General features: G+C 39.4%; 64 protein-coding genes and 3 riboswitches (1 of these 67 only partly in view). Of the genes, 21 read left to right on the top strand and 43 right to left on the bottom strand.

Annotated features, from left to right (window positions below; genetic code table 11):
• A protein-coding gene (locus ACXYMX_RS13740) for a YdeI/OmpD-associated family protein (protein ID WP_459044818.1) crosses the window boundary here: on the bottom strand, positions 1-155 show its start. It extends 508 nt beyond the left edge of the window; 155 of the gene's 663 nt are visible here — the first part of the coding sequence; the start codon lies at positions 153-155; its stop codon lies off the left edge, out of view.
• Between the two features lie 255 nt (positions 156-410).
• A riboswitch (PreQ1 riboswitch) is annotated at positions 411-455 on the top strand.
• Between the two features lie 6 nt (positions 456-461).
• On the opposite strand from ACXYMX_RS13740, the gene ACXYMX_RS13735 reads away from it, so the two are divergent.
• The 3 genes from ACXYMX_RS13735 to ACXYMX_RS13725 all read left to right on the top strand — a co-directional run bounded on the left by ACXYMX_RS13735 (position 462) and on the right by ACXYMX_RS13725 (position 2,930).
• A complete protein-coding gene (locus tag ACXYMX_RS13735; protein ID WP_459044817.1) occupies positions 462-947 on the top strand; it encodes a QueT transporter family protein in 486 nt (161 codons plus the stop codon).
• Positions 948-960: 13 nt separating this feature from the next.
• Entirely contained in the window at positions 961-1,191 is a 231-nt protein-coding gene (locus ACXYMX_RS13730; protein ID WP_459044816.1) for an excisionase family DNA-binding protein, read from the top strand.
• A gap of 245 nt (positions 1,192-1,436) precedes the next feature.
• On the top strand, positions 1,437-2,930 hold the full coding sequence (locus ACXYMX_RS13725; protein WP_459044815.1) for a BCCT family transporter: 1,494 nt from the start codon (positions 1,437-1,439) through the stop codon (positions 2,928-2,930).
• A gap of 71 nt (positions 2,931-3,001) precedes the next feature.
• Here ACXYMX_RS13725 and ACXYMX_RS13720 read toward each other — a convergent pair whose 3' ends face one another.
• The gene (locus ACXYMX_RS13720) at positions 3,002-4,291 is read right to left on the bottom strand and encodes an O-acetylhomoserine aminocarboxypropyltransferase/cysteine synthase family protein (RefSeq protein WP_459044814.1); all 1,290 of its coding nucleotides are present in this window, start codon (positions 4,289-4,291) and stop codon (positions 3,002-3,004) included.
• Between the two features lie 146 nt (positions 4,292-4,437).
• Positions 4,438-4,553: riboswitch (SAM riboswitch) on the bottom strand.
• 84 nt (positions 4,554-4,637) lie between these two features.
• Positions 4,638-5,996 carry an aminotransferase gene (locus tag ACXYMX_RS13715; protein ID WP_459044813.1) on the bottom strand — a complete coding sequence of 453 codons (1,359 nt, stop codon included), beginning with the start codon at positions 5,994-5,996 and terminating at the stop codon, positions 4,638-4,640.
• A gap of 269 nt (positions 5,997-6,265) precedes the next feature.
• Between ACXYMX_RS13715 and ACXYMX_RS13710 the strand changes: the two genes are divergently transcribed.
• Positions 6,266-7,891 carry a PucR family transcriptional regulator gene (locus ACXYMX_RS13710; protein ID WP_459044812.1) on the top strand — a complete coding sequence of 542 codons (1,626 nt, stop codon included), beginning with the start codon at positions 6,266-6,268 and terminating at the stop codon, positions 7,889-7,891.
• Between the two features lie 54 nt (positions 7,892-7,945).
• Here ACXYMX_RS13710 and ACXYMX_RS13705 read toward each other — a convergent pair whose 3' ends face one another.
• The 9 genes from ACXYMX_RS13705 to ACXYMX_RS13665 are packed head-to-tail and all read right to left on the bottom strand — an operon-like array spanning position 7,946 to position 17,704.
• Positions 7,946-8,770, bottom strand: coding sequence for an ABC transporter permease (locus ACXYMX_RS13705; protein ID WP_459044811.1), 825 nt, complete (start codon positions 8,768-8,770; stop codon positions 7,946-7,948).
• A gap of 10 nt (positions 8,771-8,780) precedes the next feature.
• The gene (locus tag ACXYMX_RS13700) at positions 8,781-9,722 is read right to left on the bottom strand and encodes an ABC transporter permease (RefSeq protein ID WP_459044810.1); all 942 of its coding nucleotides are present in this window, start codon (positions 9,720-9,722) and stop codon (positions 8,781-8,783) included.
• A gap of 15 nt (positions 9,723-9,737) precedes the next feature.
• A complete protein-coding gene (locus ACXYMX_RS13695) occupies positions 9,738-11,315 on the bottom strand; it encodes an ABC transporter substrate-binding protein (RefSeq protein WP_459044809.1) in 1,578 nt (525 codons plus the stop codon).
• Between the two features lie 26 nt (positions 11,316-11,341).
• Positions 11,342-12,307, bottom strand: a complete 966-nt coding sequence (locus ACXYMX_RS13690) for a P1 family peptidase (protein ID WP_459044808.1) — start codon at positions 12,305-12,307, stop codon at positions 11,342-11,344.
• Between the two features lie 33 nt (positions 12,308-12,340).
• Positions 12,341-13,324: an ABC transporter ATP-binding protein gene (locus tag ACXYMX_RS13685; RefSeq protein ID WP_459044807.1), complete on the bottom strand. Its 984-nt coding sequence runs from the start codon at positions 13,322-13,324 to the stop codon at positions 12,341-12,343.
• A complete protein-coding gene (locus tag ACXYMX_RS13680) occupies positions 13,321-14,352 on the bottom strand; it encodes an ABC transporter ATP-binding protein (protein WP_459044806.1) in 1,032 nt (343 codons plus the stop codon). Before ACXYMX_RS13680 ends, ACXYMX_RS13685 begins: the two co-directional genes overlap by 4 nt.
• A 30-nt stretch (positions 14,353-14,382) precedes the next feature.
• Positions 14,383-15,828: an aldehyde dehydrogenase family protein gene (locus ACXYMX_RS13675; RefSeq protein ID WP_459044805.1), complete on the bottom strand. Its 1,446-nt coding sequence runs from the start codon at positions 15,826-15,828 to the stop codon at positions 14,383-14,385.
• A 33-nt stretch (positions 15,829-15,861) separates the two neighbouring features.
• Positions 15,862-16,608: an SDR family NAD(P)-dependent oxidoreductase gene (locus tag ACXYMX_RS13670; protein WP_459044804.1), complete on the bottom strand. Its 747-nt coding sequence runs from the start codon at positions 16,606-16,608 to the stop codon at positions 15,862-15,864.
• Between the two features lie 25 nt (positions 16,609-16,633).
• Entirely contained in the window at positions 16,634-17,704 is a 1,071-nt protein-coding gene (locus ACXYMX_RS13665) for a tartrate dehydrogenase (protein ID WP_459044803.1), read from the bottom strand.
• Between the two features lie 583 nt (positions 17,705-18,287).
• Here ACXYMX_RS13665 and ACXYMX_RS13660 point away from each other — a divergent pair.
• The 4 genes from ACXYMX_RS13660 to ACXYMX_RS13645 all read left to right on the top strand — a co-directional run bounded on the left by ACXYMX_RS13660 (position 18,288) and on the right by ACXYMX_RS13645 (position 21,595).
• A complete protein-coding gene (locus tag ACXYMX_RS13660; protein ID WP_459044802.1) occupies positions 18,288-18,509 on the top strand; it encodes a DUF2187 family protein in 222 nt (73 codons plus the stop codon).
• A gap of 188 nt (positions 18,510-18,697) precedes the next feature.
• On the top strand, positions 18,698-19,360 hold the full coding sequence (locus tag ACXYMX_RS13655; RefSeq protein WP_459044801.1) for a lysoplasmalogenase: 663 nt from the start codon (positions 18,698-18,700) through the stop codon (positions 19,358-19,360).
• A 34-nt stretch (positions 19,361-19,394) separates the two neighbouring features.
• Positions 19,395-20,621, top strand: coding sequence for a peptidase T (gene pepT, locus ACXYMX_RS13650; RefSeq protein WP_459044800.1), 1,227 nt, complete (start codon positions 19,395-19,397; stop codon positions 20,619-20,621).
• Positions 20,622-20,635: 14 nt separating this feature from the next.
• A complete protein-coding gene (locus tag ACXYMX_RS13645; protein ID WP_459044799.1) occupies positions 20,636-21,595 on the top strand; it encodes a DMT family transporter in 960 nt (319 codons plus the stop codon).
• Positions 21,596-22,079: 484 nt separating this feature from the next.
• Here the strand turns inward: ACXYMX_RS13645 and ACXYMX_RS13640 are convergent, their stop codons facing one another.
• The 4 genes from ACXYMX_RS13640 to ACXYMX_RS13625 form a co-directional block, all read right to left on the bottom strand.
• Positions 22,080-23,174 carry an ABC transporter substrate-binding protein gene (locus tag ACXYMX_RS13640; RefSeq protein ID WP_459044822.1) on the bottom strand — a complete coding sequence of 365 codons (1,095 nt, stop codon included), beginning with the start codon at positions 23,172-23,174 and terminating at the stop codon, positions 22,080-22,082.
• A 26-nt stretch (positions 23,175-23,200) separates the two neighbouring features.
• On the bottom strand, positions 23,201-23,989 hold the full coding sequence (locus ACXYMX_RS13635) for an ABC transporter ATP-binding protein (RefSeq protein ID WP_459044798.1): 789 nt from the start codon (positions 23,987-23,989) through the stop codon (positions 23,201-23,203).
• A gap of 4 nt (positions 23,990-23,993) precedes the next feature.
• Positions 23,994-24,815, bottom strand: a complete 822-nt coding sequence (locus ACXYMX_RS13630; protein WP_459044797.1) for an ABC transporter permease — start codon at positions 24,813-24,815, stop codon at positions 23,994-23,996.
• 137 nt (positions 24,816-24,952) lie between these two features.
• Positions 24,953-25,306, bottom strand: a complete 354-nt coding sequence (locus ACXYMX_RS13625; RefSeq protein WP_459044796.1) for a rhodanese-like domain-containing protein — start codon at positions 25,304-25,306, stop codon at positions 24,953-24,955.
• Positions 25,307-25,561: 255 nt separating this feature from the next.
• Here ACXYMX_RS13625 and ACXYMX_RS13620 point away from each other — a divergent pair, with 255 nt between their 5' ends.
• Positions 25,562-26,269, top strand: a complete 708-nt coding sequence (locus ACXYMX_RS13620; protein ID WP_459044795.1) for a hypothetical protein — start codon at positions 25,562-25,564, stop codon at positions 26,267-26,269.
• Here ACXYMX_RS13620 and ACXYMX_RS13615 read toward each other — a convergent pair whose 3' ends face one another.
• The 5 genes from ACXYMX_RS13615 to ACXYMX_RS13595 form a co-directional block, all read right to left on the bottom strand.
• On the bottom strand, positions 26,270-26,548 hold the full coding sequence (locus tag ACXYMX_RS13615) for a hypothetical protein (protein WP_459044794.1): 279 nt from the start codon (positions 26,546-26,548) through the stop codon (positions 26,270-26,272).
• Between the two features lie 100 nt (positions 26,549-26,648).
• On the bottom strand, positions 26,649-27,728 hold the full coding sequence (locus ACXYMX_RS13610) for an AI-2E family transporter (RefSeq protein WP_459044793.1): 1,080 nt from the start codon (positions 27,726-27,728) through the stop codon (positions 26,649-26,651).
• A gap of 137 nt (positions 27,729-27,865) precedes the next feature.
• Positions 27,866-29,053 carry a benzoate/H(+) symporter BenE family transporter gene (locus tag ACXYMX_RS13605; RefSeq protein ID WP_459044792.1) on the bottom strand — a complete coding sequence of 396 codons (1,188 nt, stop codon included), beginning with the start codon at positions 29,051-29,053 and terminating at the stop codon, positions 27,866-27,868.
• 261 nt (positions 29,054-29,314) lie between these two features.
• Positions 29,315-30,103 carry an N-acetylmuramoyl-L-alanine amidase family protein gene (locus ACXYMX_RS13600; protein ID WP_459044791.1) on the bottom strand — a complete coding sequence of 263 codons (789 nt, stop codon included), beginning with the start codon at positions 30,101-30,103 and terminating at the stop codon, positions 29,315-29,317.
• Positions 30,104-30,235: 132 nt separating this feature from the next.
• Positions 30,236-30,682: a hypothetical protein gene (locus ACXYMX_RS13595; RefSeq protein WP_459044790.1), complete on the bottom strand. Its 447-nt coding sequence runs from the start codon at positions 30,680-30,682 to the stop codon at positions 30,236-30,238.
• A gap of 202 nt (positions 30,683-30,884) precedes the next feature.
• On the opposite strand from ACXYMX_RS13595, the gene ACXYMX_RS13590 reads away from it, so the two are divergent.
• Positions 30,885-31,007, top strand: coding sequence for a hypothetical protein (locus ACXYMX_RS13590; RefSeq protein ID WP_459044789.1), 123 nt, complete (start codon positions 30,885-30,887; stop codon positions 31,005-31,007).
• 51 nt (positions 31,008-31,058) lie between these two features.
• Here ACXYMX_RS13590 and tatC read toward each other — a convergent pair whose 3' ends face one another.
• The gene (tatC, locus tag ACXYMX_RS13585) at positions 31,059-31,859 is read right to left on the bottom strand and encodes a twin-arginine translocase subunit TatC (protein ID WP_459044788.1); all 801 of its coding nucleotides are present in this window, start codon (positions 31,857-31,859) and stop codon (positions 31,059-31,061) included.
• A 9-nt stretch (positions 31,860-31,868) separates the two neighbouring features.
• Complete coding sequence (gene tatA, locus ACXYMX_RS13580) at positions 31,869-32,066, bottom strand: twin-arginine translocase TatA/TatE family subunit (protein WP_459044787.1); 198 nt, start codon at positions 32,064-32,066, stop codon at positions 31,869-31,871.
• Between the two features lie 411 nt (positions 32,067-32,477).
• Here tatA and ACXYMX_RS13575 point away from each other — a divergent pair, with 411 nt between their 5' ends.
• The gene (locus tag ACXYMX_RS13575) at positions 32,478-32,666 is read left to right on the top strand and encodes a CsbD family protein (RefSeq protein ID WP_459044786.1); all 189 of its coding nucleotides are present in this window, start codon (positions 32,478-32,480) and stop codon (positions 32,664-32,666) included.
• Positions 32,667-32,776: 110 nt separating this feature from the next.
• Positions 32,777-33,004 carry a hypothetical protein gene (locus ACXYMX_RS13570; protein WP_459044785.1) on the top strand — a complete coding sequence of 76 codons (228 nt, stop codon included), beginning with the start codon at positions 32,777-32,779 and terminating at the stop codon, positions 33,002-33,004.
• Positions 33,005-33,063: 59 nt separating this feature from the next.
• Here ACXYMX_RS13570 and ACXYMX_RS13565 read toward each other — a convergent pair whose 3' ends face one another.
• From ACXYMX_RS13565 to ACXYMX_RS13545, 5 genes are all read right to left on the bottom strand, one after another.
• Positions 33,064-33,768, bottom strand: coding sequence for a CBS domain-containing protein (locus ACXYMX_RS13565; RefSeq protein WP_459044784.1), 705 nt, complete (start codon positions 33,766-33,768; stop codon positions 33,064-33,066).
• Positions 33,769-33,831: 63 nt separating this feature from the next.
• Complete coding sequence (locus ACXYMX_RS13560) at positions 33,832-34,116, bottom strand: hypothetical protein (protein WP_459044783.1); 285 nt, start codon at positions 34,114-34,116, stop codon at positions 33,832-33,834.
• A 111-nt stretch (positions 34,117-34,227) separates the two neighbouring features.
• Positions 34,228-35,010 carry an ABC transporter permease gene (locus tag ACXYMX_RS13555; RefSeq protein ID WP_459044782.1) on the bottom strand — a complete coding sequence of 261 codons (783 nt, stop codon included), beginning with the start codon at positions 35,008-35,010 and terminating at the stop codon, positions 34,228-34,230.
• Complete coding sequence (locus tag ACXYMX_RS13550; protein WP_459044781.1) at positions 35,007-35,909, bottom strand: ABC transporter ATP-binding protein; 903 nt, start codon at positions 35,907-35,909, stop codon at positions 35,007-35,009. The genes ACXYMX_RS13555 and ACXYMX_RS13550 overlap by 4 nt, the downstream gene beginning before the upstream one ends.
• Complete coding sequence (locus ACXYMX_RS13545) at positions 35,906-36,106, bottom strand: PLD nuclease N-terminal domain-containing protein (protein ID WP_459044821.1); 201 nt, start codon at positions 36,104-36,106, stop codon at positions 35,906-35,908. Before ACXYMX_RS13545 ends, ACXYMX_RS13550 begins: the two co-directional genes overlap by 4 nt.
• A gap of 237 nt (positions 36,107-36,343) precedes the next feature.
• Here ACXYMX_RS13545 and ACXYMX_RS13540 point away from each other — a divergent pair, with 237 nt between their 5' ends.
• The 7 genes from ACXYMX_RS13540 (at position 36,344) to ACXYMX_RS13510 (ending at position 41,151) form a co-directional block, all read left to right on the top strand.
• Entirely contained in the window at positions 36,344-36,595 is a 252-nt protein-coding gene (locus ACXYMX_RS13540; protein ID WP_459044780.1) for a hypothetical protein, read from the top strand.
• Positions 36,596-36,726: 131 nt separating this feature from the next.
• On the top strand, positions 36,727-37,857 hold the full coding sequence (tnpB, locus tag ACXYMX_RS13535; protein ID WP_459044779.1) for an IS200/IS605 family element RNA-guided endonuclease TnpB: 1,131 nt from the start codon (positions 36,727-36,729) through the stop codon (positions 37,855-37,857).
• A 93-nt stretch (positions 37,858-37,950) separates the two neighbouring features.
• Positions 37,951-38,592 carry an EamA family transporter gene (locus ACXYMX_RS13530; RefSeq protein WP_459044778.1) on the top strand — a complete coding sequence of 214 codons (642 nt, stop codon included), beginning with the start codon at positions 37,951-37,953 and terminating at the stop codon, positions 38,590-38,592.
• A gap of 14 nt (positions 38,593-38,606) precedes the next feature.
• On the top strand, positions 38,607-39,170 hold the full coding sequence (locus tag ACXYMX_RS13525; RefSeq protein ID WP_459044777.1) for a GNAT family N-acetyltransferase: 564 nt from the start codon (positions 38,607-38,609) through the stop codon (positions 39,168-39,170).
• A 150-nt stretch (positions 39,171-39,320) separates the two neighbouring features.
• Positions 39,321-39,857 carry an RNA polymerase sigma factor gene (locus ACXYMX_RS13520; RefSeq protein ID WP_459044776.1) on the top strand — a complete coding sequence of 179 codons (537 nt, stop codon included), beginning with the start codon at positions 39,321-39,323 and terminating at the stop codon, positions 39,855-39,857.
• A complete protein-coding gene (locus ACXYMX_RS13515; RefSeq protein ID WP_459044775.1) occupies positions 39,854-40,588 on the top strand; it encodes a hypothetical protein in 735 nt (244 codons plus the stop codon). The genes ACXYMX_RS13520 and ACXYMX_RS13515 overlap by 4 nt, the downstream gene beginning before the upstream one ends.
• 140 nt (positions 40,589-40,728) lie before the next feature.
• Positions 40,729-41,151 carry a hypothetical protein gene (locus tag ACXYMX_RS13510; RefSeq protein ID WP_459044774.1) on the top strand — a complete coding sequence of 141 codons (423 nt, stop codon included), beginning with the start codon at positions 40,729-40,731 and terminating at the stop codon, positions 41,149-41,151.
• A gap of 50 nt (positions 41,152-41,201) precedes the next feature.
• Here the strand turns inward: ACXYMX_RS13510 and thiE are convergent, their stop codons facing one another.
• Genes thiE through tenA form a run of 8 tightly spaced genes read right to left on the bottom strand, consistent with a single transcriptional unit; the run spans position 41,202 to position 47,171 of the window.
• A complete protein-coding gene (gene thiE / locus ACXYMX_RS13505) occupies positions 41,202-41,816 on the bottom strand; it encodes a thiamine phosphate synthase (RefSeq protein ID WP_459044773.1) in 615 nt (204 codons plus the stop codon).
• The gene (thiM, locus tag ACXYMX_RS13500) at positions 41,806-42,615 is read right to left on the bottom strand and encodes a hydroxyethylthiazole kinase (protein WP_459044772.1); all 810 of its coding nucleotides are present in this window, start codon (positions 42,613-42,615) and stop codon (positions 41,806-41,808) included. Before thiM ends, thiE begins: the two co-directional genes overlap by 11 nt.
• A complete protein-coding gene (gene thiD, locus ACXYMX_RS13495; RefSeq protein WP_459044771.1) occupies positions 42,608-43,420 on the bottom strand; it encodes a bifunctional hydroxymethylpyrimidine kinase/phosphomethylpyrimidine kinase in 813 nt (270 codons plus the stop codon). The genes thiM and thiD overlap by 8 nt, the downstream gene beginning before the upstream one ends.
• The gene (gene thiW / locus ACXYMX_RS13490; RefSeq protein ID WP_459044770.1) at positions 43,389-43,910 is read right to left on the bottom strand and encodes an energy coupling factor transporter S component ThiW; all 522 of its coding nucleotides are present in this window, start codon (positions 43,908-43,910) and stop codon (positions 43,389-43,391) included. The genes thiD and thiW overlap by 32 nt, the downstream gene beginning before the upstream one ends.
• Positions 43,911-43,929: 19 nt before the next feature.
• Positions 43,930-44,940 carry an ABC transporter substrate-binding protein gene (locus tag ACXYMX_RS13485; protein WP_459044769.1) on the bottom strand — a complete coding sequence of 337 codons (1,011 nt, stop codon included), beginning with the start codon at positions 44,938-44,940 and terminating at the stop codon, positions 43,930-43,932.
• 13 nt (positions 44,941-44,953) lie between these two features.
• Complete coding sequence (locus ACXYMX_RS13480; protein WP_459044768.1) at positions 44,954-45,727, bottom strand: ABC transporter permease; 774 nt, start codon at positions 45,725-45,727, stop codon at positions 44,954-44,956.
• Complete coding sequence (locus ACXYMX_RS13475; RefSeq protein ID WP_459044767.1) at positions 45,714-46,460, bottom strand: ABC transporter ATP-binding protein; 747 nt, start codon at positions 46,458-46,460, stop codon at positions 45,714-45,716. The genes ACXYMX_RS13480 and ACXYMX_RS13475 overlap by 14 nt, the downstream gene beginning before the upstream one ends.
• 21 nt (positions 46,461-46,481) lie before the next feature.
• Entirely contained in the window at positions 46,482-47,171 is a 690-nt protein-coding gene (gene tenA, locus ACXYMX_RS13470) for a thiaminase II (RefSeq protein ID WP_459044766.1), read from the bottom strand.
• Positions 47,172-47,274: 103 nt separating this feature from the next.
• Positions 47,275-47,379, bottom strand: a riboswitch (TPP riboswitch).
• A 250-nt stretch (positions 47,380-47,629) separates the two neighbouring features.
• Between tenA and ACXYMX_RS13465 the strand changes: the two genes are divergently transcribed.
• Both ACXYMX_RS13465 and ACXYMX_RS13460 read left to right on the top strand, forming a co-directional pair.
• The gene (locus tag ACXYMX_RS13465; protein ID WP_459044765.1) at positions 47,630-49,018 is read left to right on the top strand and encodes an FAD-binding oxidoreductase; all 1,389 of its coding nucleotides are present in this window, start codon (positions 47,630-47,632) and stop codon (positions 49,016-49,018) included.
• 63 nt (positions 49,019-49,081) lie between these two features.
• Positions 49,082-50,272: an alanyl-tRNA editing protein gene (locus ACXYMX_RS13460; RefSeq protein WP_459044764.1), complete on the top strand. Its 1,191-nt coding sequence runs from the start codon at positions 49,082-49,084 to the stop codon at positions 50,270-50,272.
• A 156-nt stretch (positions 50,273-50,428) separates the two neighbouring features.
• On the opposite strand, the gene ACXYMX_RS13455 is transcribed toward ACXYMX_RS13460, so the two are convergent.
• The 7 genes from ACXYMX_RS13455 to ACXYMX_RS13425 all read right to left on the bottom strand — a co-directional run bounded on the left by ACXYMX_RS13455 (position 50,429) and on the right by ACXYMX_RS13425 (position 55,836).
• On the bottom strand, positions 50,429-51,109 hold the full coding sequence (locus tag ACXYMX_RS13455; RefSeq protein ID WP_459044763.1) for a DUF421 domain-containing protein: 681 nt from the start codon (positions 51,107-51,109) through the stop codon (positions 50,429-50,431).
• 371 nt (positions 51,110-51,480) lie between these two features.
• On the bottom strand, positions 51,481-51,882 hold the full coding sequence (locus tag ACXYMX_RS13450; protein WP_459044762.1) for a hypothetical protein: 402 nt from the start codon (positions 51,880-51,882) through the stop codon (positions 51,481-51,483).
• Positions 51,883-52,329: 447 nt separating this feature from the next.
• Positions 52,330-52,779, bottom strand: coding sequence for a hypothetical protein (locus ACXYMX_RS13445; RefSeq protein WP_459044761.1), 450 nt, complete (start codon positions 52,777-52,779; stop codon positions 52,330-52,332).
• A 45-nt stretch (positions 52,780-52,824) separates the two neighbouring features.
• Positions 52,825-53,286 carry a helix-turn-helix transcriptional regulator gene (locus ACXYMX_RS13440; RefSeq protein ID WP_459044760.1) on the bottom strand — a complete coding sequence of 154 codons (462 nt, stop codon included), beginning with the start codon at positions 53,284-53,286 and terminating at the stop codon, positions 52,825-52,827.
• A gap of 218 nt (positions 53,287-53,504) precedes the next feature.
• Entirely contained in the window at positions 53,505-54,989 is a 1,485-nt protein-coding gene (locus ACXYMX_RS13435; protein WP_459044759.1) for a PH domain-containing protein, read from the bottom strand.
• Positions 54,989-55,486, bottom strand: a complete 498-nt coding sequence (locus ACXYMX_RS13430) for a PH domain-containing protein (protein WP_459044758.1) — start codon at positions 55,484-55,486, stop codon at positions 54,989-54,991. Before ACXYMX_RS13430 ends, ACXYMX_RS13435 begins: the two co-directional genes overlap by 1 nt.
• 119 nt (positions 55,487-55,605) lie before the next feature.
• Positions 55,606-55,836 carry a hypothetical protein gene (locus ACXYMX_RS13425; RefSeq protein WP_459044757.1) on the bottom strand — a complete coding sequence of 77 codons (231 nt, stop codon included), beginning with the start codon at positions 55,834-55,836 and terminating at the stop codon, positions 55,606-55,608.
• Positions 55,837-56,298 lie beyond the last annotated feature (462 nt).

Genomic DNA, 56,298 nt, shown 5'->3' with positions numbered 1-56,298 from the left:
ACCGTTTCGACGAAGATAAAAATAGCATCATGCTCTTTTGATAAAGATGTCTTGTACCCATTAAATAAGTCATATTCAATAGGTTCGTTAAGAACTGCCATCTTGCTATACTTGTTCAGTTTTAATTTATCAAATATAGTCGTTTCTTCTTTCATGTTCGCCTCCTATATTACAAAGGAATACATTATCAGGAGTGCCAGACAAATAGTTTGCATATGTACTCGAGCCCGCAACCATTTTCTCATCACGCTACACATTTCCCTGAATATTCATTTTAATTAGATTAAGTATAACATTCATAAATGTAAGTTCCAATCTTACACAAAGGAATTAATTATTAAAAAAGAAATTACACAAATACTTTACATCGGGTATAATAGAATTTGCAAACTCAATAAAACTTGGGTTTTCAACACGTGGTTCGTAACCATCCCACGATAAAAAACTAAGGAGAAATAAATATGAACGTAAAAACACTTGCAATAAGCGGGATTATTGGAGCCCTTTATGTTGTGGTTTCGCTATTAATAGCCCCATTAGCATTTTTAAACATCCAATTCCGAATTCCTGAGATGTTTAATCATCTCGTTGTATTTAACAAGAAATATTTTTTCGGCATTGTACTAGGTGTCTTCATTGCGAATCTATTGCTATCCGACCTGGGGCCAATCGACCTCGTTTTCGGAGTAGGTCATTCAATCCTAGCATTATCGATCACAATATTTTCTGCTAAATTCATTAGTGGCATCGGAAAGCGAATGGTTTTTAATACACTTGTTTTCTCGTTTACAATGTTTATCATTGCATTTGAGTTAAACCTAGTTTTAGGATTCCCTTTCTTTCTAACTTGGTTAACAGTTGCTGTAGGTGAATTCGTTGTCATGATGATTGGTATACCGGTCATGATCGCCTTGAATAAACGTATAGACTTTAAAAATCTGATTTAAGAGGAGTCATGCTATGTATCGTACGATTCCAGAAATCTCCGAGTACCTTAGTATGCCTGTTGCTCAAGTGCAAAAGTATGTCATCGAAGGGCGCATTCGCTCTGTCCATGACGGAACGCAGTTTCTTGTTAACCAAGATCAGTTTAACCTTTACTTTAAACAGCTTGAACTCGTTAAGCATCAAATTGACGAGTGGCGAAATGAACCACTCCCAATTGACCGTAATATTAAGGATGAAGATTGAAAAAAGACTGGACATACATTATGTTCAGTCTTTTTTTGATTTTAGTTTTACATTCTATAATAAAGGGGTATATTAATTCCAAATAGATTAACAACTTCTGCAACCAGTAGATTCGTTTGACTTAAGAAAAACTTATACGTATACTTGAAAATTATGTATTTCTTAAGGATTCATGCATACGAACACCTCATGACACCTTGCAAAAGTATAGTATATTGTTTCACCAAATTTAAGTAGGGGGAAGTATGAAAAAAATATCAAATGTCTTTTATATCACAATTGGTCTAATTATTTTAGCAGTTGGATATGGAGCTATAGCACCTGAAAGTTTTGAAGCCGCAACAACTACAATTAAAATCTTTGTTGCATCTTCATTTGGATGGTATTATATGGCTCTTATGTCGATCATGCTTGTTCTCAGCGTCTTTTTCATCATCAGTCCATATGGAAAAATTCGCTTAGGAAAAGATACAGATCGACCTCAATTTTCAACCGTCACTTGGATTGCAATGCTGTTTTCAGCTGGAATGGGTATTGGGCTTGTGTTCTACGGAGCAGCTGAACCACTTTCTCATTTCGCAATCAATCCTGCTACAGAAGAACCAAATACAAATGCCGCTTTCAAAGAAGCAATGCGTGAGTCGTTCTTCCATTGGGGACTCCATGTATGGGCTATGTATGGCGTGATCGCAATGGCTCTTGCATTCTTCCAGTTCCGTAAAGGAGAACCAGGTTTAATTTCAGCAACTTTGAAACCTCTTTTTGGCGACAAAATGACTGGACCTTGGGGCACTTTAGTTGATGTACTTGCGGTATTTGCAACTTCTTTTGGAGTTGCCACAACTCTCGGCTTCGGAGCCGTTCAGATTAACGCAGGTCTTAATTACTTGTTCGGCGTTGAAATTGGTATAACCTCCCAGTTTTTCATCATCGCCGCTGTAACCGTATTATTCTTAATATCCGCGTGGTCGGGATTAAGTAAAGGAATTAAATACTTATCCAACACGAACTTGATACTCGCACTTATTCTTCTTGGATTCGTTGTTGTATTGGGTCCTACTTTGTTAATATTCAACATCTTTACAGATACTCTTGGCAGTTACTTATCAAACATTGTTCAAATGAGTTTACGTACTGCACCTCTCAATTCAACGGATAGGGAATGGCTGGATGGCTGGACGATTTTTTACTGGGCTTGGTGGGTTTCATGGGCTCCGTTTGTCAGCATGTTCATCGCCCGTGTTTCAAAAGGGAGAACAATTCGTGAATTTATGATTGGTGTACTTGTTGCACCTACTCTTCTTGGTGCATTTTGGTTTTCAGCATTTGGGTCAACGGCAATTGACATTCAAAAAAATGGAATCGTTGATCTTACGACTTCCTCAACAGAATTAACAATCTTTGAGATGTTTAAAACTATGCCTTTAGGTTTTGTTATATCAATTTTCGCTATTTTGCTAATCTCTTCTTTCTTTATTACTTCTGCAGATTCAGCAACTTTCGTTCTTGGTATGCAGTCAACGAATGGGTCGTTAACTCCACCTAATAGTGTGAAGCTCATTTGGGGAGTTATTCAATCTACAATTGCTTTAATCTTACTCTCTGTGAACGGACTCACGGCATTACAAAATACAATCATTATAGCTGCACTGCCGTTCTCGTTTATTATGCTTCTCATTATTGTCTCATTATTAAAGGCATTAAAAGCAGAAGCCAAAGCTATGAAATTAAAAAGATAAACAAACAATTGAACACAAAAGAGCCGCCAAAGAATATTTTCTTTGACGGCTCTTTTTCGTTTGAATATTTATTATACGTTAACTGGAACTGCTTTCTCAATCGCTTGTGTAAGATCTGCAATGATATCTTCCGTTGCTTCAAGACCAACTGAAAGACGAATTAAGTCTTCTGTAACTCCAGACTTTTCAAGATCTTCTGCACTCAATTGTTGGTGTGTTGTAGAAGCTGGATGAATAATAAGTGATTTTGCATCGCCAACGTTTGCAACGTGGGACCAAATCTTCACATTATCAATCACTTTACGACCTTCTTCACGTCCACCTTTAATTCCAAAGTTCACAATTGAACCAAAACCATTTTTCAAATATTTCTTTCCTAATTCGTAAGATGCATGTTCTTCAAGACCATTGTACGTAACCCACTCAACAGATGGATGATCTTTTAGGAATTTAACAACTTCAAGAGCATTGTCATTGTGCTTCGGTATGCGTAAGTGAAGTGTTTCAAGTCCTTGCAAGAAGTTAAATGCGCTGTCCGGATTTAAACATGGTCCGAAATCACGTAATAATTGCACTCGAAGTTTCGTAGCAAACGCTGCGCCTGCTGTATCAATCCCGTAACGTAGACCGTGATAAGTTGTATCAGGCTCTGTAAAACCAGGGAACCTTCCTTGCGTCCAGTCAAATGTTCCTGCGTCTACTGCAATTCCACCGATTGTAGTACCATGCCCACCAATCCACTTTGTAGCCGAGTGAATAACAACGTCTGCACCAAATTCGATTGGATTTGAACCGTATGGTGACGGGAACGTGTTATCGATTAGAAGTGGAAGTCCATTTTCATGTGCAACTTTTGCTACAGCTTCAATATCTAACACATTTAGACTTGGGTTGCCCACTGTTTCAGCAAAAAATCCTTTTGTTTTGTCTGTAATTGCTGCACGGAAGTTTTCTGGGTCTGTTGAATCTACGAACTTCACATTAATGCCATACTTTGGAAGAGTGACAGCGAATAAGTTAAATGTACCACCGTATAAATTCTCGGCTGCTACGATTTCATCGCCAGCACCCGCAATATTCAAAATGGAAAAAGCAATTGCAGCCATTCCAGAAGATAATGCAACTGCTGCTGATCCACCTTCTAGTAAAGCAACGCGTTGTTCAAATACATCTACAGTCGGATTCGTGATTCTAGAATAAATATTGCCTGCTTTCTGTAGTGCGAAAACGCCTTGCGCATGCTCTGTATCAGGAAACACAAAAGATGTCGTTCTATGAATTGGAACTGCGCGTGATCCTGTTACTGGATCCGGCACTTGGCCACCATGTAAAAGTTGAGTTTCAGGTTGTAAGTTTGTCATTTTATATTACCTCCAAGTTTTTTTTGATGGAAACGCGGTGATGTAGGAGGCTTTATTTTCTTTTAGCGGTAATTAACTATTCGCTAAAAGAAAATAAAAATAACCCCCTTCGCTTAAGAAGAGGGTTATGCTTTCGCTTATTCCTCCCCTTATCTTTCAGACCGTTCGCACGAGTCTGTAGGAAGTAGCACCTTTGCAAGTTGGTCGTTTGCTGGTTGCTGGGCATCGCAGGGCCTATTCCCTCCGCCGCTCTTGATAAGAGTGTGAACTATTCAGTTTTCCATCTTGTTACACAGTATAATACCGAACTGAATACAAAGTCAAGCCCTTTGTTGAAATATTTATATTATTCATTTTCCTTGAACACTTTTTTAAGAACAGCAACAATAAAATCAAAGTCTTCATCCGTGCAGGATAGCGGTGGGCTTAATGCAACAATATTATTAAAGCCGGCAACTGTATCTCCGTTTCTTCCCACGATTAGCCCGTTTGCTTTACAATCACCCATAATTTTAGCAACTCGCTCATTTGTAGCAGGTTCTCTTGTGTCTTTATTTTCTACCAGCTCGATTCCTAATAGGAACCCGAGTCCACGAATTTCTCCTACATACGGATGATCATTTAAAGGTTCCAACTCTTTTAGAAGCCTTTCCCCAAGTTCAGTAGAACGCTCAAAAAGGTTTTCCCTTTCCATAATTTCAATATTCTTTAGTGCTACTGCGCAAGCAGCTGGATTTCCACCAAATGTATTCACATGGCGGAAATGACTATTTTCTTCGCCCGTATCAAATTTCTCGTAGATGTCTTTTCGAACCGCTGTTACAGACAAAGGTAAATAAGCGCTCGTCAATCCCTTTGCCATCGTAACGATATCTGGCTTGAGGTTATAATGCTGATGAGCAAATGCTTTACCCGTTCGCCCGAAACCACAGATTACCTCATCTACAATTAGTAAAACACCATGACGTTTACAAATCTCTTGTACTTTTTCGAGATAAATTGGATGAGGGATTAAAATACCTCCACCTGTTATGATAGGCTCTAAAATAATCCCAGCGATTGTTTCTTTTTGCTCCCAAATAATCTTCTCTTCAAATTCTTGTGCTCGCTGAATATTGTATTCTTCTATTGATTGACCAGCAGGTTTTCGGTAATTATCTGGTGGAGCAACATGTAAGAAACCAGGTGCAAGCGGTTCGTATTTATATTTCCTCAGCGCTTGACCAGTTGCTGCCAAAGCTCCCATAGAACTACCGTGATACGCACGATAACGGGAAATGAATTTATAACGGGAAGATTCTCCGTTTTGCTGATGGTATTGACGAACCAACTTAAACGCTACTTCATTCGCGTCCGAACCACTGTTTGAATAGATTATTTTATAATCATCACCAAGCATCTCACTCAACTTTTGAGCTAACTCAATCGCTGGTCCATGACTTTGTATCATCGATGCATATGGAAGTTTCTTCATCTGCTCATAGGCAGCTAATGCTAATTCTTCCCTACCATATCCAACGTTTACAGCCCATAATCCAGACATGCCATCCAAATAACGATTTCCTTTGTGATCTGTAATCCATGCGCCTTCTCCACTCTCGATAATCATCGGGCGCTTCGTTTCATCATAGGAAGAAATGTGATGCCATACATTCGCACGGTCCTTCTCAGCAATTTCATCAACTTGATTATTCAAAACTGTCATGTGTAGTACTCCCCTTCTCTTTTAAAATAATTAGCCCCTAAAAACAATTCACTCGATTAACTTTTTGTCCATTAATAAAGAAAAAAAGTTGGCAACGCTTACTCCCCAAATCTTCCGAAATTTCAATCCGTTATGTTACGTTCTTCTTAGTTGACTCTATTAAAATCTAACTTCATACTATTACTTTACAGACTATTCATTTAGTTGTCATTTGACATAGTGTCAAATGATTGGATGATTATTTCAACACTTAGGAGGCATATCACATAATGAACGATATTAAATTAGACGTTCAAGCTGTTTTAACTCGTGATTCATTCAAAACTGCAAAACTAGTAGCCGGATTCAACGGCATAGACAGAACCGTAAAGTGGTCTCACATTTTAGAAACCAATGAATTTAATTCGCTTATAAACGGTGGCGAGTTAATTTTAACAACAGGAGTTGGATTGCAACACGATCTCTCATCTCAATTAGAGTATGTGAAAAACCTCATCGAAAAGGGCGTTGCTTGCCTGTGTATAGAAATAGGTACGTTCGTGAAAAAAATATCGCCTGAAGTTATTGAGTTGGCCAACCAACAAAAATTTCCAATCATTATCTTTGAAGAAATCGTAAAATTCGTTGATATTACTCAGGATCTGCATTCATTTATCATTAATCAACATCATGAAATGCTATCCCAATTAGACAAACTCTCCAGGAAGTTTATCGATCTTTCTCTCTCGCATAATGGCATTTTAAAAATTCTTCAAGAGTTGCATGAACATTTTGGAAGTAATGTATTTTTTATTAGTGAAAGTAAAAAACCTTACTACTACCCGACAGAAATAAAGCAGATAGAAATTCCTTTGCGCGCATACATTCAGAACGAGCTTCCAGAAAATGCTGAACAGAAAATATTTCCATTAGGTGAGGATCTATTTGCACTTATGCCAGTTCGAGTGCTAGGACAAATATGGGGATATTTGTGTTTACAAACCAAACATCCGGTTGCAAATGAATTTTTGTTTTTAATTTTGGATCGGGCAGCGCTTGCAATCGCTCAAATTTTACTTCGAAATCAAACCATAGAAGAGCGCAAACAAAACTTGGAAGATAAATTTGTTCGAACGATCGTTAGCGGTAGAGAATATGAACAAGATGACTTGCACTCATACTTACCTCCTCCTAGCCGCAATATGCACTTCAGAATGTTTATCATTCAATTAAACTCTCAAGAGTTCAATTTTAGCGAAGAAGAGTGGGACGAAGTTAAACTTCAACGTTCTATGATAGTTCGCTCACTTTTTAAGCAACAAGGATTTTTTCCAACTGTTTCTGCAAGAAGAAACGAAATTGTTGTTATTGCTTCATTCATTGCTGCTGATTACCTGAAAAAAGATCATAGTAGGTTTTTGCAAATCCAACAAACCGTTCTTCAAATGAAAGCTTCTAATTTCATTCAAGGAAGTTCTTGTAAATTCGGTATCAGTATGGTGTACACGAACGTTTCTGACATACCCAGAAGTTATGATGAGGCTCGTAAAGTACTAGAACTACATGACTCAGGAATACTGCAAAGTGACTTCTATGAAAAAGCTGGCATTTACAGACTCCTACTTCCATTAAAAGAAGCCAATCTGCTTGAAATTTATTGCAAATCCTACTTAGATGAAGTTTTTGAATATGACCGAAAAATGGGCGCAAATCTCTTTGAAACACTTAGTGTACTTCTTGAATGCAGTGGCTCTAAAAAAGAAACTTCCGACCGTTTATTTATCGTAAGACAAACACTCTATCACCGAATCGACCGTCTTGAATCGATTCTTGGTAAAGACTTTATGGAACCTGCAAACCGGATTGCTCTTGAAGTAGCCATCCATGCGCATCAACTAATAACTTTCTCCGATTAAATAGTTAGCGACATAACCAATTACATTTAACTGTAATTAATTATGCCGCTTTTCTTAATTTGAACGAGGATCCATAATATCCCTAATCGCATTACTTAACATGTAAAATCCTAATACCATAAATGTAATTGCAATCCCCGGTGCGTATGTATACCAAGGCGCACTCGTTAAGTACGCTTGAGAGTCTCTCAGCATACGTCCCCAGCTCGGATCAGGTGGTTGAACACCTAAACCTAAGTAACTCAGACTCGCTTCCGCTAACATTGCAATCGCAAAGCTGACAGATCCTGCAACGATGAGTGGTGAAGAAACGTTCGGAAGTATATGTCTAAACATAATACTAAACGGCTTCACACCTACTAGTTTCGCAGAAAGAACATATTCCATTTCTTTGTGTTGCACAAATCCGCTTCGAGCAACCCTTGAAATCCCAGGAATTGCAATGATGCCGAGAGCAATTGACGTATTCACCATTCCTGGTCCGAATACCGCTACAAGCATTAACGCTAAAATAATACCTGGGAATGCCATTAATGCATCCATCAACCTCATAAAAACTTCATCAATCCATCCGCCGACATATCCAGCAATACCACCAATGAGGGTTCCAAAGACGAGTCCAATGCTAACGGTTACTCCACCAACAAAGAACGCAGTCTGAGCCCCCTTCATGATTCTACTAAATATATCTCGGCCAAATTCGTCTGTCCCAAACCAATGCACAGCACTTGGGGCATTTAATTTATTCGCGATGCTCATTCCATTCACGTCATGCGGTGTATAGAAAAAACTAACAAGCATTAATAATAGAAAAGACGAAACGATTAGGAGGCCCAGAATTAAATTAATATTTTTGCCATGCTTCATTAATGATTTCATGTTGACCTCCTTATGACATACGTATTCGGGGATCGAGAACCGAATATAAAATGTCTACCAAAAAGTTTATAAATACGACTACGATTGTAATGTACATAACGATTCCTTGAACGAGTGGAAAATCACGGTAACTAATTGAAGTGATCAATAACTTTCCTAGTCCAGGAAGTCCAAATACTTGTTCTACAATAATTGTTCCTGCGACAACTTCAGCAGCTATTAGTCCGAATATCGTTAGTATTGGAATCATAGAATTTCGAAGCACATGCTTATAAATTACTAAATTATCTTTAATTCCTTTACTCCGAAGTGTTCGAACATAGTCAAGTCTGAACTGCTCTAGAATTGCATTCCTTACATAGCGAAACTTAACCGCAATTTGAGGGATAGCAATCGTCAAAGCTGGTAATATTAAGGATCCCATTGCTCCTGAGATACTTTTCGACCACGGTGTATACCCACTTACAGAAAGAAAACTAAAGTTCATCCCAACATAGAGAATTAATAGCATACCTAACCAAAATGAAGGGATTGCCATCCCTACTTGCGTAGCAGTTGATAAGACAACATCACTTAGCTTATCTTGTCTTCTAGCAACAAATATCCCAAGTGGAATGGCAACGATAACTACAATTGAAAGCGAGATAACCGCTAATGAAATCGTAACCGGAAGCCGATCTATTATTAATTCGGATACTGGTTTTGAAAAGCGAATTGATTGACCTAAATCACCCGTAAGTAATCCACCCATCCAGTCAAAATATTGAATATGAAGGGGTTGGTCTAACCCAAGTTGGGCTTTTAATGTTTCGACTTGTGCTTCGTCGGCATCCGGTCCCAACATTATGCGAATTGGGTCTCCAGGTAGTACTTGGAATACCGCAAATGTAATTAGAGACACCAATGCTATCGTAACAACAAACAATAAAATTCTTCGAATGATATAAGCCATGTTTTCGGTTCCTTTCTACTTAGTAAATCTCACTTCCGACATATCGTGGAACCAGAATGGATATGCCTTTTGACCTTCTAAGTCTTTATTTAGTGCCCAAATAATTTGGTAATCTGCAATGTAAACTGCTGCTGAATCTTCAGCTAGAATTTCTTGTGCGCGTTGGTACAATTTAATTTGCTCATCTACATTTGTTTCTAATAGTACGTCTGTCATTACTTGGTCGAATTCTTCATTTTTGAACTGATGGAAGTTTTCCGTTTCGTTTGTTGACATATAATCGTTTAGGATTTCATATGCCGATGGTCTTCCAGTTATATCGATCGTAGACATATCATAATCTCTTCCACGGTAGATTCTCTCTAACCAAATACCCCATTCAATTACTTCAATTTCAACATCAATACCAATGTCTTTTAGGTTCTCAACAGTTACTTGCGCGATATCCGCATACATCGAGTTGTGAGATGATACTGACATCGTCGTTTTAAATCCATCTGGATATCCCGCTTCTGCTAGTAATCCTTTTGCTTTTTCAATGTCTCTGTCATACATATTCTCTAGACCAGGCTTGTGATACTCACCCATTGCAGGGCTCATATTAGAACCTATACGCGTTGCATATCCTGAATAGACAGAATCGATGATGTCTTGTTTGTTTACAGCAATATTAATTGCCTGACGCACTTTTACATCATTAAATGGTTCTCTTTGATTGTTAAATAGAATTACTAATGAAGAGTTGTTGTCTTGTTGATTGATCGTAAAATCGCCTTCTACTTCAGGAATTCTATGTGCTTGGATACCTGTTAAATCTACTTCTTTTCCTTGAAGAGCCATAAGTGCACCTTGGTCATCCGATTGGAATACAAATGTCACTTTGTCTAAATAAGGTAACCCTTCTTTCCAGTATTCCGTGTGCTTCTCCATTACTAAATCTGCACTTGGGCTGTAACTAACAAACTTAAATGGCCCCGTTCCGATCGGGTGATTGTTATGTTCGCTGTCATTAGACGCCGGAATAATTGCTGATTGTAAAGGTGTTAATGAATATAAAAAGTTTGAGTTCGGTTCTGTAAGTTTAAATACAACTGTGTTCGCCTCTGGAGACTCAACCGATTCAACTTTGTCAAATATAGATGATAGTGGCTCACCACTTGTCGTTCCCATTAGACGGTCAAATGTATAAAGAACATCTTCAACAGTAACCAATTCACCATTGTGGAATTTCACATCGTCTTTAATCGTAAACGTATACGTTAGACCATCATCCGACAATACATATTCTTTAGCGATTGCAGGCTCTAGCGTTCCATCTGTTTGTGGAGCAAATAAACCATCAAACATATTTAAAATCATTTGGAACGAAATCGTTGCTGTTGCTTTATGTGGGTCGATGAAATCAGGATCATCATTCATTCGAACTCTAATTTCTTGTGCTACATCCTCTTCGCCTTTTTCAACTTCAGTGTCGCCATCCGTCGTTCCACCACTCGTACCTTCTTCTTTCTTATCACTCGAGCACGCGCCAAGCATTAAAGCAGAAACAATCAACATTGCGAAAAACATAAACCATACTTTTGTATTCTTCATAGTAAATTTCCCCCTTTTTTCTCTTTTCATTTTTGAAGACTCGTGAAGCTTGGAATTCCATCAATTTCATCTGCTGATTTCACTGCTGCCAATATTGCTTCTTCCATGACCTGTGCGGCTAAATTGCCAATTAAGTCAACTGGGAACGTATCTCCACCAGTTCCAACAGCAAATACAACGTCCCCGTCCAGCATCGTATGGACAGGATAAATTGTTCGCGCTAAACCATTTTGTGCAATTTGAGCAACTTTTTTGGCTTCAGCTTTCGTTAACTTGGCATTAACTGCCACAATCCCAATCGTCGTATTCGATCCGGGTAACACACTTTTCATCAAATCATCTTGCAAACATAGAAGGCTATCCATCAATTCGCCAGTTTCAGGATGAATAGGACCAGCCAATATCTTTCTGTTTGAAGGGTCTCTAACGTCACCAACCGCGTTTACAGCAACTAGTGCGCCGACAACTAGTCCATTTTTCAATTGCACAGACGCGCTACCCAGACCACCTTTCATACAGTTTTCAGGGCCAGCCAATTTACCAACGGTTGCACCACATCCAGCACCTTTATTTCCAAATGGAAAAGGTCCTGTTGTTGCCTTTTGAGCGGCTTCATACCCCATCGCTTTATCTGGCCGAACGTTAGGATTCCCAACGGCAAGATCGAATAACACGGCTCCTGGAACAATAGGCACTCTAGCGACACCAACATCCAAACCGATTCCATTTTCTTCAAGATACTGCATGACGCCTGATGCGGCATCTAAACCGTATGCACTTCCACCAGACAAACAGATAGCATGTACTTCGTCTACCCTATTAATTGGATCTAGTAGCTCTGTTTCCCTTGTTCCTGGTGCTGATCCCCTAACATCAACGCCGCACACTGCACCTTCTTCAGTAAGCAGAATCGTGCAGCCTGTTAATGCATCTAAATTCTCAACGCTTCCAACTTTAATGCCTGGAACGTCCGTAATGTTTCCAAAACTCATGGACAAACCTCCTGTACGAAATTTAGATATTTCTCAACCTTCTTCGGTATATAGATGGCAGGCGACAAATTGTTCATTCTCTTGTTCTAGTAACTTAGGTCGCTCAACCTTACATCTATCAAACGCATGGGGACATCTTGTGTGAAACACACAGCCAGATGGTGGGTTAACCGGGCTAGGCGGTTCACCTTTTAATTGAATGATTTCTCGTTTACTTCCAAACTCAGCAACCGGAATCGCCGATAACAAAGCTTGTGTATAAGGATGCAATGGCTTTTCATAAATACCTTTTTTGGGGCCGATTTCAACAATTCCACCTAAGTACATTACACCAACACGATCGCTAATATGTTTCACAACACTTAAGTCGTGGGAGATGAATAAATACGTTAAGTTAAACTCGTCTTGCAAATCCATCATTAAATTTAAAACTTGCGATTGTACAGATACATCGAGCGCAGAAACTGGCTCATCCGCAATAATAAACTTAGGATTCATGGCCAACGCTCTAGCGATTCCGATTCGTTGACGTTGTCCACCCGAAAACTCATGCGGGTACTTCTTCAAGGATTCTTTATTCAAACCAACTTTTTCAATTAAATCAAGCACCTTTTTAGGACGGTCGGCTTTGTTTGATATCCCTCTCACATTAAGAGGTTCAATAACTAATTGCTCTACTGTCATCCTTGGGTTTAACGAAGAAAACGGATCTTGAAAGACCATTTGCATGTCTTTACGAATATCATTTAGCTCTCTCGCGTTTAACTTTTCAAGACTCGTTCCTTGAAAGACAACTTCGCCTTCTGTCGGATTAATTAGGTGAAGGATTGTCCGACCTAACGTGGACTTACCTGAACCTGATTCACCAACAATACCAAGGGTTTCTCCTTCGTAAACATGAAAACTTACGTCATCCACCGCTTTTACTTCTCCAGCTTTCCCTTTGAATGAAGTCTTTTTTAACGGAAAGTACTTTTTTAGATTGCTAACTTCAAGAATCTTCTCTTTTTCACTCATACTTTTCGTTCTCCCTCCCCATAAAGATGACATCGGACTTTATGGAGTTCATTAATTTCCATTAGGGGAGGATTTACTTCACTGCATATATCCATTACATGCTCGCATCGATCTGCAAATCTACACCCTTTTGGGAATAAGTGTGCAGGAGGGACCGTGCCCGGGATTGAATCCAACCTATCCAACTCTACGTCTAAACTAGGTATTGTTTTTAACAATGCCGTTGTGTATGGGTGCTTTGTATCCAAAAACAAATCCTTTGTAGGTGCTTCTTCAACAATTTGTCCACCATACATAACGAGTACACGTTCAGCGGCTTCAGCAACTACCCCTAAATCATGTGTGATTAGTAAAATAGATGAACCAAACTTCTTTTTCATCTCAATCATTAAGTTTAAAATTTGAGATTGAACCGTCACATCTAGTGCCGTCGTTGGTTCGTCTGCAATGAGTAGCTTAGGGTTGCAAGACATTGCAATCGCAATCATGACTCTTTGTCGCATACCACCAGACAATTGGTGAGGGTACTCTTTAATGATTTTCTCCGCTCTGGAAAAGCCAACTACCTTGAGTAAATCAATTGCCGTTTCATATGCTTCTTTTTTCGGAAGTTTTTGATGCTCCCTTAAAGATTCCACAATTTGACTACCTATCGTAAATACCGGATCTAAAGAAGTCATTGGTTCTTGGAATATCATCCCTATTTCTTTCCCTCGAACCTTTCGCATTTCACTTTCAGATAAAGTAAGCAAGTCTTTTCCTTCAAGTTTGATTGAGCCTGCTACAATTTCGCCGGGAGGCATAGGTATCAACCTCATTATTGACAATGAAGTTATACTCTTCCCACTTCCAGACTCCCCTACCAGTGCGACGGTTTCACCTTTTTTTATCGAAAAACTTACATCATCGACTGCCTTGGCAACTTTATCTTTACCAATATTAAAATATGTTTTTAACCCATTTACTTCTAGTAAAGTATCATTCTCATTTTCAATAGAAGGTTTTGCGCTCTTCTGTGGGCTTTGCATAAACTCACCTCTTCTCTAATCAAATACAAGTCAAATACCGAATTTCACAGCGATGTTTTTAATTTGTGTGTAATTTCTTAATGCGACAAATCCTTTTTCACGGCCAATACCACTTTTCTTATGACCGCCAAATGGCATTTGAATGCCGCCTGCTGCTCCGTAATTATTAATGAATACTTGACCGCATTTTAATTTGGAAGCTACGTAATGAGCTACATCGATATTTTGCGACCATACACCCGCCACTAAGCCAAAATCCGTTCCATTTGCAAGCTGAATCGCTTCTTCAACATCTTTAAAAGTGAATACGCTTAACACAGGACCGAAGATTTCTTCTTGTGCTAATGAACATGTATGGTCAAGCCCATCAATAAGGGTCGGTTCGATGTAGTAACCACCTTCAGAACCTTCAATTGTTACTGAGTTTCCACCAGCAAGGATTGTACCCATCTTTTTTCCTTCTTCAATATGCGCCATAATTTGATTGAATTGTCTTTCATTTAAAATTGGACCGATGTCTTTGTCTTCGCTTCCAGGACCAATTGTTAGCTCGTTAAATTTAGCTTTTAGTTTGCCAACAAATTCATCTTTATAAGATTCCTCTACAAGCAGCCTAGATCCAGCTGAACACGTTTGACCAGCGTTCTGAATAATTGCTTTAACAACACTATCCAATGCTTTTTCTTCATTGGCATCTGCAAAAACGATATTCGGCGACTTACCGCCCAGTTCAAGCGTAACCGGTACAACGTTTTCTGCTGCAGCTTTCATGACGGATATACCTGTGTTCACAGATCCGGTAAATGTTATGTGCGAGATGTCTGGATGTGATGCAAGCGGTCCACCAACATCAGCACCTAAACCTGTTACATGCTGAAAAATCCCTTTTGGTAAGCTACTTGCTGCAAACCATTCCGCTATTGCATGTGCCGTCATCGGTGTGTCTTCAGCGCTCTTAACTACAACCGCATTGCCAGTCGCAATAGCTGCCGCTACACTTCTAGAAATGATTTGAAGCGGATAGTTCCATGGAATAATATGAGCCGTTACACCGACAGGTTCTAATACAGTTACGTTGAGTAATCCGTCTTCGATTGGGATTGAATCACCCATTACCTTATCCGCTGCACCGCCGTAAAACTCAAAGTACCTAGCTGCAGATTCAACATCGCCGCGCGCTTGTGAGATTGGTTTTCCAACATCTTGACTTTCCCATTCACTCCACTGATCGATATTTGCTCGGATGTAAGCTGCAAACTCAACTAAGAGTTGTCCTCGTTCATAAGGTTTCACCTTGCTCCACGCGTCGCTTTCAAAAGCCACTTGTGCAGCAGCAACTGCATTATCAACATGTTGTTTAGTTCCTTTTACAATTTCAGCAATTTGTTCTCCATTAGAGGGATTGTAAACTGGCAACCACTCGTTCGTGTCGTCGCCAATCCACTCTCCATTTATTAACATCGGAATTCGTTTCATTTTATACTTCACTGCCTTTCATAAATAGAACGTTTAGATTCCTCTTCCACCATCAACATGTAATGTAGCGCCAGTTACCATCTTCGCGCCATCTGATAATAAGTAGGCGACTGAATAAGCGATATCTTCTGGTTTGATTAATTCGCCAAGAGGAACACTTTGTCTAAACACTTCTTCTTTCATTTTTGCAACGTCCGCATTTTCACCCGCGAACTGCCCCAACATATTCGTATCTGCAGGTCCAGGATGGATGGTATTTACTCGAATACCGTCTGCCGCTAACTCAATCGCCAGCGCCCTCGAGAAGCTTTCTGCAGCACCTTTTGAAGCGATATAAGCTTGAAGACCTGGTCTTGGTCGAACTGCAGAAACAGAAGCAATCGTCACGATGGAACCTTGACGATGCGGCTTCATGTATTTCACGATTTCTTTGCATGTTATGAATAAACTCGTTGCGTTAATATCAACCAGTTTATGCCACTGCACAAGTGATACGTCTTCAATTGGAGTCGCTGATTGAGCAATTCCTAAAGCATTCACCAATCCATCTATTTTACCGTGTTTGCTATTCACTTCTTCAAAAATCTCCGCCACTTTTTGCTCATCCAATACGCTTGCTGCTTTCGCAATAAAGTTCGGGTGTGTAATTTCTTCCAAAGATGCTATTGATAAATCGATTCCTGCCACAACAGCACCTTGGCTAAGCAACTTATTAACGATTGCTTTCCCCATTCCGCCGCCTGCACCTGTTACTACGATTACTTTATTTGTTAACTCCATCTATAGTGCACTCCATTTCTTACGCTCAGTATTGGTTTTTAATTTTCTCTATGATTGCTTGTCCCATTTCACTTGTCGTTGACGTTCCGCCGATATCCGGAGTTTTCACTTTACCTTCAGCAAGTACTTCTTCAATCGCTGTAACGATTTTAGCTCCAAGATCTTCTCTTCCTAAATGATCCAACATCAATGCTGCTGACCATATTTGTGCGATTGGATTCGCCATTCCTTTACCTGCAATATCTGGCGCTGAACCGTGTACAGGTTCAAACATGGATGGGAATTCTTTTTCCGGGTTAATGTTTGCTGATGGAGAAAGTCCAAGTCCACCCACAATTCCAGAACCAAGATCCGATAAGATATCCCCAAACAGGTTCGATGCAACGACAACTTCAAAGGACTGAGGACGTTGTACAAAGTAAGCAACTAGTGCGTCAATGTAGTACGACTCAAGTTCCAAGTCTGCATACTCATCTGTAACAACACGTGTTACTTGCTCATCCCATAGCTTCAATGCATGGATAACCGCATTCGATTTCGTTGCACTCGTTATTTTCTTTTTACCGTTATTTACGGCATACTCACAAGCTGCTCTTGTAATTCGTTCAACGCCGGCACGCGTCATAATTGTATTTTGAACCGCCAATTCAGATTCCTGGCCTTCAAACATACGTCCACCACTGTTTGAGTATTCACCTTCAGCATTTTCACGGTAAATAACAAAATCGATATCTTCACCGTTCGCGAGTGGTGACTGAATTCCAGGTAGTGATTTAACCGGTCTAAAGTTCACATATTGTTGGAACTGCTTACGGATTGGCATGATCAGTTCCCAAATCGTTACTTCATCAGGAACACGTGCATCTCCAATTGCTCCAAATAAAATCGAGTCGAATTTCTTCAATGTTTCCATGCCATCTTCAGGCATGATTTCACCATGTTCTAAATAATATTCTGAACTCCACGGAAACTTCTCCAAATGTAATTTAAAGTCTTGCTCGTTTTCCTGCAATACGTTTAATACCTGAAGAGCCTCTTCCATTACTTCAATTCCAATTCCATCTCCTGCTATTACTGCTACCTTTAGTTCCGTCATTCCAATCTCCCCTTCAATCAAATCCTAAGCAATGAATGCTTTTTTATATTTTAACTTATGTTTCGGCAACTTCTTTACTTGCTAGATATACGTTGCAAATAAACTACTTTCTACATTTTATTCACAATCGCTTCTAAACAAACCTCTTCTATTTCGAAACTCTTACAACTCCTCTAATTCTAACACTACTTTAACGATATTTTCACGATTCGCCCAATATTTAGAATTTTATATCCTAATTCTAATAAATTAGCACTTTCAATCAATTAGACAAAGTGTGAGGAGTTCCCATTTAAATATAGACATATTGTCTACCCGTGAATTTTAGGCGTCAGAAAAGAGTTTCAACAATGAAGTTGCCTACCTAAATCTACCTTAATTCAAGCATACTTGTAAGGTAAACCAAATTAATAAGTATTCAAAATTCAATTTCCCTAATTAATATACCAACATATTTCGTCAAAATATGATATACTAGAAAGTAGACAACCCATTATGAAGTAGTTTATGGTTATTTGTTTGCAGTCTTCTTCTATAACATAAGTAATTTGGGAGACATGAATATATTATAGGGGGAATTCGAATGGCTTTTCCGCGTAAGGAAAAAGAAGTATCCGACTTTGTCGCAGCCCGTAAAATCGATGAGAAGATTTCATTTGTCCGTAATGACCATGAAGTACATGGTACTATTTATAAAATTTTAGAGAACTCCGTAATTGTTCAAATATCAGCCGGGGATGCAGAGCTTATTGGTGCACCTTCAAATATGACAGTTGTTTCACATAAAAATTACTCAATCTCGTAAGAAATAGTAAATGCATCGGCTTGTTCCTCGAGCCGATGCTTTTTTTGTTCCACAAATACATACCTCATACCTTTAGAACAGTATCCTGGATTCCCTAACCATAAGTTAACAAATCCAACTTGTTTAAAGGAGTTCCTCTCCCCTTTCCAGAAAGAGACATATTACATAAATGAAAGGGGTTTTCTTAAATGATACAAAAAATACTACTCGCTTTAATTATTACAATGGGTACTGTTTACATATTCTTCATACCAACGGATCCGGTTGGCTTTAAAATCCTCATGAAATTAATTCCAATGGCACTAATTATACTTTTCGCACTTTCTATTTCCCCTATGGTTTCTTCAACTTATAAAAAGATCTTAGTTGCAGGACTTTTCGTCTGCATGATAGCGGACGGTGTGATTTATTGGTTCATGGCAGGCCTTGTTACATTTTTCATTGGTCACATTTTTTACATTTTCGCTTTTCGCAACGCTGCTCGAAAACCCGTTCCCAAACCAATCGCCGTACTTTTAATCTTGTACGGTGTAGGAATGGCCGTCTGGATTGCCGGTTCGCAATTTGCAATCGGAGAAACAATTTTAGGTATCGCTATCATCGCTTATATTTCCATCATTTTATTAATGGGATGGATGGCAATTCGAACCCGGTTGAAACTAGCAATTATTGGGGCAATCTTATTTATGGTATCGGATTCCGTGCTTGCAGTTGATCGATTTACATATGAAATTCCTAATCGAGATGCCATTGTAATGCTCACTTACTATGGGGCACAAATTTTTATAGCTGCGAGCATCGGTAGTCGAACTGTCAAATATTCCGTGAACCGAAAGAATCTGATAAGATAAACGTATCAATAATTCATCTTAGGAGGAAGTTACAATGAAAGAAAAACTAATCGAGCGTTTAGTTCGCTACGCAAAAGTCGATACACAATCTGATTTCAACAGCACGGAGTGTCCAACTACTCCAGGCCAATGGGATCTTCTTCATATGTTGGAGAAAGAACTTACCGAAATTGGAATGACTGATATTTCTTTGGATGAAAATGGTTATTTATTTGCGACACTTCCAGCTACTTCAGATAAAGAGATTCCTGTCATCGGATTCCTTGCCCATGTAGATACAGCAACTGATTACACTGGAAAAAACGTGAACCCACAGCGTATTGACAATTACGATGGGAAAGACATTATGTTAAATGAAGAAACAGTTATGTCGTTAAGTACATTTCCCGAGTTATCCAAATACGTAGGTCATACGTTAATTACTACAGACGGAACAACGCTTTTAGGTGCAGATAATAAAGCCGGCATTGCCGAAATTATGACTGCCATGGAATACTTAATTGCAAATCCTGAAATTAAACACGGAAAACTTCGTGTTGGATTTACACCTGATGAAGAAATTGGGCGAGGACCTCACAAGTTTGATGTTGAAAATTTTGGGGCGAAGTACGCCTACACGATGGACGGTGGACCGCTTGGCGAACTTCAATACGAGAGTTTTAACGCTGCTGGCGCAAAAGTAACGTTTCACGGGACAAGCGTTCATCCCGGATCAGCAAAAGATAAAATGGTGAACTCTATTTTAATCGCAAATCAATTCCAAGCAACAATGCCTGTCGATGAAATTCCAGAAAAGACAGATGGGTACGAGGGGTTTATTCATTTAATGGAACTTAACGGTTCTACAGAAGAAACGACTGCTGATTATATCATTCGGTATTTTGATAAAGAAACATTTTTAGCGCGGAAGCAATTAATGATTGATACTGCCGAGAAATTAAAGCAGCAATATGGCGAAGAAGTGATCACACTTGAAATTGAAGACCAGTATTACAATATGGGTGAGAAAATTGAACCTGTAATGGAAATTGTCGAGATCATTTCAGAGGCATTCAATGCTCTTGAGATCGAACCGAATATCGTTCCTGTTCGCGGTGGAACGGATGGTTCTCAGCTTTCCTTTAAAGGCATGCCTACTCCTAATATTTTTACGGGCGGGGAAAACTATCATGGAAAATATGAATTCATCTCAGTTGATAATATGGAAAAAGCAACAGCCGTCATTATTAAAGCTGTAGAGTTATTTGAAGAAAAGGCGTAAGGGGTGCTGATACTATGAGAGAAATCGCGATGGGGATCCTCTCTTCCGTATTTTTCGCGGTGACATTCATATTGAATAGATCCATGGAACTTTCAGGCGGGAGCTGGTTATGGAGTTCATCGCTTCGCTACTTCTTTATGGTCCCTTTCTTAATTGCCATTGTAGCTTATCGAAATGGACTTCGTGATGTGAAAAAAGAAGTTGCTAAGAAACCCATCCCATTTTTCGTATGGAGCGTTACAGCTTTCGTGTTATTCTACGCACCACTTACTTATTCTGCCGCTTATAGTCCCGGCTGGCTACTTGCAGGAACATGGCAATTAACAATTGTAGCTGGTGTCTTACTTGCTCCGTTCTTTACAGTTGTGATAAAGACCGCTACTGGAGAAAAGATGATTCGGCAACAGATTCCTTTGATTTCTTTAGGAATTACGCTCATTATTTTTGCAGGAGTTGTACTTATTCAAATTCCGCATGCTCAAAATGTTGAAGTCCGTTCGTTAGTACTCGGTATCTTGCCGGTCCTCATCGCAGCATTTGCCTATCCACTCGGCAATCGAAAAATGATGGATTTACTGGATGGTCGACTCGATCCTTTTCAACGTGTTCTCGGAATGACAATTATGACACTTCCTGTATGGATAGGCTTTTCCATTTACGCTATGTTGACAGTTGGGCCACCTTCTATGAACCAGCTGATTCAATCTTTCATCGTAGGCGTTAGTTCGGGTGTAATTGCTACAACGTTATTTTTTATGGCAACTGATCTTGCACGTGGCGATCAAGGTAAACTTGCTGCAGTCGAAGCAACTCAATCCATGCAACTCATTTTTGTTATTCTTGGGGAAATGCTATTACTTAGCATCGCCCTTCCAAGTACATTTTCACTCATTGGTATCGCAGTGATTATTGTCGGCATGGCCTTACACAGCTTCCAAACAATTATCAAGAAGAAGCAACTTAATTTGGCTTAACTTACTACTGAAAGCCTTTGGAAATGAACTTTATTTCCGAAGGCTATTTTTGATGAAGATTGAGCGGACATCCAGCGGGATTGACCGGACATTAACTCCTTTTCAGCGGACATCCTACGATTCTGCGGACATCTTCACCTTTTGCGCGGACATCTCGTGCGATTCACCGGACATTATCCTCTTTTCAGCGGACATCCTACGATTCTGCGGACATCTTCCACTTTTGAGCGGACATCCAGCGCGATTGACCGGACATTATCCCCTTTTCAACGGACATCCTACAATTCTGCGGACATCTTCCTCTTTTGCGCGGACATTCAGCGCGATTGACCGGACATTATCCTCTTTTCAGCGGACATCCTACAATTCTGCGGACATCTCGCGTGATTGACCGGACATTAACTCCTTTTCACCGGACATCCACTCCACACAATAAAAAAATGCCTCGGCCTATAATTTAGGCAAAGGCAACTCATTATTTTTACTATCTTACATATTCACCAATTATCTCTACCGCTTTTTCAGTGATGGATGTGTCGATGGCTTTATCAAAGTCAACATCACCGCGGATTGCTCCATTTTCTTTGTATGCATCGTACTGTTTCAATACGTCGTCTACGAACATTTTTCCGTCCGGATCAAGTCCTGTGACATTTACTTTTTCCCACAGTTCTGGATCTTTTAAAGCAGTATGCATTGTCATAATTTCAACCACTTCTTCTTTTCCTATATCTTTAATAAAGGCATCGTTGTAATCTCGAACACCTTTCAAATAAGCGGCCATAAATCGTAAGGATATTTCCTTTTCTTTATTCATAAAGTCAGGCGAACCTAATACCAATGCAATTTGTGATTCCGGCGCGAAGTCTGTTACATCCCCAAATCGGACATGGAATCCTTTTTCGACACCTTGTGCGATAAGTGGTTCAATACTAAGTGCTACATCAATCGTTCCGCTATCTATTGCGCCCAGCATACTTCCAAAGTCAGCCATGAGTACGAATTCAACATCGTCATCTGTTAAGCCTGCAAATTTAAGCATTTCATTATATATATACCAATCAATAGAATTTAACGATGAAATCCCAATTTTCTTCCCTCGGAAATCCGTGTAATCTTTAATTTCATCAACCATATGATTTCCGATAACGAATGTAAAATAGGATTTTCCCGGATTGTTATGTCCTTTATCGGCAATGATTTTCACGTCAATTCCTTGGGCAATTGCGTTAAAGAAAGACGCTGTCGATACCCCACCCGCAATATCCACTTCACCAGCTGCAAGAGCAGGCAACATGTCATCACTATTTGCAAAGTCAGCAAATTTCACTTCAATATTATAATCCTCGAAATATCCTTTTTCCTTCGCAATATAGAAACCCGCACCCGATGCAGCCCCATCTTCTGCAATAATGACTAACTCTCTATTTTCTAGTGGCGCCAAGTCTCCGGAAGGATTCTCCTGACTCACTTCATCAGGAACTTTATCGACGGGTGGGGGGGTTACGGTTTCTTTAGGGGAACAAGCACCAATGATTAGCGCTAAGACGAATAACGGAACAAACCATCCTTTTCTCATTAACCTTGCCACAGAACCTCTCCTTTTCATTCCTTTTCTTGTCTTGATAGTTGTACTTCTCTTTGTAGATGCGTCCATATTTCAACGAATTTCGCCGCCATAACCGGATCTTTTCGGATGTCCTCCATCTTTCTAGGATGCGGCATATCGACGTCAATTTCCTGAATAATTCTACCTGGTTGCGAACTCATAAGGAGAATTCGGTCACTTAATAGAAGCGCTTCGTCAATACTATGGGTAATAAAAAGGACTGTCTTTCCCGTTTCTGCCCATATTGCCAGTAATTCTTCTTGTAAAATAAACTTATTTTGTTCATCCAGCGCAGCAAATGGTTCATCCATAAGAAGAATTTCTGGATCATTTGCGAAAGCACGTGCGATGCTGACTCGCTGCTTCATTCCACCGGATAGTTCCTTGGGATAAAGGGTTGAAAAGTTATCCAGTCCCGTCTTTTTCAAGTAATATGCCGTCCGTTCGTTTATTATTTCTTTTGGCATATGACGCATTTTCAGACCAAATTCAACATTTTCTTTAACAGTCAACCACGGAATAATTCCTCTTTCTTGAAACACCATCGACTGGGAAGGTCGCTCTTCCCCATTTTTTTCGATAGTAAATTCACCAATACTTGGAGTTTCTAACCCTGCCAATATGCGTAAAAGTGTTGTTTTACCACATCCACTAGGACCTACAAGACAGACGAACTCACCGTCTTTTATCGTAAGAGAAATATCGTCAAGCGCTGTCACGCTGCCTTGCTTTTTATAGAAAGCTTTTGTTAGATTTCGTACTACTATTTTTGCTTCCTTACCCATCTATTCACCTCCACGGTAACAACTTTTTTTGTAGCCCTCGGAGTAAAAGAGAGAACAAGTAGCCGAAAAATGAAATGAGGATGAGCCCTACATACATTTCTTGAAGTAGGAATGCTTTATAGGAAATCCAAATGAGATAACCAATCCCTGAGGTTGCTCCCATCATTTCTGCTGCAACAATTGTTAAAAGTGCAATCGCCTGCCCCATTTGAATTCCTTCAAGCATGACTGGAAGTGCACCAGGTAATGCAATTTTCATGAAAAAGTTAACTCTTCCTGCACCATAATTTTTCGCCACGTCTAAATAAATAGAGTCGATATTAATGACTCCGGCCACTGTATTAATGACCACCGGGAAAAAAACACTTCCCGCAATCGTTACAACTTTCGACAAATCACCAATACCAAACAAAATGATAATAATAGGTAGCAAAGCAAGTGTAGGTATCGGCATAAGTGCCATCACAATTGGTGAAACGAAATGACGTATAGGTGAATACATGCCCATCAGTAACCCGACAATAATCCCCGGGATGACACCAAGCAAAAATCCTAGAAAAATCCTGTACATAGAGACACCAATATGCGTCGCTAACTCACCGCTTGCAAGCATCCCATAGAACGTTCCAAGAATTGACGACGGTGGAGGAAAGAAGCGAATATCCATCAAACCCGTCCTTGACATGAACTCCCATAACAATAGAAGAAATATAGGAGAAGCAAATGTCAGCATTCTTTTTAACCGTTCGTTCGTCTGTCTTTTCTTCCATTCACGTTGTTCTATCTCAAATGGATCGTGCCGGACAGCACTATCATTTTTACTCAACGTTCACCACCTCTTCATATAAATTGTATGTGAGTGCCTAAAAAAGTGTGTTAGGCACATGCCAACAAACTCAAGTTTTTTCGTTTATTCCACAAAAAAAATCCACAGAGTATAATCACTCCGTGGACTTCTCATTTTTATGTGCGCCAAGCACTCATGCCGCCGCTCACGTTTATAACTTCTGCAAATCCTGCTTTTTTCAATATTTTCGCAGCCTGTCCACTCCGCATACCACTTTGACAAATGACAAACGTTTCTTTCGACGAATCTAACTCCCCGATACGAGACTTGATCGTATTCAAAGGAATGTTTTTAAACTGCTTTATATGACGCCCACCATATTCTCCCGGTGTCCGAACATCTATAAATTGTTTTGACTTATCTTTCAATACTTCTTTCAAGTCTGTTGTTGAGATTGTACGCACACCTTTTGCCGGCTTCATTCTCCAGACAATAAATCCAACGATCAGTAAAATAAAAATCCATTCCATATGTAACCCTCCCGACTATTCTTACTACTGAATATACCATGCGGGGTATATTCGCGCAACAGCTTTGTTTTGAACTGGTTATATCGGCGGTCGTAGCAGTTATATCGGCGCAAAGTATGTAGTTATCGGCGCTCGCAACACGTATATCGCCCTTTCCCCACTACATATCGGCGAACTATGACTTTCGATGCACCCTTTTCGAGCAAAAAAAACGATTCGGTTCCCGTTCCAACTTTAAAACGCTATAATCAGAGTATGACAAAACTTTCAAGCAACCAAATCAACCAATTAAATATGTATAGTGTGTATACCGAACCAGCAGAACGAAAGCTATTCACTTTGGAAACTCTTCACGGAGAGCATGCCGAAGAATCCCTTCTAGCCGTATTGGCTATTAGTGGTAGTCCCAATAAAACCGTTGCCGCTTCCTATTTCATGCGAAGAATGGGCATGTTTATCGCCATGCAACTTTATAATTTAGCAGCGTACGATGAAGTATGGAGAGGCAAAAAAGAACATCTTGTTTTTGGTGCAATCGAAGAGTTCGGCAAACTTTCGGTAAGTACATTTGCGCGTGAGGACGACTGGAAGGAAGTCGATGACGAGGAACGACGTGAAGTGATTCGGCACATTTTGAAAGAAGAATGCGATGCATTGATTCGGCAAATCCGTACGGTTGCGACGATTCCTTCGCTTACTTTGTGGGAAAACATATTTGGATTTCTACTTTGGCAATACCATGTCCTCCTTTCGAATCCAGGTACTGCAACCGAAGCACGGGCGGACCTGGACATGTTAAAAGACGACGCCCTTTGGGAAGGCATTGCACCCCGTTCGTTATTTGCAACCTATTTAAAAGGATCTGAACCATCCGCTCTGCTGAATACAGAAGTTCGAACGACTTGTTGTTTTTCAAAAGATGTCCCTGGGCTTATTCAATGTGGATTTTGTCCTTTGAATTAACTACTTTTTTCGATAGGCAACATACCAGACTTTCATCGAATATATTGTTCCAGTTGCGGCACCACTGTAGAAAAAACCCATAAAAATACCGGCTGCTAGGTTTCCCCGGTGGCTAATAAAAACGGAAAGTAGAAGTCCCGTAATTGTTGCTACAGTAGAAATCCAACTTTCCGGAAGTTTGAAAAATAATTTCAGTACGACAATAACGAGTATGATGACCGGGACTGCCCAAAAAGCATCCCAAATATTTGTGTGGATCGTAGGGAATTCATTCGGCATGCTAAACATCCTTTTTTTAGATATCTTGTCCAGACTGAATTCGATTTAACCTAAAAAGAAGTGCAATCCATTTACAACTGGATGCACTTCTTTTTAATAGTTATACCGTCTTTGTTGCTGCATTTGAAATTTCTTTTCTTGCGGCATAGATGTTTCTTACAATCGCTTTCCCAACGGCATACGTTGGTATTGCGACAATGATTCCAAGGAATCCTGCAATATTTCCTGCTGCAAGTATAATGGTGATTACTGTCAGCGGGTGGATATCAAGTGTCTTCCCCATTACATTCGGGGTAATTAGGTTGCTGTCGATTTGCTGGGCAACAAGCGTTACTAACGCTACCCATATAACGATTTTAGGATCTTGCACAAGAGCAATCACTAACGCTGGTGCAAATGCAATCCAAGGACCAATAAATGGAATCAAGTTCATAAATAATGCAAAGATAACGAGTAACAATGCATATTCAAGACCGATAATTTTGTAGCCGATAAAGAGAATAATTGCTAAAAGAAAACTAATGAGCAACTGCCCTTGAATGTAAGATCGTAGGACAACATCCATATCGTGTAACGTTTTCTTAATCCATTCACGTCTTTTCCCAGTGAAAAGTCCGTATATGAGCGGTGCAAATTTTTCGTGATCTTTTAAGATGAAGATGAAGAAAAAAGGTACAAGTACTAAAAGCACCATCGCCTGAAGGAATGATTGTATAAATTGGACAACCCATTTTCCAAATTGAATTCCAATTGCTTGTACAGATTCCACTGCAGTCGCAATCGACTCTTGAACTTTTGGAGGTAAATCCTTCTCTTGATCTACTACATAATCGACCAAGTTTGTGACTTCTGCTGTAATTGCCGGAGCATTTTTCACCAACTTATTTACTTGATCAGTAACGGGTGGTCCGATAACTGCGACAAACGCCCAAACAATTGCCAGCAAACCAACAAGTATCGTAAATATGCTCGCCCACCTAGGAAACTTCCTTTTTTCAAGAAAACTTTGGATTGGTTCCGTCATATAAAATAGAACACCACCGAGAAGAAGAGGTAAAAATATTGTTTTCACTATGATGACTAGTGGTGCAAATATCCACCACACTTCAACAAAATATTTAATAATAAATAGGGTTAGTAGAATACCTACCCCTAATTGAAACCATAATTTTTTTATCACATAGAACACTTCCTTTTTCTGGCACACTCGGGCACCATATCATTTAACTAAGTATACCCCGTTATACGGACAACGTCTTAAAAAGTTTCAACAACGCAACGAAGTTTCTAATAACTGGATTTCGCACACTGCACGCTTTACTTTTCAATGACTTTCGAAATGAAGGAACCGACAAGCAAAGCCAACACGGGTGCGCTAATATGAAATACGGATATGTCCGACAGCGTTATTACAAAGGCAAACGTTGCACTTAAACGAAGTTTTTGATTTGAAAAGCCCAATTGTAAACTAGATCCGAGAACCCCTATTAAAGCAAAGCCTGCCAGCATTGCTATAAATGTACTTGGCAAAACTTTAATGAAAGGAACAATTGACCAAGCAAAGATTCCGAATAAAAGTAGGATTACCCCAGAAACAACTGATGCCATATATCGTTTCTCTTTCGGACCAGACTCTTCATCGGCACATACCGCAGTCATCATTCCTCCGATATTCGCACTTTGGCCTCCAAATATACCAGCTAACATAGTAAATATTCCACTCGCGGAAATAATACTTTTTGTCGGGGGATTAAAATCAGTACTTTCTAACGCACCGATTCCCGGAACCGCGTCGTTGCTTAAAATAAGTAATACAAGCGGCAGCGATATTGTAAACAAAGAAATAATTGTAAAATCAGGTCTATACAAAGTAGGGAAAATGTAAGTAATATTCATTGCTAATATTTCAACATCTTGCGTAATGAGTACGATGATTAAAGCTACTGAAATTGCACCAAGAACGGCAGGTACACGTTTAATCCATCTAATAAAGACCAGATAGCTAATTACTGCCGGTATTCCTACTATCGCTAATTCATTAATAGACACTATTAGTCGAACGACATATGCCGTAATCAATCCACCAAGCATTGCAGCTATAACTTCTTTCGGAAACCACGTCATAATTTTAGTGAATAAACCCGATAGCCCTATAAGATATATCGAGAAACCAGCTACCACATATGCTCCTACCAATTCATTAATGGAGTAATGCGGAGTAATAGCAACTAGGAAAGCTACACCAGATAGGGAATGTGCTCCCGTTATCGGTATTTTATAAATCAGTGGAAATAAGATACTAAAGATTCCACCGAAAAAATAGACAGCAAACATCCAGGATATTGTTTCTTTTTGCGTAAATTGACCTGCATTCGCCGCAGCTAGTATTATCGCCGGTGGACCTGTTACCGCGAGCATACCAGAAATAACCCCGGACGAACTATTCGCAGGCGTGAGATCATGTAAAGGATTATATAACTGCTTCCGAATTTTCTTGATTAACATTTGCCACCACTCTCATCAATAGTTGAGCCTTCAGTAATTTAGCATTCTTCTACAAGTATGTATGTAAGAAATCTACATTTGAGGTATCGTTCATTTTCTAGATTAAAGTTCTTATTAATAATTCTGATAATGAATACCTTACCCTAAATTCACCTAGACTTCAATTGACCTAGTAAACTATAGTGCAAAACAATGAATAACAATTCAAATAGCCACTCCCTCACTTGAGTGGCTGTTAATTTTGAATCAGTAGTCTATTTTTCACTCTAATAATCCTCGTTCTATTGCGACGTATAGAAGCCCGATCGCATCGGAATCTGTAAGTGTTCCATTTTCCAATTTCTCTCTCCAAATGGGCGAAAAAGATCCATTATTCACTTTTTCAAGCCTTTCTAAGACTGAAATTGTTGCTCGTAAGACAGTAATGGAAGATGGCTTATATACATTCTCTACGATTTCCTTTTTAGGTGTTATTGGCGTGTTGTTTGGTTGCAATTTAAAGTATATCGCTAGTCCATCGGCAATTGCTTCACCTTGCGCCTTCAAATAGTCATCATCCCGTAGCTTAACGATGTCTACTACTGAATCCATAAATCCACCCTCCGTTAAGAATGCCGGCATTTCTGACTCTCGGAGTACATGGAAATTTGCGCGCTTCATCCCTCGATCACTAATTCCCATTGCCATCACAACCCTTGGATGGACAGCTCCTGCAATCTCTCTAGATTTCGGATCCGCATTTGTTCTGTCCGACGTGTATGTTTCGGCTCCACTATGTTTGCCCCATTTTCCTGATAACGCGTTATGGTGAATTGAAGCATATACATCGGCATTCCATTCGTTTGCCATATTTGTTCGCTTTCCAAGGGCGACGTCTGTTTTACCAGTCGGGTCATCCACACGAAGAATTTCTACATCTTTGTATGTTTTTAGTTTTGCAATGGCAGCTAAGGCTACTTTATTGTTAAATGACCACTCCCCCTCATCATCCGGTGAACGTTTGCCAGGTGTATTCAATCCATGTCCTGCGTCGATTACAATTTTAACCATTTCTGATACCTCCTCTTCGTGTTAATACGACTTTCTATATATCTTATTCACTCCAACTTTCCGCATAACGGCACTTGTCCATTTCTTAGTCATAATAAAAAGGACATCCCAACTTTCAGATGTCCCACCTTTTCATACAAAGCGTTTTAAGATTTTGGTTTTATCAAATGGAAGCCCCAATTGTTTTCGATAAAAGTTGAAGTGTTGCTCCGCATGGGTTAGTAATTTCTTATCCTGATCAAATAACTTTGAACTTTCTTCGTAATGTTCCAATCGAATTTCTTTCCTTAATGACCATGTTATTTCCTCTAAATCTGGATCCACTAATTCGTAGTTTCTTTTTACAATCCCTTCTATTTCGAAAAAAATTTCTTTTGTAATCCCGTCATACCCTTCCCCAGGCACAATGGCGGCTCTTAGGCTTTTTAATATGGGTGTATACACCTTGATCAGAATTTCTATTTTATATTTAACAGATTCGTTTCGAACTTCTTTCATTAATTGAAAATGATACGTAAAAAAACTTGTAATTACGATGGTAATTGAAGAACTGATTAATGCGATGATAATCTCCTTCAATTGCACTCTCCCCCGAAACCTAGCTTCACTGATATTCTATTCAAGCACCTGGATAGGGGGAACCTATGACTTTGGATTATGTATTTGCATACCATTTAAAAAGAAACTCATATCTTATGGAATAACCTTCTTGACGACTCGTTGTGTAGACTTCCGAAAGTTGGGCAAACCATCTATAGATGAAAACAAGGAGGGTGAATATATGAGGAAAATGGCTTTTACAGCGCTTGGACTTGGCGTCGCCTATTTGATGAGAAATAAAGGTGCACGAACCAAATTAATGAAGCAGGTCAACACTTTCAAAGATATGCCTTCAGATAAGTAAGACATCAATTCAAAAAATGGGTATCCCTTTTTTAAGAGGATGCCCATCTTTTTAATTTACAACAGAACTTCGACGCTCCGCCGACCTAACAACATATATACTCGCTTCGTAAAGGATCATCATCGGAATAAAAACAATCAGTTGGCTGATGAAATCGGGTGGCGTGATAAGTGCCGAAATAACTGCAAGGGTCACATACGACCACTTTCGAACTTTCTTCATCGTATCTGCTGTCAGGAGCCCAATGGCAGCAAGAAACATTGCTACGATAGGTAATTCGAACAACAAACCAAGCGGTACAGTCGTCATTAATAAAAATCGTGCATATTCTTGTGCCGAGACCATGATTGTAAAATTAATCGCACCTAACGACAGGAGAAAGTTGTAACTAATTGGATTGACAACAAAATACCCGAACGCTACACCGGTTAAAAATAAAAGAAGCATTACCGGCGAATAAAGGCTTAGAAACTGACTTTCTCTTACATTCAACCCTGGCTTTATAAACCTCCAAAAGAAATGACTGATGATTGGCAAGGATAACCCCAGCGATAGAGCAAACGATATCGACATATAAAACTGCACAACTTCAAGCGGTCCTAGAATGACAAGCTCATGTCCTCGGGTCACATAAGGAAACCAATAATTAATGGAAGCAAAGACACCAATAAAAGTAACTAGAAATACAATTGAGCTATTAATCAGTTGTTTTCTTAAATCAGTCAAATGGTTGATTAGTGACTCATTTTCGGTTGTTTCCTTCTCAGGTTCCAAGGGCTCCTGATGCTCTTTTACTTCAACAATATCGAGCGGACTTTCTATTTTTCGATTGTGGTCTCCAGTAGGGTCCATAAAATCACCTTATACTTGATCCGTTTTCTTTTTTTCTATCTGAACCGGTTCATCTTCATCCATAATGTCCTTCGCCGATTTTTTAAATTCCGCCAATGTCTTACCAACAGCCGCACCGACTTCAGGTAATTTTCGTGGTCCAAATAAAATCAAGACGATGACGAGAATAAGGATCAAACCAGGAACGCCGATAGCTGCTAAGTTCATTGCATTCGTCTCCTTTCATATATCAAACACTCTTCGAAATAATTGCATGCAGAGGGATTGAACTTTATCCACCTTTGTGACAACAGGACGAATAAGGTTCCCAGAATTTCGTAATCCGCTTTAGCAAACTTATATGGCATCTATGCTCCTCCTTTGCATCACTTACCTTTTAAGTTTATTAATACTATAAGCGCTTACAGTAAGCATGCCGATTTCGACACGTTTTCATACAAATTCAACATTTTTCATCAAATTAATTGAGTGCACCTATTTAAAATGCCATAATCACTTGTTCTACACTTAGTATGGTCCGTTTTGCTACTCAATTTACCTGAAAGAAAATATGGATACGTTTACCTGATCCGCCATAAGGGTATTCTTAAAATAAGTCGAATTTATGGAGGTTTTACAATGTTTAATGATGGATTATCGGACAAAATTAAAGGATCAGTCAACAAAGCAAAGGGTGAAGTGAAAGATCAAGTAGGAAATGCATTAGACAATGCATCTCTTCAAGCTGAAGGAAAACTGGATAAAGCAAAAGGAAAAGCTCAAGAAGAAATTGGTAAACTAAAAGAAAAATTTTCCGATAATAAATAACTTTCAACTAAAGAAACGAGTTCCTTCAGATAACTGAGGAACTCGTTTCTTTTGTCTATGTTTATTTGCTACTTGTAAAGTAAATACTCCAAACAAGGAGTGTGAGTAGTTTGCCTAAAAAGAAGGTTTTTACTGAACGTGACCGAAAAGATGCCGAAGGTCCTTATATGGATAACCCTGAAAATCTTCGGACCGATAAAGAAAGTATTTACGACATGCACGAGGATATGAAAACAGTCGACGCCATTCCCCTCGAAGATTTGCGACTTGAATTGCAAGAAGAGAAAGTTCATCGCGACACGAAAAGTGAATCCTCTAGCGAGGAAAAGTACCCTTGATAATAAAAAAACTGCGCCCTTTTGACTAAAGTCGCAGTTTTTTATTATCCAGTACTCTCTTATTCCACACGCAGTAAATCCAAAGGCGTTATAATCCCAAGCAATTTTTCATTCGCTTGTCCATTTTCTGTAATTAGTAACGCTTCCAGCCTTCTACCTTGGACAACCGATTTCTTGAAGTATTCCTCGGCTTCATAAACAGAAAGATTTTTATCAATAAATCGATACGCTTTCTCCTTTTTCTCATGGAAATACACATCCGAGAGGGTTGTGGTCTCCCGTGAAACTTCTCCGTCTGAATACGTATTCGCTAACCAAAACGTAATACCCGCAGCCGTTATTAGACCGATGAACTTCCCGTTGTCATAAATCGGGATTTTGTTGAATCTTTTTTTACGAATTAATTCTAGGCCTCTTTCAAGGGTATCAGACACCTTCAATGTATGTACCTTTCGTTGGAACAATACGCCAACTGTAACTGGCTCTGATAACTTTCGATCGATGTACTCTATCAATTCCACCACATTATCATGCGGTTCGGCTATTGCGTAATCCACACCTGTTCGATTATGAACAATTGCATTCCGTAAATCTGCAAATTCACGCAGATCATCCTCAAACTTTCTAACGATTGCATTGTTCTTTTTAACTTTATCAATCAAACGGTAAAATGGCATATAACCCGTTAATCCACTTTCTTTATCCATCGATTTCTCGATCCGATTGTATGCCATTATAAAACGATCTGAGTTCTGAGTACTCATACGACACCACCCCATATCAATTAAACCAGATGACCTATCTAAACTCAGATAGGTCATCTTTAATTAAAACGAATTAAATATTCCAGACGACGCACCGATTACAACCATAATAATACCAAAAACAATTGATAAAGCTATCATAATTGCAGCGATAATTAAATAAGCTCTTGCAAAGTTTCTTCGTAAACTATTCGGGTCGAACGCCCAAATAAACATCATTATAATATTAACAAGCGGAATTGCTAGCAATACGAACGTTATGACCCATTGACCTACGGACATTTGAGGTATCACTTGATTACGAACCGCGGAAACAGGTTGTTCTGCAATATATTCTGCATTTTCCATATCCTCCACCTCCGATCTACCAATATAGTTATTCTATTATCTATACTATATGATAAAGGTTAAGAATAGGTTTAGTTTTCAAAATATTTCACCATCGCCTGATTTTATTGCTTAAATCGTAGTTTTTGCCGCGTTATGCTTAGACATAAAGATACCAAACAAAATAAGTCCCACTATTACTAGGACTGTAAGCCCAGCACTCCACCAGAAATCTGACATCTCACTATTCGCCTCAAACCAATAGGTAGCATAGGTAGGTAGTTTCCACGGAGACACCGACCAATACCGCCCGATTAGTGAATCGATCAGTTGCAAAATTAGTGTGATAAAAATTGCTAAACCTGCAGCACCTCCAGTTGGAAGCCATGCACTAAGTGCTAAAACCACTGTTACAACAAAAACAATCCATAAACTATATGTTGTGATAAAAGGAATGACTTGCCCAGCGTCAACGCGATCGAAAAGAATGTCTATATAATACCAAGCTGCTAGAAAACCGAGCCAGACACTTCCAAGCACGATCCCGTTTACAACCACCCATTTACTAAGGAAGTAACTACTAAACGAAATCGGTCTAACGTATAATAGTGTCGCCGTTCCACTCTTTCGCTCTCCCGAAATCACCCCCATAAAAGCAAGGACAATAACGAGGGTACCGATGAGTTGGTACTGCGAGAGTAAAGAAACGAAAATATCTGTCCCTTGAAATTCAGGCCAGTGAAATTCTGCTCCTTCCGGCATGTTGCCTACACTTTTCATAATCTCAGGTAGGTAGTAGTTTGTCACGGGTTCTATGATACCAAATAGGATAAAGACTAGCGGGACCCAAAGAAGTTTGAAATTGCGAGTATTTTCAAGCCACTCCTTTTTCAAAAGCACGCCAAATCCACTCATTCAATCACCGCCACTTTCATGAATATGTCTTCTAGACTTGCCGTTTGCCTTTCCACTTTTTGAACTTGGTACATTCCTGTAGTCAATATGGACAAAATAGAAGACATCTCGACTTGTTCAACCTCAACGTCAATCGATGCAGTAACCCCAATCGCTGCTACATTCCAAGGTGCCTGTTCCGTAAAGCGCTGCAATTCTGCGGGATTGTCAAATTCAATACATATGCGTGGCTCTGCATAACGTGTCCGGACATCGTCAAGAGTACCTTGTTCAACGAGTTTTCCCTTTCTTAAGAAAAGTAGCTGATCTGTCATCTCTTCTGCGTCATTCAAAATATGTGTCGAGTACAGGATTGTTGCTTCTTGCTGAATCTCTTTTAATAAATTCATCACCTGTCTTCTTCCAACAGGATCAAGTGCCGATACAGGTTCATCAAGAAGTAGTAATTTCGGTTTATGAACAATCGCCTGCGCAAGTCCAAGTCGTTGCTTCATTCCCCCTGAAAATGTACCTATTTTCTTTTTCAGCGAATCGCCAAGGCCAACAAATTCTAAAGTCTTTCTCGCTTCCATCGTCACCTTCTTAGCCTCCACACCACTTAACCCTGCAGCCATTTCCATAAATTCAAGTGCGGTCAGCCACGAAAAGAATTTCGGATACTGAGGTAGAAATCCAATTATTGACCGAATGTCTGGATTGGTATTCCCTTGAAATTCGATCTTCCCCGTAGAAGGTGTTACTAAACCTGCAAGCATGGATAACGTTGTTGTCTTGCCGGATCCATTTGGACCAATGAGCGCAGTCGATGTATATTCTTCAAGCTCAAAAGATACCGAATCCGTTGCTTTTGAAGCCCCATACATTTTCGTCAAATGATTTACTTCAAGTAAACTAGTCATTCTTGCTTTCTCCCGAAAATGAAATAAAGAATAGGACCAATTAGATTAACAAGAACAATAATGAGTATCCACATAATAAATGAACCCCTTGTGCTCCGATGCCTAATGATATCTATTAACGCAACAACCATTAGGATGGCCTGCAAGACAAGGATTGGCATAATCAATTTCCACGGAATATTCGCTAGTTCCTCCATCAAATCATCCACAACCTTTCTAATGTTATGATTAATATACCACCTCTGCTCTACTAAGTATAGAACAAAGTGTTTGGTTTTTGCAAATATTAAAAATACTCAATTCACTTTTGCATAATACACCGCTAGACTCCTATTTTTCATATCGTTTTCAAAGCGTCTAGTCGTCAGACCTCGCACATGTTTTTTCTAAGTTATCGTGCTATACTTTTCTGACGAAGCAGGAGGTCTTTTCTTATGAAACAATGGATGTATCCAATAATGATTGTTGTGGCGGCAAGTTGTTATGGTATTTTATCAACAATTGTAAAACTTGCAATACGTGACGGTTTTACAGCTGCAGAGGCCATTACAAGCCAATACTTTATTGGTTTTTTTATAGCATTACTTATTTTTATCATTGTACGGCGCACTACTCCAAAGTTCAGTGGTGGAACCACTTTACTCCTAGCCGGTTTATTTACTGCATCGACAGGTACGGTTTATTAAAAATTAGGCAGAAAACCACCTCTTCTAAGCGTAGCGAAAGTGGGGGATGAATGCCCCTCTTTTTAAAATAAACTTAATAAGATATAATGTAGTATACAGAATAAATAATAAGTTAAAAGGAGGTGTCGTCCGTGCCGACAAGCAACCTTAGACACAAAGCTTATAAGTTTAGAATTTACCCGAATCAAGAACAAACAACATTAATTAATAAAACCATAGGTTGCTCGAGGTACGTGTTCAACACCTACCTAAACCTTTGGGATACAACATATAAAAGTACAGGTAAAGGCTTGAGTTACGTGAAATGTTCCAGCGAATTAACTCAGCTCAAGAAGAGTATCGATTGGTTGCGAGAAGTCGATAGCATCGCACTTCAATCATCTCTTCGAGATTTGGCGGATGCGTATGATCGTTTCTTCAAGCAGCAAAACAAACGCCCAAAGTACAAATCCAAGAAAAATCCAGTACAAAGCTATACAACCAAATCTACGAACAACAATATAGCCATTATAGAAAACAAATTAAAGTTACCTAAACTCGGATTCGTTCGATTCGCTAAAAGTAGAGAAGTTCGCGGTCGTATTTTGAATGCCACGGTTAGACGGACACCGTCCGGCAAGTATTTTGTGTCACTTTTGGCCGAAGAAGTAATTCAAGAATTGAAACCAACACACTCAACCATTGGCATTGATCTCGGATTGAGCGACTTTGCCGTACTTTCCAACGGAGAAGTCATCAAAAACAATCGACACTTTAGAAAATTAGAAAATAAATTAGCAAAAGCTCAAAGAATCTTAGCTCGTAGAGCGAAGGGCTCTTCAAATCGCAACAAGCAACGCATCCGAGTAGCTAAAATTCACGAACAGATTAAAAATACACGCTCGGACTTCTTGCATAAACTCACGACCAATCTCATTAAAAACCACGATGTTATTGGTATCGAAGATTTGCAAGTAAACACTATGTTAAAGAACAAAAGCTTAGCAAAATCAATCAGTGATGTTAGCTGGTCGGAGTTCGGAGCACTTCTAGAGTATAAAGCAAGCTGGTACGGGAAAAAAGTTGTCGCAGTTGCGAAAAACTTTCCGAGTAGTCAGTTGTGTTCGTGCTGCGGAACTAAAAACAAAGCCGTTAAGAATCTTGCCATCCGTGAATGGAACTGTAAGACTTGCAACACCACTCACGACCGAGATCTTAATGCAAGCATAAATATTCGCAACGAAGCGATTCGTTTAACCGTAGGGACTACGGAGATAGCCTAGTAAACTTAAATCCGTTAGGATTTACAACCTAGGAATCCCCCACTTCTAAACAAAGTGAAAGTGGGGGTAGTTCAAGGGCAGGCCATTTCATATATGCCGGCTTCACTTGCTGTCGTGATGTTGTTTCAATTCACATGGATTGGACTACTATTCGACTGTGTCGCTAATCGACGACTGCCGAAACGTATTGAAGTTTTTTCACTTATTTTCCTTTTTGGCGGAACGATTCTTGCCGCAGGTGTTATTGACGCTGATTTAAGTGCGATTCCTTGGCAAGGTTGGGCATGGGGATTTGCTTCCGCAATAAGTTTTTCATCTTTTGTAATGATTAATCAAAAACAAATTAAAGGTATGGATACAGAAACACGTTTATTATTTACATCCTTTTTTTCCGTTATCTTTATTTGGTTTTTTCAAACACCAGAAATTGTTTGGAATGGCACCCTCTTCGGTGAAGGTTTATGGATCTATGGTTTGATTCTTGGTTTGTTCGGGATTGTCATTCCCATTTACTTATTCACGATTGCCGTACCAAAAGTTGGTGTGGCAATGACATCGATTTTAAGTGCTATGGAGCTTCCGGTTGCCGTTACCGTATCTGTTCTTTTACTAAGCGAGTCCCTCACTCTCCTACAGGTTCTAGGCATCGTGATCATCTTACTTGGCATGATCTTGCCTACCCTTGAGGAGAGAAGGCAACACTATAAAATAAACAAAATGAATTTATTAGAATAAAGGTGAGGATTGTTTTGGAAATTACAATTAGACAGGCAAGACCATCAGATGCAGAAAAATCTGCCCCACTCATCGTTGACGCAATCGGAGACATTGCTCAAAGAATGACTGGGGAAACAGATCCTGATCAAATTGAACAAGGATTATGCAAGCTTTTTAGACGTGATGATAATATGCACGCATACAAGTTCACATACATCGCTGAACTCGAAGGTGAAATTGCCGGGATTATGGTGCTCTATTCTGGAGAGGAAGCTCCACAGTTAGACATAAATCATAGTGCATGGCTAGCCGAAAGAGGCGCAGCGGTTTCTGAAATTGATCCTGAATCACTTCCGGATGAGCTTTACATCAACACCGTCTGCATCGACCCTCGTTTCCGTGGAAAAGGGATTGGCACACAATTATTTACGTTCGCCGAAGAAGTTGCAAAAAAATCGGGGATTAAAAAGGTATCTTTAAATGTTGAAACAGAAAAAGAAGACGCGATTCGTCTCTATACTAGAATTGGGTACGAGATTGTATCTCCTTGGACAATCATCGGTGAACCTTTCCACCATATGGTCAAAAAAGTTTAATCCATTTATGAAAAGTTAGTTACCTCTCAAATAAATGAGAGTAACTGACTTTTTTTATTCAAAAAAGTTCTCCTTGAAAACTTTTTCTCTTTTTTAAGGGTATATATAGTAAGAGCAATTATTTTTCGTTCTGAAAGGAGTGAAGGGTACGTGGAGATTGATGACTGGGTCACAAAAATAAAAGCGGGCGATAAAGAATCCTTTCGCCTTTTTTATGAAACATATGCTGAATATGCGATTCGGACTGCTTCTGCAATTACACGTAATCGAGAATTGGCTAAAGATGCAGTGCAAGAAACATTTATACGAGTCTACAAAGGTATTAACAGCTACAACATAAACCTTCCATTTGACCCTTGGTTCTACCGAATCCTAACGAATGAATGTCTACGATTGCTGAAAAAAGAGAAGCGGCTTGCTAGTTTTGACGATCAAGACTTAGAAAATCTACCTTCTCACACTCATGAAGCCCTGGACGGCTTGTCTGACTTATACGATACAATTCAGTCCCTTGATGATGTCTATCGGATTCCACTCCTACTAAAATACGTGAAAGGCTTCACTGAAAAGGAAATTGCTTCTATTCTTGACTTGAATCAAAACACGGTCAAGTCACGCTTGTTCAAGGGGAGGAAACAATTAAGAAATCAACTGGAGCTAATGGGAAGGGAGGGTACGCTACAATGAGCGACTTGGATAAGAAAGTAAAAGAGGACGTATATAAAAGAACCACACATGAAACATATGGAATGCAAGATGAAATATGGGGCAAACTGGATAAGGTTTTATTTAATCATAAGAAAAAAGAGGTAAAAAAGAAGAATCGCTTCGTTCCTTTGGGAATTACAATTGCTGCTAGTCTATTCCTTTTGTTTAGCTTACAGACGAATACTGGCAGTGCTTTAATAAAAGGTATAAAAGATATGTTCACCCCCGAAAAAGAAATGATTCAAGGCATCGAAGGCAACGATGAAGAAACCATGGTCCAATTAAATGAGGGTTCAGGTTCAGAGTATATCATTTATATCGACGAAACTAGATATAAAATGATACCTGGTGAAGACATGGATGCAATTAGAACGTTAGAACCCTTACCGGAAGATTACCCGGAAGTTTCACTGACTATCAAACAAGTTCCAAATGAATTGCCCGAAGAACTAGCAACAAAGCTCGAAACCGAATTGAAAAAGGATTTTCCAGAGCTTAAAGAAGTTGAAACAGTCACGGAACCTGTTGCAGGTTTTCTTTTACATGGCGTACAAGGATACGAATGGGATTCTAAAGTTGTTCATGCATATGTTATTTCCAACGGGAGAGAAGGTAGTTTTATCATCACCGGAAATTATTTTCTTGAAGCTTCCGAAGGGCATGGCGCAAGATTCCACTATATGCTCGAGACGTTTGAAATTGTAGAATAAAGAAGTTTGGAGAGAGGATTGTGATTCTTATGATCCTCTTTCTCAACTCTCCTCCTTATCTATGAATATTTACCGAACTTAAAGGGTATATATAGTATCATAGAACTTTTCGGATTTCCCAAATAAAAGGAGGAGACAAGTTGGACATACTCTATTTATTCGATCTGCTAATCGCAACTTTATATATAATTTTCATTGTTTTTATATCGCCATTTCTTGTCCGTTTCCTTAAATTATTCACGCCTGATTGGGTACTTCAAATTGCACCTGTGTTCGTAATCATTCTAATAAGTAGCGGCAGCATTACTCACTTTGGTTATAACGGATTTAGCAATACGCCTTTCTTTCAATTTATGTGGGTTTTTTCGATATCCCTAATCTTGCTATTGGCTTTATTATTTATTGCAAAAACAGTATGGAAAGAACATTATGAAAAGTTAACGCTAAAATTAGTAGATATAAAAGAACGTATTCACACTAAACTACATTCCATCATCCAAGAAATAAAGTTAATAATCCAATCTGCATTAAAAAAGATAGGTCATATCATCTCTCATAAGTAAGTGAATAGTGTTGTAGAAGTTAACGTTTTCCTATATCCAGCAAAACGACTTTATTCCCACTTCTGATGAAGCTTCCTAGCTGCCTCTTTGGGATTCTCAGCTTTCATCAGCGCTGATACGACAGCAACGCCAACTATACCCGTACCTTGTAGAGTTCCAATGTTTTCTAGCGTAATGCCTCCTATTGCTACACTTGGAATTGAAACAGATTGTGTAATTTCCGCAAGCATTCCATCCGGCAATTTTTTTGAATCGCTTTTTGTTCCCGTTGGAAATGCCGCGCCTACACCTAAATAAGTGGCGCCCGCCTGCTCAGCTAATATCGCCTCTTCTACTGTTCCAACTGAAACGCCCACAATCATTGAGGTAGGGACAAGCTTTCGAACTACAGCAAGCGGCAAATCACTTTGTCCAATATGAACACCTGCCGCGCCTACCGCAAGCGCTACATCGACACGATCATTGATAATTAAAGGAACGTCATATCCATAAAGCAATTCCTTTATCGCTTTCGCCTTTTCATAAAATTCAAGGCCACCGCTGTTTTTTTCTCGTAACTGAACTAGTGATACTCCACCTTCAATCGATTTTTCAACAATATTCAATAAATCGTTCAGTGGAACCGCTTCTTCTGTAACAAAGTATAGAGTCAAATCAAGCTTCAATTAACCTCACCTCTTTTCTCCAAATGTCCTCATTCATATTAAAAATGGCGTCCATAAGCCTTACTTTATACATGCCAATTCCCTCATCTTTTTGAAGTTGTATTTTCGCTCTTTCACCGGATAAACTCATTAACGACATTCCAGAAACTGCTGCATGTAGATAATTTTTTGTCATTCCGCTGAAACACCCGATTAATGAAGTGGTCATACAACCAGTCCCCGTAATGTTTTTTAACCAACTGTCTCCATTATCAATTTGAACGGTTTCCTGGCCATTGGAAACCGTGTCTATTTTTCCACTTATAACAGCAACACATGAAAAAGTTGTTGCAACTCGAATCGCAAGCTCTTTCATCGTCAGCGAAACGTCTCCTGTGTCGACTCCACGAGTTTTTGACGTTCCTCCAATTAACGAATCCATCTCACTCGCATTGCCGCGAATGACAGCGACCGAAACTGCACTTAAAAACTCTTTTGCTTTTTCTTTCCGAAATGTTGTAGCACCTACTCCGACTGGGTCAAAAACAACTGGAATCCCCTTCTTATTTGCAACCTTTCCAGCCAAAACCATTGCTTTAAACACTTCGACTTGAAGGGTACCGATATTCACAACAAGTGCATCTGCAAGTTGAACCATTTCTCCTACTTCCTCAATACTCGTTGCCATTACAGGCGATGCTCCAACTGCGAGTGTGACATTCGCGCAGTCATTTATCGTGACGGCATTCGTAATATGGTGGACTAACGGGTTTTCCTTTCGAATGCTTGCATACAGCTTCATTACTTCTTCTTTATTCATCTTGCAAGACTCCATACGCCTTTTCGTATAAATCGTGAAAATGGTTCGTTGGGCCATGACCGGAACCCAAAGCTAGACTATGTGTAATTGCCGTCGTGATATATACTTTCGCTTCTGAAACCGCCTCGAACATCGTTTTACCCTTTGCTAAATTCGCAGCGATTGCAGAAGATAATGTACATCCTGTACCGTGGGTATTCTTCGTTTCAATGCGTTTAGAAGTTAACCAGTGGAAGTTTTCTCCGTCATAATAAAGATCGTTGGAATCCCCTGATAAATGACCACCCTTTATAAGCACGGCGCTTGGTCCCATTTCTTTTAATTGGATACACGCCTTGTACATTTCGTCTTCTGTTTGAACGGATTTCCCAACCAACACTTCTGCTTCTGGAATATTCGGCGTAATAAGGGATGCTAAAGGAAGCAACTCCTTGATTAATGCCTTTACTGCCGATTCTTGCAGTAAGTGATGGCCTCCTTTTGAAATCATCACTGGGTCTACTACGATATGTTTCGGATTGTATTTTCTGAGTGACTCTACAACTACTTGAACGGTTTCGGCATTGCCTAACATCCCTATTTTTACTGCATCTACTTGGATATCATCAAAGACGGCTTCGATTTGATCACGAATGATGTTTAGATCGATGTTTTGTACAGAACGAACTTCCCGTGTATTTTGCGCAGTTACAGCTGTAATGACAGACATTCCAAACACACCGAGTGCGGACATCGCCTTTATATCCGCTTGAATCCCTGCGCCGCCTACAGAGTCAGATCCCGCTATTGTGAGTGCTGTTTTCATCTAGATAACCTCCAATTGCTTTGTTTTTTATTAATGTTTTCAGCAATATATAAGCAATAATTGCTCCCGTTACTGAACTAATCATAAATGCGGGAATAAAACCAAATAGAGTCATTTCCCTTCCGAAAAGAAGTACACCAATTGGATACGTAGCCATCGCCCCGAGTAACCCCGTCCCAACAATTTCTCCTACAAAGGCAAAACCAATTTTCTTTGTTTTCATATATAAAAAACCTGCTAAAAACGCACCGATTAAACTCCCCGGATAAGCAAAAACTGAGCCTGTTCCGAGCATATTCCTTAATGTAGAGACAACAAATGCGCCTCCAACTGCATACCAAGGTCCAAGAATGACCCCTAACAGTAAATTTGAAAAATGTTGAATCGGAAATATTTTTGTGAAACCAACCGGAATATAAATAAGGTGACTCGATAAAGTTGTCAGTGCCACAATGATTGACGTTAACGTCAATTTAAACGTTTTATTCACTCGATAGTCTCCAATCTCTTTACTTCTGCATAATGTTCTCAAAAACTTCATTTGCATCATACGGTTCTTTAATTAACTCTTTTTCAACGAGCCAATTGATAACTTCGGCCCAGCTTTCTTCTTCCTGGTACCCAAACGGTAGAGCCCCTGCATCCATAAGTGGTAATAAGACGTTCAAGCTTTGCGTTTCAATGTTTTCATCTAATGGAAAGCTGTCATTCTCGTGGTCCAATAAAACTTGTAAACCTATTTCAGGGTTTTCCTGAACAATATCTTGTGCTTTTGTCAAGGCACGCCAAAACTTTTCAAAAGCGGCTTTCTTCTTCGTTAACGCCTTCTCTCCAGTAACCAAAATCAGCTCATAATTTGCAGGTACACCATAATCAGAGAGGTTAATCCAGTCGACATTATGCCCTTCCTCTCTTAAAATAACGAGTTCATGGTTCACATAAGCACTTGTTACGGCATCAACATTCCCCGTCGAAATTGCAGGCATAAGGTCCCAACCGACATCGACCATCTGCACTTTACTTGGGTCCCCGCCGTCTGCTTCGACCATCGTTTCGATGACCGCTTCACTTATGGCTGAAGATGCATAGCCTACTTTCTTATTTTCTAAATCCTTCGGCGAACGAATACCACTTTCTTCCTTAAACATAACCCCGTCCAGTGAATGTCTTACGAATGTCGCAAGAGATACAACTGGTATATCTTCACTTCGTGCAAGTGCAACGAGCATTTGATAACTAATTGCCAAATCGACTTTTCCAGTAGCTGCAAGTTTAAGGGGATCACTTGTCTCCGCAGGCATTTCAATCGTCACATTCAAGCCTTCCTCTTCAAATAATCCCTCTTCTTTTGCGTAATAGAGGCTCGAATGCACTGCGTTCGGATACCAATCGAGCATGATTGAAATTTCTTCTAATGCTTGACCCGTATCGCTATCTCCTTTTGCAGTTTGAGAACACCCAACTAATAAGGCAGCGGCAACAATCAATACCGCTTGAAACAATCGGCTTTTTTTCTTCATACTCGTTCAACTCCTATGTCTTTTCATCATTTTTCCATCGTAAAAAATGTTTTTCGATCATCGTGACACAGCTAAATAACAACATCCCGACAATCGAAAGCAATGTAATCGCTGCAAATACGCCTTCTGCATTTAAATTCCCCGACATGCGGCGGCTATAATAGCCAAGTCCTTCACTTGCGCCGAGCCACTCACCGATTGTTGCACCGATTAAAGCGGAGACAATGGCCAATTTCAACCCCGAAAAAAAGGAGGGCAAAGCAGACGGGAATTGTAACTTGAAAAATAAATGTCTTCTTTTTGCCCCCATCGTTCGAAGCAACTCCACATACTCTTTGTCCGTTGAACGAAGGCCATCAAACGTTCCGACAACGACCGGGAAAAACGAGATAAGTATCGTGACTGCAACTTTGCTCCAAATTGTATAACCAAACCAAAGGACAAATATTGGGGACAAAGCAATGATTGGAATCGTTTGTGAAATAAGTACAGCAGGATACATCAGTTTTTCAACTGTTTTCGAATAAAACATACTAACAGCTAACCCCACACCACCAATAACAGATATCGCAAAGCCAATGCCAAATTCCAGCATCGTCGCACGTAAATGTTCAAAAATGAGTGCCTGCCAATTATTTATAATCGCCAACACGACTTTTGACGGCGCTGGGATAATGTACGCTGGGACAACTTCTGAACGAACAAGCCACTCCACACCCAATAAGAGAATACACGCTGAAGTAATGAACAATGCGTACGACTGGAACCACTTTTTAATCGTTGTCATAAGCAATCTTCTTCTCCAATTCCTGGCGTAACAAAACCAATTCCGTTGAATTTTGCATGTCCTTCGTTCGCGGATGCGTTAATCCCACTGCAATTTCCTCAGTTGGACGATTGGGTGAAAGTAGCACAATGCGGTCACTCATATACACCGCTTCTTCCAAGTCATGCGTGATGAACAACACCGTTTTGCCCGACTCCTGCCAAATGGACAAGAGCCATGTTTGCATCTCTTTTTTGGTTAATGAATCCAGTGCTCCGAAGGGTTCATCTAGCAGCAACACTTCTTTTCCGGTTAATAATGTCCGTAAAAAAGCCACTCGTTGCCGCATCCCTCCTGATAACTCCTTAGGAAGTGCATTTTCATAGTCAAGAAGACCAACGCGTTCCAACCATTCGCGAGCTTCTTCTTTCGTAATCAGTAGATCCTTTTGGATTTCTCCAGCAATAACCATGTTTTCAATAACCGTTCGCCAAGGTAGGAGCAAATCACGTTGGGGCATATATCCCACATCCCCCAACGCAATCGGCTTTCCATTTACAGTAATCGATCCTTGTTGTGGCGTAAGCAATCCTGTTATTAGTCTTAAAACCGTACTTTTTCCCGCACCACTTTTGCCAATCAGCGAAACGAACTCACCTTGTTCAATTGTTAGATTCAGTCCGGACAACACTTTTTTGGGCTCTTTATTTTCATTGAAAAATGAATACGAGATGTCTTTAAGTACTAACGTCATTGTCTACAACCCCATACCTAATTAAATCGGCCATTTTTCTTGCGTATAGTTCATTTCCCAAAACAGGTACTCATATTTAGATGTCATTTGGAAGTGTTTTTCGATTTGTGCCAACTCACGCTCTGGTTTCCCCTCAGTCAGCTGATCCATGAGTTCAATCAACCATTTCGCACCTGCTGCAAACTCTTCAGAGTCATACGTCTCAATCCATTTCGAATACTTATTTGTTGCCAACTGGTCGCCGTACTGTTTTCGAAGCAACTTACCAATTTCCCAATAATCCCAAGCACATGGCAATAAACAAGAGACAAGTTCAACTAACGATCCATTTTGAGCAACATTTAACATATAACGTGTGTATGCCAAATTTGTAGGAGTTGGTTCAGTTGCTTCAAGTTCTTCATTCTTAATTCCAAATTCCGCTGCAAATGCCCTGTGTAAATCCATTTCAAAATGAATCGTATCGTTGAGTGTTTTTGAAAAGCTTTGCATCATTTGTAGATCGAGGGCTTTTTGGACGCCAACCGCAAACAACTTTGAGTAGTCAACTAAGTACACATAGTCTTGTTTCATGTAATAAATGAATTTATCTTCCGCAAGTGTCCCTTTACCAATTTCCTGTACGAAGGGATGATTGTGACTCTTCTCCCAAATTGGCTGTGCATTTTCAAACAGTCTATCTGTAAATTTTTTAGTTTTAGTAGTTATCATGAATAATTCCTCCTGTGTAATTCACTTTTTATTTCAGACAAAGTAAAAACCGCCTTCCAAAGTCGGAAAGCGGCTGTTGACTACATATTTATAAAACCTGATTGTAGTTTTTCAGCTGCTTCCCTACGCAAGTATTAACTAGATCAGGTTCAAAGGGTTTACATCTTCAGATGTGTCTCAGCCTAGAAAGGCCCCCCTAGCAGATATATTCAATTGGTTGATAGCTTACAAAATTCAGCGCTGAATTCTTCTAAAGATTATCACATTAAACTTAAATTGCAAATCTTTTTAAAATTAGCACTCCAAAACCGACTCTATTTTTTCACAATTAAAAGTTAGTTCAGATGGATTCGATAGTTTTTTGTAGTATAATGGAAAACGGTACGTACAATAATTGAATACATATTTTTTAGTAAACTACTGATGTCTCGTACATCTAACATAAGGAGATTAACAGAATGAATTCAATAGAAAACATAGTCAACTCCCTTAAACAAATCCTAAATGACGACCAAGTTTCGGTCAACCAAACGGTAAAGGAACTTCACGGAAGAGATGAATCCTACCATACACCAAGTCTGCCTGATATCGTCGTTTTCCCAAAATCGACTGCAGATGTCAGTGAAGTTATGAAGCTTGCGACTGAGCATCAAGTTCCCATTATTCCTTTTGGACTTGGCACGAGTTTGGAAGGCCATATCATCCCTTATGAGGGCGGAATTACAATCGACTTTTCCCTTATGAATGAAATTTTAGAAGTGAAGGAAAATGACTTTCTTGTCAAAGTACAACCGGGTGTAACGCGTTCACAGCTAAACCAACGACTGAAAAAGCATGGCTTGTTTTTCTCCGTTGATCCAGGAGCAGACGCAACACTAGGTGGAATGGCAGCAACCAATGCCAGCGGAACTACATCCGTAAAATATGGCGTTATGCGTGACCAAGTTCGGGATTTAGAAGTCGTGATGGCTGACGGAACCGTTATCCACACTGGTAATTTGGCTGCGAAGTCTGCGTCCGGCCTTCACTTAAACGGCATTTTTGTTGGCTCTGAAGGAACTTTAGGCTGCTTTACAGAATTGACCCTCCTCGTTCATGGCATACCTGAGCGTGTAACAGCGGCACGTGCTTCTTTTCCTACTGTGAATGATGCGGTAGAAGCTGTTGTCTCCATCTTACAAGCCGGTATCCCAATAGCTCGAGTCGAATTAGTGGATGAACCATCAATGAAACAATCAAATCTTTTCAGTGAAACAGATTACAAAGAAAAACCAACTCTATTTATGGAGTTTCACGGGAACGAAGCAGGATTAAAGCAAGATGTTGATTTTATGAAGTTAATCGTCGAAGATCATCACTGTGAAGGCATTGAATTCGAAACGGATAATGCGGCTCGCAACAAACTGTGGGAGGCTCGTCATAATTTAGCCTATGCTTTTATTCACGGTCATCCTGGTAAAAAAATGATGGTAACAGATGTCTGTCTCCCCATCTCAGAATTAGCAGGTGCAGTCAATTATGCACGTGAAACAGTTGAATCACTTGGAATGCCAGGTGGAATTGTCGGCCATGTTGGTGATGGTAATTTCCACGTGCTCCTAATGATTGATTTAAACAACGCTGAGGAAATTGCTAAAGCTGATTTATTGAATGAAAAAATTGTCACCTATGCGCTTGAACGTGGGGGCACATGTACTGGAGAACACGGTGTAGGAATCGGTAAAGCGAAGTACCAGGAACAAGAACATGGACCTGCATTGCTCGTTATGAATAAAATTAAAAAAGCACTCGATCCAGATAATTTACTCAATCCAAACAAAATTTTTCGTAGCACAGACAAAGCTTAAACCTCTTTTGGTTTAAGCTTTTCCTTTTATGATAAACTTAATAAAAAACTAGGAGTTGTTGGTATGTTGAAAGACCGTTTTTATTACAAAGATGCTTACTGTAAAGAGTTTGTGTCGCAACTTGTTCACGAGTCCCAAGATTCAGATGGTACTTATTTTGCCGTCTTAGAAAACACCTCATTTTATCCATCAGGTGGTGGACAACCGTCTGATATCGGAACGTTGAACGGAGTTGCGGTACATAATGTGGAGGAAGTGGATGGTGAAATCCGCCATTTCTTGGAGAAAAGTCTTGGTTCAGCGGATAAAGTGGAGGGCATGATTAACTGGGAACATCGTTTTGACCATATGCAACAACATGCGGGTCAGCATATCCTCTCTGCGGCATTCGTTGAATTATTTAATTTCCCTACTGTAAGTTTTCATTTAGGGAAAGAAATTGTATCGATCGACATAGACGTTCAAAACGTGACGGCCGAACAACTTGAAGCAGTAGAACGATTAGCGAATCAAGTAATTTTAGATAATCGATCCATTGAAACGAAATGGATTACTGAAGGGGAACTAGATCAGTACGATTTGAGAAAACAGGTTGCCGTTTCAGGCGACATCCGACTCGTTATCATTCCGGATTTCGATGATAATGGTTGCGGAGGAACACATCCTGCTTCAACAGGTGAAGTGCGAGCACTCAAGATTTTATCGACCGAAAAACATAAGCAAAAAACGCGTGTTTACTTTGTTTGTGGCGATCGCATACTTGACCAATTGCACTGGAAAAATCGAGAATTAGCCGATGCTTCCAAACGATTAAGTGTTCCTGAATACGAAGTTAGTTCGGCCGCTCAAAAATTACTCGACACGAATCATTCGCTTGAAAAAGCACTTAATGAAGCGCGCGAACAACGGTTAATTTTTGAAGCGAAAGAATTAACGAACAGTCAGCAGCAACCGATTATAAAAGCGACTTACGAAAATCGAACGGTACAAGAACTACAAAAACTTGCGCGGCTGCTTATTGCTGATTCAGAACATACAATTGCACTTCTTGTCGCTCAAAATGAAGATCGCCTTCAGTTTGTCGCAGCTCGAGGAGAAGCCGTGGAAACAAGCATGAAACAAATCTCGTCTGCTGCACTTTCCCTAATTAACGGAAAAGGTGGCGGCAATGATAGCTTTGTACAAGGTGGGGGCGAACAAAAAGTCCATGCCGAAGAACTCTTGCAAGCCATGCACGACGCTGTTACGTTATAAGCAAAAAAATGTGTACCCCATCAGTTCCCTAGTACACAAACTAAATACAAACATGAAAGGGAGTTCGCTTTGCTCCCTTTTGATGTTTCACTGAGTCGGCGTCATCCAATCAGTAACTTTCCAACGCCCATCAAAAACGAATGAACCTTACTCCATTTACTTCTTAAAAGACTGGACAAAAAGACCGTCTCCTTGAAGCCATTCGGCTATAAAAACATCTTGGTAGTCCGTAATATTTTGAGTATTTAATTGTAATTTTAACCAAGATTCAGTAAAACCCAAATCACTAAGTTCATCCCACAAAACTTCACCATCTCTTATTAAAGTGACTGGAACAAAAACTAATTTTGAAGGCATATTGAAATCTTCCTGAGTAGTTTTCTGGTACTTTGATTTCTTTAAAATACTAATCGATCCATTCGCCTCTAAATAACAATAGGCGACCTCACGAATCGAAAAGGTCTCACTTTGTCGAAGCAGACTTTGCAACTGATTAATAGTCAACCTATTTTTCTTTAATGATTCTCGATCGACAATACCATTTTTGATAAGTGCTGAAGGTTTCCCTTCGGCCACGCCCCTAAACGCAAGGGATTTTTGACTTAGATACTCAAAAATAAAAAGTAACCCACCCCAAACGGCCATCGAGTAAACAATATAAAAAACCCCTATTTTCTCATCGTATAAAGCATTTCCTAATAATTCACCTAATACAATAGCTGCAATAAAGGTAAAAGGTGATATTTGATTAATAACTTTCTTCCCTACAAACTTAATTATTAGGAAAAGGAAAACAAATCCAACCACAAGTTCAATTGTTAAGTTTGTGACTCCCATTTTTTCACAACACTCCATCCATCCTTAAAACACGCCATCCACCTTTAATCTACCCTAGTTGTTGCTTGAATATAATCTTCAACTAAACGTGTTAGCTATCCATATATTGCAAAAAATAACAACAAACAGAAGGGAATGAAAATGAGTGCAGAATGGTACTGAATTTTCATGGGAGTTGTGAAAGAAACTTATGATCCGCCTGAAAAACATCGATTCAATCTCTTAATTGGATTGAGTGCTTCATGCACGATAGGTTGATATAATGCTAGTTCATAGAAGCAGTTCATTTAATTGCCCAAAAAGAAAAGCTGCCCTGTAGAGGCAGCTGATTAATCAACTACTTCAATGAAGTAGCTCCCTTATCATAAAACTTAATATTGCTTTTTTACATCGTTATATATTTCTATTGCTTCTTCATAAATAGTGCTATTTGGCTCCATTTGATAATTTTCAGCACCATCTCCTAGATGAAAAATCCCCTTATCATCTATTACTAAAGCACCTGATATTTGGTCATTATAGATAAAGTTTATCGATATTTCCTTTTCATTATCGATCTGTTGATTTGTTTGTCCACTATATTCTATTTGATTGTAAGCCTTCACAAGTGACTGAACAGTTTTATTATCCACTTTGTTATATCCCTCGTACAAACTCTGTCCAAAACCAATATCAAAGTAATCTGCTTTAATCTTTTTTACAGAGTTATTCGTACACCCGCTTACAAATAAAAACACAATGAATAGTATAGACATAAGAAATAATTTTCTCACAATTTCACTTCCCCTAATTTACACTTGAAAATCTTGTTCAACTAATTGGACCGTATACATTACAATCGCTCCCTTTTCGGAAAGTATCAGTGAAAGAGAGATTCTTCTTCATTAGACAATTCAACAAAAAAAGGACTAATTATTAAAAACAACGGAATTAAACTCAAAAGAGAAAATACAGCAACATAAGAAGGACCAAAGAAAAGCTTAAGCAGCATTATTACAGGGACTATTATAAAAGGAATGAATGTGCTACCCTTCTCAGACGTGCAGTTAGATATTGCTTTTCTCCACAATAAGGACACGTCATTCCCCTAATTAATGTAAAATAGTTTTTAAAAGTCTGCTGCCAGCTCCATTTACTATGACAATTTTAGCTAGTTGGCATTTTGCTAACTCCTTTTCAGGAATATAGAGTTTGTCGAGGAACCCCCAACTACCCCGGAATTAATCTTTTACTGCCCTAATATCTTTTATTGAATTCGTAGAATTTGATTCTTCCTTTGTTATCTGATGTCCTTCTACAAGTGAGATAAAATAATCCTCATTCGATAAAGGATAAAAGTTCTGATTCTCTTGCCTTTTTTCAAAATAGATTGTGTATTTGTGTTTGGTATTTGTTTTTAATTCCCAACTTCCACCTAACTCCATAACAACATTTGCTGATATTCGATTGGCAGTGTAGCCTTTTTTATCTTTTACCAATTCAGCTACAGAATAATTATTTTTATCATGTTCAATCACTAAAATTTCTATTTCGTCCGTTGTAGTTATCAAGTCAATTCTTCCTTTAACTTCCTCACTTTGAATTAGATTCTCCAAAGCAGCTTCTTTCGATGAAAAATATTTTGAATTATTCTCTTGGCTACAAGCAATTAATAGTAAAGAGCTTGTCATCATTAAAATAACAATAAAACGCTTTATGATATTTACCTCCTTATTTTAATCAGCTTGCTGTCGAGGTATTAAGTAAAAATGAGAGACTAAGCCAATAATCAATGCTGGCACAATGGCAATATAAATATTTTGTCCGAAATTAACAATCACTATCTTAATAATGTCACTAAGATCGCTACTTAGTATATCTTTATAACGATCTGCTTCTTTGATGCCTCTAATTAATATCGTTAGTGAAATAATAATAAAGTAGCTAACCAAAGCATATTTAAAGCTTCTTTTCAATCTGTTATCCTCAGCTTGTTCTTCAATCAATAAAACCTCTAATGACACGTCCAGTAATTCTGAAATTTTCATCATGTTTTTCTTACTTGGATAGCCATTGCCTAATTCCCACTTTGATATTGATTTATCACTAACGTCTAATAACTCCGCGAGTTCTTCTTGTGTAAGACCTTTTTGTTTACGGTATTCTTTTAGTTTTAAACTTAGTATACTTTTATCCATTTTCTTTCCTCCTAGTTGGCTCTTATTTGTCTATAATTTTAAACAAACGCCATTATATTCTGAAGGAACTTTTAAAAATAGAATTCTATTCCTATAAAAACAGCCCTATTATTGAGTAGGCTGCAGATTCCTTATACATGAATCGTCCCCGAGCGGAGAACATTTAACACGTTGATCTCCGTTCCAGACTCTAGGTGCCTAAGTACCTTTTTACGTACTTATTCCAACTGAACTTCTTCTGCCCTTAACACATACCAGTGGTAAAATCGGCTCGCTTCTTCGACAGACACATCGGGCAAACTTTCATGTCGTACAGGCTGCGCGCGGTTGACGAGCCCGATTGTCGCAAGTCCTGTCCTTTGCTGCAATTTCGTCCGTTTAACGGACACTTCGATGATCTTATCGCGTCGCGTCAAATATGTGGTCTTTCCTAACGTCCCTTCACTTACTTGGATGAAACGGTCCGTTATTGCATAAGATGTGTTCCAATAGTTTACGATACGTGCAAGAACGAGCACTGCGAGAAAACCAATTGAAATGAGCCACCATGCATTTGGTTTTTCAAATAGATCATTCCGGAAATACGTAAGCACTGCTGTTACAATGAGCCAGAACCAATACGGCTTCACGATTCTCACAAATAATGATTTTCGTGGAAGTTGTTTCATATCAGTACTCACTTCGTAGTCCGGCAGCACTTCCTTAATCATTGAATACGCACGTTTTACCGGCAAGAAAGGATAGAGTGTACTCACTTCATCTTCGTCACTCCCAAGACTACCAGCACTGATCAGTTTCACTTCCGCTAATCCTAGCAGCCGTTTCATAAACGACTGAGAGATTTCAATCCCTTGAACACGTTTCTTCAGTATCGAAAAAGCGGATTCATCCAAAACACCTTTGGAAATGTAAATTCGTGTATCATCCGAGGCGATTTCATACTTTCCATATGTGATGAATGTCCGGATATAGCCGATTGTGAAAGACACGATAATTAAAACCGTTGCAATACCAGCAATGATCCACCCAGAGGTCAATAAGGATAACACCCATCCCTCTACAGCTTCTTCAACGTCGAATAATGCGCTAATTTTAGAAAAGACAGACGCGGCAATGACAATCAGAAACAAAAAACTGAGGGAAGTGAAAGACGCTTTAACGACTTCTCTACGTGTAGGTGTGAAATGGATGACTCTTTGCACTTCTTCTTTAGCCAATTCCACTATATGAGCATCCGTATGTGGAACTTCAATTCGTTTAGAACCTGCTTCTTTTACTAACAATTCCAATCGATTAGCTTCTTGTTGTGTCACTGCTTTGAATTCAACTTTAGCATCCACCCCGGTTGCACCAGTCTGGAAAGAAATCGACGTCATACGGAAAATCTTATGTAAAAACGATGTGCGTCGTTGGACATTTTGAACTTTTTCATAATAAACGATACGTTCCGTTTTTTGGAAAACGCCTGCTTTCAAATGAAATGCCTGTTCATCCGCAGCATATCGGTTAGAGAACCATTTCATCAGTAATGAAACAAGCGTCAAAACGGCCCCGAATAATAAAGCCCAGCGTCCAATACGGATTAGCATTGATTCCGAACCATAATTAAAAACGAATAACATAAATACGAAAAAAGCCACGTTTTTGACAAATCCGTATATGCCAAAAAGGATTGTCAATGGATGATAACGTTTAAACTCCATTATTCATCCACCTCCCGAATTTTCGCCAGATGTGCAATCTGGTTTCTTACGTCTATCGCTACTTGTTTCGGCAACCCTGCAATGGCGTGAGAGGAGCCCATCGTTTCTATAGCGATCGAATACAAGTTGAATCTCCGTAATATCGGGCCTTGATGCGTTGAAACCGCCTGGATCTTCGCCATCGGAACCAGCTCATGAACTTCGTGGAATGCGCCCGATTTTAGTTGCAAAAATTCTTCACTCACTTCATAACGCGTGTTTTTAAACACAAAAAACGGTCGTAATCCAATCGACCAAATAGCGCCGGTTAGAATTACGACAGCCACAAATAGGAGAATCCAGTTGACCCATTCCGGCCATGCAAAATAGATACTGACTCCATATAGAATCCCTGCGATGACAACTTCGACGGCAACGCTGATCAAAGCGCCCCATCTCATCGAAGGAATAATTTCTTTCGATAACCGTTTGGATGGTTCTTCAATAGGTGTATGCATTCAGTGACCCTCCTCAAGTAAAACTCTCTACCCTTATTACGGTTGGAATAAGAAAAAGATTCAATGAATGGGAAGTAGGATGAAAAAACACTTTTGCACCCATTTGTTTTATAGAGTTTTCAACAGTCGTTATTTTGTCTTTTATATTTATCTTTTTGCAAAGCAAATAACAACCAAATCATAAATAAACCAGTAGATACATACCTAACATCTTTTTCCATTGGATGTCCAAGTGCCCACCCTAGTATGTCTTTACTAATGAGGGTTATTAGAGTTAAAGCAAAAACAACTAAAAAAGAATGGATCATTAATTTTAAAAATTTAATTTCTGAGAGTCTCGGAAGTTTCAACATACCCCTCCCTCTATAAACATTGATATATCAACGGTTTAAGCCGTTGTAGGGTGTCGGAAAAATATTTTTCGACACGTTGGTTAACCTCGTTTTATTGTTATGTGAATATTCAAACAGAGTTGGATACGCTACGCGGTCATCGTTGGATATATTTTCAAAAAAACGATGATATTTATTTATACGATGCACTATGGATCTCCGCATTGCTTATGATGACGTACCCTCCCATGTCTCTTGGCGTCTGACGCGCCCACATTCCTTCGTTCGGTCTAGTCATAAGGCGGAGGCTGGCGAAGCTCCTTTAGGGACTCAATGGTCGAATGGAAAAAATAATGCCGGCTTCTCCGTGTCATCCAGTTGTCTAGTATTCCTTCGGAATAAGTCGGTTAAGCCACTCCGAGTTTAGGAATGTCCTTCATCATTTGCTGTGCGTCAAATGCCATATGTTTCGTACAAATC

Source organism: Sporosarcina sp. CAU 1771, assembly GCF_054482775.1.
The sequence above is the reverse complement of the archived record's forward strand: the minus strand, read 5'-3'. Positions and strand labels throughout refer to the sequence as shown.

Bases quoted from the DNA above. Each gene is read 5' to 3' on its own strand.
- ACXYMX_RS13735 (WP_459044817.1), top strand. From the start codon at position 462: ATGAACGTAAAAACACTTGCAATAAGCGGGATTATTGGAGCCCTTTAT.
- ACXYMX_RS13730 (WP_459044816.1), top strand. From the start codon at position 961: ATGTATCGTACGATTCCAGAAATCTCCGAGTACCTTAGTATGCCTGTT.
- ACXYMX_RS13725 (WP_459044815.1), top strand. From the start codon at position 1,437: ATGAAAAAAATATCAAATGTCTTTTATATCACAATTGGTCTAATTATT.
- ACXYMX_RS13720 (WP_459044814.1), bottom strand. From the start codon at position 4,291: ATGACAAACTTACAACCTGAAACTCAACTTTTACATGGTGGCCAAGTG.
- ACXYMX_RS13715 (WP_459044813.1), bottom strand. From the start codon at position 5,996: ATGACAGTTTTGAATAATCAAGTTGATGAAATTGCTGAGAAGGACCGT.
- ACXYMX_RS13710 (WP_459044812.1), top strand. From the start codon at position 6,266: ATGAACGATATTAAATTAGACGTTCAAGCTGTTTTAACTCGTGATTCA.
- ACXYMX_RS13705 (WP_459044811.1), bottom strand. From the start codon at position 8,770: ATGAAATCATTAATGAAGCATGGCAAAAATATTAATTTAATTCTGGGC.
- ACXYMX_RS13700 (WP_459044810.1), bottom strand. From the start codon at position 9,722: ATGGCTTATATCATTCGAAGAATTTTATTGTTTGTTGTTACGATAGCA.
- ACXYMX_RS13695 (WP_459044809.1), bottom strand. From the start codon at position 11,315: ATGAAGAATACAAAAGTATGGTTTATGTTTTTCGCAATGTTGATTGTT.
- ACXYMX_RS13690 (WP_459044808.1), bottom strand. From the start codon at position 12,307: ATGAGTTTTGGAAACATTACGGACGTTCCAGGCATTAAAGTTGGAAGC.
- ACXYMX_RS13685 (WP_459044807.1), bottom strand. From the start codon at position 13,324: ATGAGTGAAAAAGAGAAGATTCTTGAAGTTAGCAATCTAAAAAAGTAC.
- ACXYMX_RS13680 (WP_459044806.1), bottom strand. From the start codon at position 14,352: ATGCAAAGCCCACAGAAGAGCGCAAAACCTTCTATTGAAAATGAGAAT.
- ACXYMX_RS13675 (WP_459044805.1), bottom strand. From the start codon at position 15,828: ATGAAACGAATTCCGATGTTAATAAATGGAGAGTGGATTGGCGACGAC.
- ACXYMX_RS13670 (WP_459044804.1), bottom strand. From the start codon at position 16,608: ATGGAGTTAACAAATAAAGTAATCGTAGTAACAGGTGCAGGCGGCGGA.
- ACXYMX_RS13665 (WP_459044803.1), bottom strand. From the start codon at position 17,704: ATGACGGAACTAAAGGTAGCAGTAATAGCAGGAGATGGAATTGGAATT.
- ACXYMX_RS13660 (WP_459044802.1), top strand. From the start codon at position 18,288: ATGGCTTTTCCGCGTAAGGAAAAAGAAGTATCCGACTTTGTCGCAGCC.
- ACXYMX_RS13655 (WP_459044801.1), top strand. From the start codon at position 18,698: ATGATACAAAAAATACTACTCGCTTTAATTATTACAATGGGTACTGTT.
- pepT (WP_459044800.1), top strand. From the start codon at position 19,395: ATGAAAGAAAAACTAATCGAGCGTTTAGTTCGCTACGCAAAAGTCGAT.
- ACXYMX_RS13645 (WP_459044799.1), top strand. From the start codon at position 20,636: ATGAGAGAAATCGCGATGGGGATCCTCTCTTCCGTATTTTTCGCGGTG.
- ACXYMX_RS13640 (WP_459044822.1), bottom strand. From the start codon at position 23,174: ATGAGAAAAGGATGGTTTGTTCCGTTATTCGTCTTAGCGCTAATCATT.
- ACXYMX_RS13635 (WP_459044798.1), bottom strand. From the start codon at position 23,989: ATGGGTAAGGAAGCAAAAATAGTAGTACGAAATCTAACAAAAGCTTTC.
- ACXYMX_RS13625 (WP_459044796.1), bottom strand. From the start codon at position 25,306: ATGGAATGGATTTTTATTTTACTGATCGTTGGATTTATTGTCTGGAGA.
- ACXYMX_RS13620 (WP_459044795.1), top strand. From the start codon at position 25,562: ATGACAAAACTTTCAAGCAACCAAATCAACCAATTAAATATGTATAGT.
- ACXYMX_RS13615 (WP_459044794.1), bottom strand. From the start codon at position 26,548: ATGCCGAATGAATTCCCTACGATCCACACAAATATTTGGGATGCTTTT.
- ACXYMX_RS13605 (WP_459044792.1), bottom strand. From the start codon at position 29,053: ATGTTAATCAAGAAAATTCGGAAGCAGTTATATAATCCTTTACATGAT.
- ACXYMX_RS13600 (WP_459044791.1), bottom strand. From the start codon at position 30,103: ATGGTTAAAATTGTAATCGACGCAGGACATGGATTGAATACACCTGGC.
- ACXYMX_RS13590 (WP_459044789.1), top strand. From the start codon at position 30,885: ATGAGGAAAATGGCTTTTACAGCGCTTGGACTTGGCGTCGCCTATTTG.
- tatC (WP_459044788.1), bottom strand. From the start codon at position 31,859: ATGGACCCTACTGGAGACCACAATCGAAAAATAGAAAGTCCGCTCGAT.
- tatA (WP_459044787.1), bottom strand. From the start codon at position 32,066: ATGAACTTAGCAGCTATCGGCGTTCCTGGTTTGATCCTTATTCTCGTC.
- ACXYMX_RS13575 (WP_459044786.1), top strand. From the start codon at position 32,478: ATGTTTAATGATGGATTATCGGACAAAATTAAAGGATCAGTCAACAAA.
- ACXYMX_RS13565 (WP_459044784.1), bottom strand. From the start codon at position 33,768: ATGAGTACTCAGAACTCAGATCGTTTTATAATGGCATACAATCGGATC.
- ACXYMX_RS13560 (WP_459044783.1), bottom strand. From the start codon at position 34,116: ATGGAAAATGCAGAATATATTGCAGAACAACCTGTTTCCGCGGTTCGT.
- ACXYMX_RS13555 (WP_459044782.1), bottom strand. From the start codon at position 35,010: ATGAGTGGATTTGGCGTGCTTTTGAAAAAGGAGTGGCTTGAAAATACT.
- ACXYMX_RS13550 (WP_459044781.1), bottom strand. From the start codon at position 35,909: ATGACTAGTTTACTTGAAGTAAATCATTTGACGAAAATGTATGGGGCT.
- ACXYMX_RS13545 (WP_459044821.1), bottom strand. From the start codon at position 36,106: ATGGAGGAACTAGCGAATATTCCGTGGAAATTGATTATGCCAATCCTT.
- ACXYMX_RS13540 (WP_459044780.1), top strand. From the start codon at position 36,344: ATGAAACAATGGATGTATCCAATAATGATTGTTGTGGCGGCAAGTTGT.
- ACXYMX_RS13530 (WP_459044778.1), top strand. From the start codon at position 37,951: ATGCCGGCTTCACTTGCTGTCGTGATGTTGTTTCAATTCACATGGATT.
- ACXYMX_RS13515 (WP_459044775.1), top strand. From the start codon at position 39,854: ATGAGCGACTTGGATAAGAAAGTAAAAGAGGACGTATATAAAAGAACC.
- thiM (WP_459044772.1), bottom strand. From the start codon at position 42,615: ATGAATAAAGAAGAAGTAATGAAGCTGTATGCAAGCATTCGAAAGGAA.
- thiD (WP_459044771.1), bottom strand. From the start codon at position 43,420: ATGAAAACAGCACTCACAATAGCGGGATCTGACTCTGTAGGCGGCGCA.
- ACXYMX_RS13485 (WP_459044769.1), bottom strand. From the start codon at position 44,940: ATGAAGAAAAAAAGCCGATTGTTTCAAGCGGTATTGATTGTTGCCGCT.
- ACXYMX_RS13480 (WP_459044768.1), bottom strand. From the start codon at position 45,727: ATGACAACGATTAAAAAGTGGTTCCAGTCGTACGCATTGTTCATTACT.
- ACXYMX_RS13475 (WP_459044767.1), bottom strand. From the start codon at position 46,460: ATGACGTTAGTACTTAAAGACATCTCGTATTCATTTTTCAATGAAAAT.
- tenA (WP_459044766.1), bottom strand. From the start codon at position 47,171: ATGATAACTACTAAAACTAAAAAATTTACAGATAGACTGTTTGAAAAT.
- ACXYMX_RS13465 (WP_459044765.1), top strand. From the start codon at position 47,630: ATGAATTCAATAGAAAACATAGTCAACTCCCTTAAACAAATCCTAAAT.
- ACXYMX_RS13460 (WP_459044764.1), top strand. From the start codon at position 49,082: ATGTTGAAAGACCGTTTTTATTACAAAGATGCTTACTGTAAAGAGTTT.
- ACXYMX_RS13455 (WP_459044763.1), bottom strand. From the start codon at position 51,109: ATGGGAGTCACAAACTTAACAATTGAACTTGTGGTTGGATTTGTTTTC.
- ACXYMX_RS13445 (WP_459044761.1), bottom strand. From the start codon at position 52,779: ATGACAAGCTCTTTACTATTAATTGCTTGTAGCCAAGAGAATAATTCA.
- ACXYMX_RS13440 (WP_459044760.1), bottom strand. From the start codon at position 53,286: ATGGATAAAAGTATACTAAGTTTAAAACTAAAAGAATACCGTAAACAA.
- ACXYMX_RS13435 (WP_459044759.1), bottom strand. From the start codon at position 54,989: ATGGAGTTTAAACGTTATCATCCATTGACAATCCTTTTTGGCATATAC.
- ACXYMX_RS13430 (WP_459044758.1), bottom strand. From the start codon at position 55,486: ATGCATACACCTATTGAAGAACCATCCAAACGGTTATCGAAAGAAATT.